Raw genomic sequence first — 55,535 nt, forward strand, 5'->3', positions numbered from 1 at the left:
TCCAATAGATATCGTGACAGCCGCGCTGGAGATAGATCAGGTCAACCATCGGTTCGGACGCTTTCAGGCGCTGAAGGAGGTGTCGCTGATCGTCCCGCGCGGCGGGTTCACGGCACTTCTGGGGGTGAACGGAGCGGGGAAGACCACGCTGTTTTCGCTGATTACCCGTCTTTACAACAACAGCACCGGCAGTATCCGCGTGGCAGGTTACGATCTGCGCCGCGAGCCCATGCAGGCGCTGGCCAGATTGGGCGTGGTATTTCAAAGCCGCGCCATGGATGCCGATCTGACCGTGCGCCAGAATCTCGCCTATCACGCAAGTCTTCATGGAATATCCCGCCAGGATGCGGCCGGGCGGATCGAGGAGGTGCTGTCGCAGGTCGGGCTGGTCGGAAAGTCGGCTGACCGCGTTTCGGCGCTTTCCGGCGGACAGCAGCGCCGGGCGGAGATTGCCCGAGCCCTGATTCATCGTCCGGATATCTTGCTTCTCGATGAGGCGACCGTGGGGCTGGACGTGAAATCGCGCGCGGAGGTGTTGGAATTGACCCGCCGCCTGATTGCCGAGAACGGGGTTTCGGCGCTCTGGGCCACCCATATAATGGATGAGATTCAACCGGATGACGACCTGGTGATCCTGCACCAGGGGCAGGTGCTGCGGCGGGGAAGCGCGGCGGATATCGCGGGCAGGCAGGGGCTTACCCAAGCTTTTCTCGACCTTACAGGGGTCGCGGTATGAGCGATATCACCTTTCCGCCCCGTGCGTGGGTCACGGCCTTCATTGGTATCTCCCTTCGTGAAACGCTGCGTTTCGTCAACCAGCGCGGCCGGTTTCTGGCTGCATTGGTGCGCCCGCTGGTCTGGCTGTTCATTTTCGCAGCCGGGTTCCGCGCGGTTCTGGGGCTGTCGATCACCGAACCTTATCAGACCTATGTTCTATACGAGGTCTACGTGACCCCCGGCCTTTGCGCGATGATCCAGCTTTTCAACGGCATGCAGTCCTCGCTGTCGATGGTCTATGACCGCGAGACCGGGGCAATGAGAACGCTGTTGGTCAGCCCGTTTCCACGCTGGTTCCTGCTGGGAGCCAAGCTGGTTGCTGGCGTCGTCGTATCGATCATACAGGTCTATACCTTCCTTGCCATCGCGTGGTTCTGGGAGGTGCGCCCGCCTGCACTGGGCTACCTGACCGTCCTGCCCGCCCTGATCCTGTCGGGGCTGATGCTTGGCGCGATGGGGCTGTTCCTGTCCTCGGCCATCCGGCAGCTCGAGAACTTCGCGGGTGTAATGAATTTCGTCATTTTCCCGATGTTTTTCGCCTCTACCGCGCTCTATCCGCTCTGGCGGATGCGCGAAAGCTCCACGCTTCTGCACGATATCTGCGCTGTCAATCCGTTCACCCATGCTGTCGAACTGGTCCGCTTTGCGCTTTACCAGCAGGTAAACTGGCTGTCGCTGGCTGTCGTTCTAGGCTGTTTGGCGGGGTTCTTCGGAGCGGCGGTGTTCATGTATGATCCGGCCAAGGGTCTTTGGGCTCGCAGAAAGGGAGTGGCATGAAACATATCCTGATGCTGATCGCCGTTTTGGGGGCGGGTCCGGCATTGGCCGCAAGCGGCACCGATCCGACCTGGCCCTGTATTCAGCGCAAGCAACCTCATCTGTCCCTAGGCCAGATCTGGTCCGGCCCGGTTCCGGATGAAAGAACCGAGGAACTGGCCCGCGACCCGGAGATCGCTGCCCTGGCTGACCGGCTGGAGCAGCGCCGCCTGCCATTGGAAGAGGCCGAGGCCGAGATCTCCGAATTCGCCAAGGAGGCCGATTCCGCCCGGCTTACGGCGCTGATGCTGGCGATCTTCAACCGGATTGAGCCGGATCGAAATGCGCTTATCGCGGGTATCGCGCGCTATGGCCAAAAACAGGTCGAGTTGTCTGAAAGGATCGAAAACCGCCGCGCGAATATGGCCAAGATGGAGGCGGCGGATAAACCCGATTTCGATGCCATCGATGCCGAAGAAGAGGCGCTGGACTGGGATCAGCGCATTTTTACCGAACGCCAGCAGTCGCTGACCTATGTATGCGAAACGCCGGTGATCCTGGAGCAGCGGGCCTTCGCGCTGGCCCGTGCCATTGCCAGCCATCTCGATTGACGGAATCATCAGATCGCGTCGCGGGAATTCAAATGCTGGCCTCATCGTCGGCGTCCTGCTAGGACTCGCGGCGATGCTCATCAGCAACGAGGGCCAATCAAATGGCTTACGAAACGATAATCGCGGAAATCGAGGACGAGGTAGCCCTGATTCGGCTGAACCGTCCCGAGGCCCGCAATGCGCTTAATGACCAATTGCTTTCCGAACTGTCGGAGGCGTTTCGCGATGCGGACAGGAATGACAAGGTGCGCTGCATCGTCCTGACCGGGAGCGAAAAGGTTTTCGCAGCGGGCGCCGATATCAAGGAAATGTCCCAGAAAGGCTTTGTCGATGTCTATGACGAAGACCTGTTCGGCGAAAAGATCGAAACGATTCAACGGATACGCAAGCCGATCATCGCTGCGGTCAGCGGCTATGCGCTGGGCGGCGGCTGTGAACTGGCCATGATGAGCGATTTCATCATCTGCGCCGAAAACGCCAAATTCGGACAACCCGAGATCAATCTTGGTGTCGTGGCGGGCATTGGCGGCACACAGCGGCTGACACGGTTCGTCGGCAAGGCCAAGGCGATGGACATGAACCTGACCGGCCGCTTCATGGACGCGGCCGAAGCCGAGCGTTCAGGCCTTGTCAGCCGGGTCGTGCCAACGCCGAAGCTGATTCCCGAGGCTATGGCAGCCGCGCGCAAGATCGCCGAGAAGTCGGCCGTTACGGTCAAGGCCGTGAAAGAATCGGTAAACCGGGCCTATGAAACCACACTGCGCGAAGGGCTGCTGTTCGAGCGTCGCACCTTCCATTCGATGTTCGCGACCGAGGATCAGACCGAGGGCATGGCCGCTTTCATGGAGAAGCGGGAGCCACAATTCCGCGACAAATAAGTCGCATCCTGCGATCAGCCGGGGTCCATGACGGGCGCTGACAAAAGAATCCGTCAGCAACTGTTGACTTGGAGCGGGGCCGCGCGTAGAAGCGCGGCTTCAAGAATTTACCCGAAAACAGTCGGAACCGCATACACATGGCCAATACGCCCCAATCCAAGAAGCGCGCACGCCAGACCCTGCGCCGCACCGAAGTCAACAAGGCCCGCCGGTCGCGCATCCGCACCTTTGTGCGCAAGGTCGAAGAGGCAATTGCCACCGGCAATGCCGAAGTTGCCCGTGAAGCCCTGAAAACCGCTCAGCCCGAGCTGATGCGCGGTGTAACGAAGGGTATCTATCACAAGAATACTGCGGCGCGGAAAATGTCGCGCCTGTCTGCACGTGTAAAGGCACTTTCCGCAGCTTGAATCGTGCATTGCACGATGCGCAAAAAACGCTTTGATACGGCACAGTAAGACCCGATTTCAACAACGGGTGCGTAGTTCTTCTGCGCACCCGTTTTGCGTATTCGCATCTGCAGAAAAACCCCTAAATTGTTCATTTTGAACGGTTTAGGAAATTTCGCTTATGAGTCAAAGGCCTTGCAGATTCGCTGACATACAATGCCTGTCAAGCGCATAGTTCAGTTGCACGATCCGCTCCGCTGTTGCAAATTTCAGCCTGCGATTCACGTCGCTCTTTGGGGGACAGGTCGTGCCGAAAACTGAAAATTGATTCGGTATTTCCGGTGTGATCGGGCGCTGAAAGAGACTAGCTCTTCTGCCCTTGGACTCGCGGCGGTCGGCTGCCACCGGCCTCTGTGCGTCCTTGTCGTTTGATTGGTGCGGGCAAAAGCCCGGTCTGGCGTCCGCGTTGCGGACGCTCGGCATTCTATTGCCAGTCAAATCCCTCGAAGGAAACAGGGGGGTCGTTGCCGCGATACGGCAAGGACCATGACAGGATAAAGGCTGGGCGAAGAGATGGAAGAAATTTGGGGGCAGGCATGTATCAAACTGGAACAATCCGTCGGACCAAATAATTTCAATCACTGGATCAAGCCTCTCCGCCTGACCGCCCTGGACGAAGGGGTGGCGCGGTTCGCCAGCCCCACGCGCTTCATTTCCGATTGGGTAAGCCGTCATTTCGCCGATGACATCATGGGTGAATTGTCCCGTCACGGTCAGCAAGTCGAACGGCTTCGCTTTGAGGTGATCCCGCAAGAGGCTGTTCAGCCCGGTGCGTCCGGCGGAAAGAACGCCTCCCGCCCGGCAGCAGTAGCCCGGGAACTGAACAGCACCGGCAAGGCCGAGCTTGGCGCACCGCTTGACCCGCGCTTTACCTTTGGCAATTTCGTTGTCGGCAAGCCCAACGAACTGGCGCATGCCGCCGCCCGCCGTGTGTCCGAGGGCGGACCTGTCGGCTTCAACCCGCTTTTCCTTTATGGAGGTGTTGGGTTGGGCAAGACGCATCTGATGCATGCGATTGCACATGATTACCAACAACGTGATCCATCGGCACGGGTGTTGTATCTCTCTGCCGAGCAATTCATGTATCGTTTCGTACAGGCTCTGCGCGAAAGCACGATCATGGACTTCAAGGGCATGTTCCGGAACGTGAACATGCTGATGGTGGATGACGTGCAGTTCATCGCTGGCAAGGATAGCACACAGGAAGAATTCTTTCATACATTCAATGCACTGGTCGACCAGGGTAAGCAGATCGTCATATCGGCGGATCGCACGCCGGCGGAAATCAAGGGCCTGGAAGAGCGGATCAAGTCGCGCCTTTCCTGCGGCCTGATCGTCGATCTGCATCCCACTACCTACGAGTTGCGCCTGGGCATCCTGCAGTCCAAGACCGAAGCATTCCGTCAGCAGCAGCCGGATCTGCAGATCGGCAACGGCGTTCTGGAATTCCTTGCAAATCGAATCACCACCAATGTCCGCGTGCTTGAAGGCGCGCTTCAACGGCTGTTTGCTCATGCCAGCCTTCTGCGCCGCGAGATCACGCTGGAAGTCGCCCAAGAGTGCCTGACCGACATCCTGCGCACCAATGACCGCAAGATCTCGATCGACGATATCCAGCGCAAGGTGGCCGAGCATTACAATATCCGCCTTGCCGACATGATGGGCCCCAAGCGGGCGCGGAACGTGGCCCGGCCGCGTCAGATTGCGATGTATCTGTCGAAACAGCTCACCAATCGCTCGCTGCCCGAGATAGGGCGCAGGTTCGGCGGACGCGATCACACCACCATCATGCACGGTGTTCGCAAGATCGAGGAACTGGCGGGTGAAGATCTTGGGCTGGCAGAGGATATCGCTCTTCTCCGGCGGCAACTCGAAGCCTGAAACCGGGGCTATCATGAAATCCTTGTGACCGTCACGGCAGGCGGTTACAAAACAGGTCCGTGGAATGGGCCGCATGGCCTGAAGGGACAGGGAAGAGCGATGAAATTCTCGATCGAGCGCGCCGTTCTGGTCAAAGCCGTGTCGCAGGCCCAATCGGTTGTCGAGCGGCGCAACACAATTCCCATTCTCGCCAATGTCCTCATTGAGGCGGCCCCCGATGGTGTCAGCTTCCGTGCGACCGATCTGGATGTCGAGGTCGTGGATCGTGCAGTTGCCCAGGTGGAACGGCCCGGTGCAACCACCGTCAGCGCCATCATGCTCAACGAGATCGCCAGAAAGCTGCCTGATGGCGCATTGGTCCAGATTACCTCGGACGATGCGGCGGGTCGGCTGACCGTCGAGGCGGGCCGGTCGAATTTCAGCCTCGCCACGCTCCCGCGCGAGGATTTTCCGGTTCTGGCGGCGACCGAATACAGTGCCAATTTCACTGCTCCGGCTTCGGTTTTGCGACGGCTGTTCGACAAGGCGAAATTTGCCATATCGACCGAAGAGACGCGCTATTACCTCAATGGCGTTTACATGCATGTGGCGGAATCCGAAGATGGCCCGATGCTGCGCTGCGTTGCGACCGACGGCCATCGCCTGGCCCGCATAGACGCTCCGTTGCCCGATGGTGCCGCCGGGCTGCCGGGCGTCATCGTTCCGCGCAAGACGGTGGGCGAGTTGCGTAAGCTGCTGGATGACGACGATGCCGATATTGCTGTCTCTGTCAGCGAGACCAAGATACGATTTGCGACGGCAGAGATCACCCTGACCTCTAAGGTCATCGACGGCACTTTCCCGGATTACTCCCGTGTCATTCCCGCGAACAACACCCGCAAGCTCGAGGTCGATGCCAGTGATTTCGCCCGCGCCGTGGATCGCGTGGCGACGGTCAGCAGCGAACGCTCGCGCGCCGTCAAGCTGGCGTTGGAATCCGACCGGCTGGTTCTGTCGGTGAATGCGCCCGATTCCGGCGCCGCGGAAGAGGAACTGATCGTGGCCTATTCCGATGACCCGCTGGAGATCGGCTTTAACGCCAAATACCTGCAAGAGATCGCCAGCCAGGTCGATCGCGACAACGCGGTGTTCATGTTCAACGGTTCGGGCGATGCCGCGCTGATCCGCGAAGGCAGTGATCAAAGCGCGATCTATGTCGTCATGCCGATGCGGGTGTGACGGTTACGACTCTTTCGCTGGCGCAGTTCCGGTCCTGGCCACGGCTGGATCTGGAACTCGACCAGTGCCCCATGGCGATCTTTGGCCCGAACGGATCGGGCAAGACCAATATCCTGGAAGCGGTGTCCATGCTGGCTCCCGGGCGCGGGCTTCGGGCGGTTCCCGCCCCCGAGCAGGCCCGGCAAGGGCGCGATGCCGGCTGGCGGATCAGGGCATGTATCGGCGATCACGAGGTCGAGACCACAGCCCCGCCCGGTCAGTCCCGCGTTGTCGCGATCGATGACAAGCAGGTGCCGCAGACCGCTTTGGGGCGGTTGCTACGGGTGATCTGGCTGGTGCCGGCGATGGACCGGCTCTGGTCCGATACGCCCGATACGCGCCGCAGGTTCATGGACAGGGTCGCGCTCAGCCTGTTTCCGGATCATGCCGAACATGCGCTTGCCTATGACAAATCCATGCGTGAACGGAACCGCCTGCTGAAGGACCAGGTGACCGATCCCGGCTGGTATCGGGCGCTGGAGTCGCAGATGGGTGCGGCAGGCGCAGTCCTGACCCGCAACCGGCAAGCGGCGCTGACGCGGATCATGGCGGCACAGGACGAGGCCGCGACCGGGTTTCCGGCAGCGACCCTGACCCTTATGCCCGGCGAAGGCCAGGCCGACGATCCGGACGAGCAAAGCATCGCCGCGAGATTGGCCTCGATGCGCGCGCGAGATCTGGCGGCGGGGCGCAGCCTGACCGGACCGCATCGCGCCGATCTGGGCGCGTGTTGGGGACCGCAGGAGATGCCCGCGGCATTGTCATCGACCGGAGAGCAGAAGGCGCTGCTTCTGTCGCTTGTCCTGGCCAATGCCCGCGCCCTGTCGGATCAGCCGGTGGTTCTGCTGCTGGACGAGGTCGCGGCGCATCTTGATGCGGAAAGGCGCGCGGCATTGTATGATCAGATCACGGTCTTGCCGGCGCAAACATTGCTGACGGGAACGGGTCCGGAGTTGTTCACCGATTTCGGCGCGAGGGCGCGACGGCTGTCGGTTCGTAAAGATGGCGGCGCCTCCAGCGCCGAGGAGGTTGAATGACACTGCCAGCAGAATCGATCTGGCTTTATGCCATTGCCATGATCGGAATCTGGTTCACACCCGGGCCGGTCTGGGTGGCAATCATCGCGCGAGCGCTCGCTTCGGGCTTCAGGGGTGTCTGGCCGCTGGCGATCGGGGTCGCCATTGGCGATGCGATATGGCCGCTGATCGCGATTTTCGGGCTGGCCGTGATCGTTTCGCAAAACGCCATGCTAATCGAGGCGATGCGGTGGGTCGCCGCCGCGGTCTTTATCGGCATGGGCCTCATGCTGTTGCGCAAGGCATCGCAGCCGGTCGAACGCGATTCGCGCCTGACCCGCAGTGGCACTTGGGCGGGGTTCTCGGCGGGCCTCTTGGCCATCGCCGGAAATCCCAAGGCGGCATTGTTCTATGTCGGCGTGCTGCCGGGTTTCTTCGATGTCACGGTGCTGACCGGCCCGGATGTCACGACCATCGTTGTCATGTCCTGCGCGATTCCCTTTTGCCTCAATCTTGGCATGGGCGGGGCAATCGCCGCCGCACGTTCAAAGCTGTCCAGCCCGACCGGTTTGCGACGGATGAACCTGGTCTCGGGCGGGCTTTTGATCGCGGTTGGATGTGTCATCGGGCTGGGCCAGGCGCTGGCCGGCTGAACCCGGCCGGAGCGGTGGAAAAAACCCAGTGTTTGCCGTGACTTTCCTTTCGCGAATGGCTATATCATCAGCAGATTGACAGGAACGATAGCACATGACCAACACCGCCCCGCAACCAGCAGATTACGGTGCAGATTCCATTAAAGTTCTCAAGGGGTTGGAAGCCGTTCGCAAACGGCCCGGCATGTATATCGGTGATACCGACGATGGTAGCGGCCTGCATCACATGGTCTACGAGGTCGTCGATAACGGCATCGACGAGGCACTGGCCGATTATGCCGATTATGTGAAGGTCGAAATCCACGCCGATAACAGCGTCAGCGTCCGTGACAATGGCAGGGGCATTCCGGTCGAGATGCATTCCGGCGAAGGAGTCAGCGCTGCCGAGGTCATCATGACCCAGCTTCATGCGGGCGGAAAATTCGACCAGAACAGCTACAAGGTCTCGGGCGGTTTGCACGGCGTCGGCGTCTCGGTCGTGAATGCGCTCAGCGATTGGCTGGAACTGCGTATCTGGCGCAACGGCAAGGAACATTACGCCCGCTTCGAGCATGGCGATACCGTTGAACATTTGCGCGTGGTCGGTGATGCGGCGGAAGGGGAAACCGGGACCGAGGTGCGTTTCCTGGCCTCGGCCAAGACGAACGACCCGAACGGCACCTTCAGCAATCTTGAATACAGCTTCAAGACGCTGGAAAACCGCCTGCGGGAGCTTGCTTTCCTGAACAGCGGCGTGCGCATCATCCTGGAGGATCGGCGCCATGCCGACCTGCAGCGGACCGAATTGTTCTATGAAGGCGGCGTGCGCGAGTTCGTGAAATATCTCGACCGTTCCAAGACGCCTGTCATGCCCGAGCCCATTTTCATCTCGGGCGAGCGCAACGACATCGGTGTCGAGGTCGCGATGTGGTGGAACGACAGCTATCACGAAACCGTGCTGCCTTTTACCAACAACATCCCGCAGCGGGATGGTGGCACCCATCTGGCGGGCTTTCGCGGGGCGCTGACGCGGGTGATCAACCAATATGCGCAATCCAGCGGTATCGCGAAAAAGGAAAAGGTCGATTTCACTGGCGACGACGCGCGCGAGGGGCTGACCTGCGTGCTGTCGGTCAAGGTCCCCGACCCGAAGTTTTCCAGCCAGACCAAGGACAAGCTGGTTTCAAGCGAGGTTCGGCCCGCGGTCGAGGGCATGGTAAACGAAAAGCTGGCCGAATGGTTCGAGGAAAACCCGAACGAGGCCAAGCAGATCGTCGGCAAGATCATCGAGGCGGCCTTGGCGCGCGAGGCTGCCCGCAAGGCGCGCGAACTGACCCGTCGCAAGACCGCGATGGATGTCGCCAGCCTGCCCGGCAAGCTTGCCGATTGCCAGGAAAAGGATCCGTCCCTGTCCGAATTGTTCATTGTCGAGGGTGACTCGGCGGGCGGTTCGGCCAAGCAGGGCCGCTCGCGCAAGAATCAGGCGGTGCTGCCCCTGCGCGGCAAGATCCTGAATGTGGAGCGCGCGCGTTTCGACCGGATGCTGTCTTCGGAAACGGTCGGCACGCTCATCACGGCCCTGGGAACGGGGATCGGGCGGGACGAGTTTGACCTGTCCAAACTGCGCTATCACAAGATCATCATCATGACCGATGCCGATGTGGACGGCGCGCATATCCGGACATTGTTGTTGACGTTCTTCTTCCGTCAGATGCCGGAACTGATCGAGGCGGGGCATCTCTATATTGCTCAGCCGCCGCTCTACAAGGTTGGGCGGGGCCGGTCCGAGGTTTATCTGAAAAACGAGGCGGCGCTGGAGGATTACCTGATTCAGCAGGGTGTCGAAGGCGCTGCGTTGCGGCTTGGCTCGGGCGAAGAGATCGTGGGGAACGATCTTGGCCGGGTTGTCGAAGAGGCGCGCATCGCCCGCCGAATCCTGCGTGCCTATCCGACCCATTACCCGCCGCATATCACCGAACAGGCGGCGATCGCCGGAGCGCTGGTCCCGGGGCGAGTCGATTCGGATGCACAGCGCGTGGCCGATGCGGTTGCGGCGCGTCTGGACATGGTTGCCGAAGAATACGAGCGCGGCTGGTCCGGGCGCCCAACCCAGGATGGCGGCATACGCCTGATCCGGATGCTGCGTGGAGTCGAGGAAAGCCGCACATTGGACGGCCAGATGCTTCGCAGCGGCGAAAGCCGCCGTCTTGGAGAGATGACTCAAGCGCTTCAGGAAATCTATGCCGAACCTGCCCGGCTGGTTCGCAAGGATCGTGAGGTGCCGATCTTCGGCCCGCTTGGCCTGCTTGCGGCGATTTTCCTTGAGGGAGAAAAAGGACTTTCTCTTCAACGCTATAAAGGGCTGGGCGAGATGAATCCCGATCAGCTGTGGGAGACGACGCTGGACCCTGTTGCCCGAACCATGTTGCAGGTGCGTATCGAGGATGTCGCCGAGGCGGAAGACCTGTTCACCAAGCTGATGGGCGATGTCGTGGAGCCGCGGCGCGAATTCATCCAGCAGAATGCACTGAGCGTCGAGAACCTCGATATCTGACAATCAAAATGGCGTGTGTGTTGTAAAACTGCTGCATTAGATGGTGCTTTTGTGCTTTCTATCAGCTTTAAGGCCAGTGTCAGATTGCAATTTCAGCAATGAGCGCGTTATCTGCACTTACCCCTGCCTGTATGCGTTTGCAGGATTTGCTTTGCATGCGGCACCCCAAAGTATTGGATTGGAGAATCGAAATGCGTGGAAAATTTCTTGCCACGGTCTGCGCGGTTTCAGGCGTTACCATCGCGGCTACCGGTGCAGCTTTTGCCGGCGGCTATGTTGCCCCGGTTGTTGAAGAGACCCCTATCGTCGTAGAGCCGACCCCGGTTTCCGATTGGGCGGGCGCCTATGCCGGTGGATCGCTTGGTTATTCGTTCGGTGGCGATGATGAAGTCGGGCTTGAGCCGCGTCTACCGGATGGCACTTCACTCGGCGTGGATGGTAATCTTGGTGACGTGGACATGAAAGGCGTTACCGCAGGGCTGCATGCCGGCTATCGCTGGCAGCGCGGCAACTGGGTCTTTGGTCCGGAACTCGGCATCGAAGGCGGCAGCGTCGACGGAAGCACCGAGCTTGCTGGTTATGACGGCACAGAGATGGAGTCCTCGCTGAACTATCTCGTCGGCCTGAAGATGAAGACCGGCTATGCCTTCAACCCGCAAACGCTGGTCTACGGTACCTTCGGTGTCGCTCATGGTGATTTCGACTACGAGCTCTCTCGTGGGGACGAGTCGGTTACCGAGAGCTTCTCGGATACCGGTCTTACGGCGGGCCTTGGTGTCGAGCGTAAGCTGAACGACAAGCTGTCGATGTTCGCGGAATGGGAATATCGTCACTTTGAAAACACCGATGTCAGCTTCGATGCTGGTGCAGCTGGTTCGCTGGTCACCGCGGCTTCTCCGTCGCACCACAATGTCAAGGTTGGTGTGAACTACCGCTTCTGATCCATCGGATCGGTTGAAATCAGGGCCGGCCGCGTTGCGAGCCGGCCCTTTTCATTGGTTAACGGGATATGCCTCAAGCCTTGCCGCTCCCGCCTGCAGTTTTATCGGGGTAAGCGTAATGGCCGCGCCTCGAAAATGGTTTCCATCGAGAAAACACCCGTCACCCGTTCGAGGTTCATATCCTCGATCAATGCCTTGTAGCAGCGGTCATAGCCGCTCATCGACGTGGTCACGAGCTTGGCCATGTAATCCCATTCTCCACCGATTCTGTGAAATTCGGTGATCTCCGGTATCGATTCGACGCGCACACGAAAGCGACGGGCCCAGGCATCGTCATGATGCCGGGTGCGAATCATCACGAACACCGTCAGATGCAACCCCGCCCGGGCCGCGTCGATGACGGCGCGGCTTCCCTGCAGTATCCCGGCCTCGGTCAGCTTCTGCAAACGCCGCCAGCAGGCGTTTTGCGATAATCCGATTCGCTCTGCCAATTCGCGCTGCGACAAGGAGGCATCCTGTTGCAGCGCCGCCAGGATACGGTGGTCGATTTCGTCGATATCCATATTTCTATCGATCATTTCAACTAACCTTTAAGGCCATTCTTGAAAAATTCATATCAATTTTACCGATATCCCGTGTCATCCTGTTTCCTGACGAACATGGAGGCAGCGCGTGAACTTCTTTGCGGAATTTCGGAAGAACCTGGGCGATCTGCACGCCCTGCATAACGGGTTGATCGGACGCGAAACGCAGGTTCCCGGGCCGTTCGGACCGCATAGGATGATCTATGCCGATTACGTCGCATCGGGGCGCGCCTTGCGGCAGGTCGAGCAGACGATCATGGAAGAAGTTCTGCCATATTATGCCAACAGCCATACCGAGGCCAGCCATTGCGGTGCCATGATGACCCGTTTGCGGCGGGCGGCACGGGCCGAAATCCTGCGCTATGCGAGAGGTGGCGATGAACATGCGGTCATCTTCACCGGCTCCGGCGCCACGGCAGGCCTGAACCGGCTGGTCCATCTGTTTGGTATCGGGCCGGGTTGGACCGTCTTGATCGGTCCCTATGAACATCACTCGAATATCCTGCCCTGGCGCGAGAGTGGCGCAAGAGTGGTCGAGATACCCGAAGCCGGGGCAGGTGGCCCGGATATGGTCGCGATCAGGGCGGAACTCGCAATGGGCGGGCCGGTTCTCGGATCGTTTTCGGCGGCTTCCAATGTGACGGGGGTGGTCACCGATGTCGCGGCGGTGACACGGTTGATGAAGGGGCATGGAGCCAAGATCCTGTGGGATTATGCCGGTGGCGCACCTTATCTGCCTATCGACATGGGATTGGGAATGGATGCAGTCGTTGCCTCTCCGCATAAGTTCATTGGCGGGCCGGGGGCGACGGGGATCATCATCCTGCGCCGGGATGCGGTAAGAGCGACGCGCCCGACCCAACCGGGAGGCGGCACAGTCCGCTTCGTAAACTCGACCGGCCAGGATTATGCCAGCACCGTGGAGGCACGGGAGGAAAGCGGGACGCCCAATGTCCTGGGCGATATCCGGGCAGCCATGGTATTCGCACTGAAAGACAGGATCGGGCAGCCGCAAATCGACGCCATCCATTCACGTTGGCTGAATAAGGCGGGAAGGCTGGATTCCACACCCGGATTGCAAATGCTGGGGCATCCCACGGCAGCACGTTTGCCAATCTTCGCTTTCCGGGTGCGTGATGGGCGGGGCGGCTTCATTCACCATCAACTGGCGACCCGCATGCTGTCCGATCTCTATGGCATCCAAGCGCGGGGCGGTTGCGCCTGTGCCGGACCCTATGTTCATCGGCTGCTGGGAATAGATGACCGGGAATCGGCGCGATTGCGGGCCGCGATATTGCGTGGTGAGGAGATACGAAAACCCGGCTTCGTCCGCCTGAACCTGTGCTGGGCGGCACCGGAAAGCGAAATCGACACGATCCTTGATGCGCTTTGCGATCTGGCCGGAAATGCGTCACGCTATGCGGACCGTTACTCCTGTGATCCCACCACGGCGATTTTCAGCCCGGTCGCGGCCTGATTATCCGAATCACAGAAACGCGCCCTGCGTGTGGCTGCATATTCACGAACCAGCGCGACCCGGTGAGGGCGAAAGCTCTTGCCGGTCTGATGCAGCGCCTCGATGCGGTTGACGTGGAAGATCCGGAAATCCATCCGCAAGCGGCAATAGGCCAGAAGCATCAACGTATTCTGTGAATAGGACAGGCCAAGCGGCCAGATCACCCTGCTTGTCGCTGCACCCTTGAGATCCGTGTAATCGATCTCGAGAGCCATCTCGTCCCAGCATGCCGCCCGGATTACCGCGAGGTCCACACGGGGCGGAACGCGGTCTGGCCCGGCGTCAAAGCTGCGCATGACTGCGTGCAATGCCTGTCGTGACTGACGCTCGGGCAAAGTGGCGATGATACGGGCAAGCGCGTCATGAGCCGCCGAGGTCAGTTCCGGGTCACCGATACGGCCAAGAGCATCAACCGCCAGCCGCAGCGCCTCGATCTCGAGACGTGAAAAGCTTTGCGGCGGCAACGCCGGATCTTCGGTCAGGGTATAGCCCAGCCCTGCCTCGCCATCTATCAACGCTCCGCCGGCCCTTAGCGTCGCGATGTCCCGGTAAAGCTGCCGCAGGGACACACCGGTTTCCTCGGCCAGTCTCGTAGCAGTGACGGGCGCGGGCAGACGGCGCAACAGATCCATCAATCGCATCAGGCGGTCGGTGCGGGCCATACTGCCTCTTTCTGTCAGTGGGGTTCGTCTAATCCTTGCTCATCAACCGTCAAGGAGACAACCCATGCTGACACTTTATCATGCCGCCAACAGCCGCTCGACCACGATCGTTCAGCTTATCGAGGAAATGGGGCTGACCGGGCAGGTCGATATCGTTGATGTCACGATCCCGCGACAGGATGGCTCGGGTGGCCGCGATCCCCGGAACCCGCATCCCGAGGGCAAGGTGCCATATCTCGTGAATGGGGGCGATCATATCCGGGAGCGCGGCGCGATCATCGTCTATCTGACCGACATGTTCCCGGACAGCGGGCTTGGACGATCGGCAGGAGATCCGCAGCGAGGCGAATATCTGTCATGGCTGTTCTATTACCAGGGCGTGATGGAACCCGTCATGATCCTGAAATTCGTGCAGATCGGTCATCCTGCCATAGAGGCGTCGCTGCGTGATTACGACACCATGTTGACAAGGCTGGACGAGGTGCTTGGCAAGCAACCCTATCTTCTGGGCGAGAATTTCAGCGCTGCCGACCTGCTCTGCTCCGGGCCCTTCGCCTGGTTTGGGGATCAACTGCCATCAACCCCGGTCATCGACGCATGGGTCGCCCGTTGCCAGGACCGGGATGCCGTAAGGAGGGTTCAGGCAAGAGACAATTCCTGAGCGAAAGCCGCCGCTTTCAAAAGCAAACCCCCGTGGCAAAAGCCACGGGGGCCGCTGAATACGCGTGATCGCGTCGTCTTACAGTGCGCCTTCGCGCTGTGCCTTTTTACGGGCCAGCTTGCGGGCGCGGCGTACGGCCTCTGCCTTTTCACGGGCTTTCTTGACCGACGGCTTCTCGAAATGCTGCCGAAGCTTCATCTCGCGGAAGACCCCTTCGCGCTGAAGTTTCTTCTTCAGGGCGCGAAGCGCCTGTTCGACATTGTTGTCGCGAACATTGACCTGCATGTGGTTGTCACCACCTTCCTAGGTTAGAGTTGATCTGATTGCAGGAGGCGCTCTTCTAGCAGCGAAGAGCGTCCTTGTCCAGATAGAGGCCCGGAAACCATGCAGACAGATCGTGAAACCTTGTTGAATGCGGCTCTCGACCATGTTCCTTTCGAGGGAATGAATGATCGCGCCCTGCTTGCGGGGGCGGCGGATATCGAAATGCCCGAATCACTGGCGCATGTGCATTTCCCGCAGGGCGGAGCGGGGCTGGCCGCCGCCTATCATCGTCGCGCCGACGCGGAGTTGCGCGAATGGTTGACGGTCACGCGGCCCGAGGGGCGCTTTCGCGACCGGATCACGGCTGCTGTCTGGCACCGTCTTTCGCTGGTTCAACCGGAACTGGTGCGTGCCGGGGCGGCAACGCTGGCCCTTCCCGGAAATGCGGCGCTCGGCGCCCGCCTGTTGTGGGAGACGGCGGACGTCATCTGGTCCGGGCTGGGCGACAATTCGGAAGACGCCAACTGGTATAGCAAGCGTGCGACTCTCTCGGCGGTTATCGGGACAACAGTTCTGTTCTGGCTGGGGGACGACTCGGATCACCACATGAAGACCCGCGATTTTCTTGACCGCCGGATCGACGGGGTAATGCGTTTCGAGAAAGCCAAGGCATCGCTGCGCAAGGTCCCGGGCGCTGTGGCATTCGGTGATCTGGCTTTCGGCTGGATACGCGCGCCGCGGCGGCGTAACCTGCCGGGGAAGATGCAGACAAGATAAGGAAGCGCCATGTTCTCCGACACGATGAAGGCTATCGAGATCGCCACGCCAGGTGACGCAGACGGGTTGCGGATTACCGGCCGCCCGGTCCCGGTGCCCGGGCATGATCAAATCCTGATCAAGATTGCCTATGCCGGTGTGAACCGCCCGGATGTCCTGCAGCGGCAGGGCTCTTACGCGCCGCCGCCCGGTGCTTCGGACCTGCCTGGGCTGGAAGCCTCGGGCGAGGTCGTGGGGGTTGGCGCGGGTGTCACCCGCTGGCGCAAGGGCGACAAGGTGGCTGCGCTTCTGCCTGGGGGCGGTTACGCGGAATACGCGGTTTGCAACGCCGATCACGCGCTCGCGATTCCCGGGGGGTTGAGTCTGCGCGAGGCCGCTTGCCTGCCCGAGACGGCATTCACCGTATGGTCGAATGTCGTGACCCGCGGCGATTTGCAGGCCGGAGAGCGGTTCCTTGTCCATGGCGGCACCTCCGGCATCGGGATGATGGCGATCCAGGTGGCGCGCGCGCTTGGCGCACGTGTTTGGGCAACAGCCGGAAGCGATGAAAAATGTGCGGCTGTGACCGGGATCGGGGCAACCGCGATCAATTACCGCAAAGAGGATTTCGTCGAGAAGATGGCCGCTGAAGGTGGCGCGAACCTGATCCTCGACATGGTTGGTGGAAGCTATATTCCGCGCAACATCAAGGTTTTGGCGAATGATGGCCGGCTGGTGATGATCGCCTTTCTCGAAGGCCCGAAGGCCGAGTTGAACTTTGCCCAGATCATGGTGAAGCGGCTGACCGTCACCGGCTCGACCCTGCGTCCCCAATCGGATGCGGCCAAGGCCGGGATCGCGCAGGCGCTGCGTGACCGGCTCTGGCCACTGATCGAGTCGGGTGCGGTGAAGGTGACTATCGATAGCGAATTCGCCCTGAAGGATGCAGCTGACGCCCATCGCCGCATGGAAGGCAGCGGGCATATCGGCAAGATCGTTCTGAAGGTCTCAGGCGACTGATCCGGCTCCGTTGCGGAAAGCGGCGGCGGCCAGCCCCGCGCGCCGCCCGGTTGCGAGGCATCCGGTGATCAGGTAGCCGCCTGTCGGGGCCTCCCAGTCCAACATTTCTCCGGCAACGAAAACGCCGGGGAGGGCGCGGAGCTGCAGGTCGTCCGTAACTGCTGTGCGAGAGATGCCGCCGGCAGTCGAGATCGCCTGTTCCAGCCCCACCGGTCCGTCATGGCGCAAGGGAAGGGCCCTGGCATGTTTCGCCCAGCCCGCGATATCCGTGGGCCAGGGCTGTCCCCATTCCAGCAGCAGGGCGGTTTTCACTGGATCGCCGATTATTCGCCGCAACCAGTTGCCGATGGACAGCTTGCCCCTGGGTCTTTGAAAGCGCCGACTGGCCGCCGTATCGTCCAGATCCGGCAGCAGATCCACCTTTGCCTCTGCTCCATCCCGGATCAGCGCCGCGACTTCATAGATGCCGCCACCTTCAATGCCATGGCGGGAGATTATCCATTCCCCACGGGAAACCTGATGCCCTGCATGGACCGCTGCTCCTTTCACCGCCAATCCGAAATACCGCTCCATGGCGGGCGACCAATGAACTTGCAGTCCCATATTTGCGGGTCGGAACCGGGTAATATCCACCCCTGCGGCCTGCAATACGGGAACCCATCCGCCATCGGAACCCAAGCGCGGCCAGCTTGCACCACCCAAGGCCAGAACCGTCACGGATGGGGCCAGCAACCTGCTACCTTCCGGCGTGGCAAAGCGAAAACCACCGTTCAGGCCGATCCATTTCCAGCGCGTGCGCAACTCCACTCCGTTTCCACGTAGCCTGGCCAGCCATGAACGCAACAATGGCGAGGCTTTCATTCCGACGGGAAACACTCGCCGGGTCGAGCCGGTGAACAGTTCGACTCCCAGATCCTCCGCCCATTTCCTGACCTCGTTTGGTCCGAAACCGGGTCTTTCGCTGTCCCAATATCCCAGTGCTTCGCGGGCGCTGCCACTGAATCGCCGGGTAAAATCGGGCAAGGATTCGTCCTTGGTCAGGTTCAATCCCGACTTGCCCGCCATCAGGAATTTTCGCGCCGGTGTTGGCATGGCCTCGGTGATTACCACGCGCTGCCCGGCGTTTGCGAGCATCTCGGCCGCCATCAACCCGGCCGGACCAGCCCCGATGACCAGCGCATCGACCTGTTCGGTCACCGCCTGCCCCGATGGCTCATGGCAAGGCGGATAAGCGCACGCTCTACCAGGGCCATTTGCGGTGCCCGGCTGGAGCTCCGCAAGGTCAGATCGGTGGTCAGCAGTTGCGAAACCGCTTCTTCCAACGTTGCCACACCCCAGTTCTGCGCCTGCCGTGCCATCCGCTCGCGGCGCGGGCCGAAAACCGGGGGACGCATACGCGATAGCCCGGCACCCGGCCCTTGTGGATCGGCGGCAGCCATATGCAGCGCCCGGAAATGCCTGAGGGCGGCGATGCACAGGCTGACCGGTGTAATCCCCTGCCCCTCGATCCGCCGCATCAATGGCCCGAACTCATCCGAGCGTCCTTCGGCCACCACATGCAGCAGTTCGTCCATCTCCGCCTCTATGGTGGCAGGAGCGTTCAGGGCGATTTCGGCAGGGGTCAAAGGCGAGGAATCACCGTATTTATACAATCCGATCTTCTCTATGGTCTGGCGCATATCCCCGGGATCCAGCGCGCGTGCAAGCATCATCAGGTCGCGCATCGCGTCACGCGGCACTTCGCGAATGCCCGCGGCTTCCAGCCAGCGGGTGATCTCGTCCTCGCCGGGAGGATCGTCATAAACCGGCGCGGCCACAGCCTGTTTATGCGCCTCGAACAATTTGCGAAGTGCCGAGGATTTTGCGAGCCCACCGGCGGTGATCACGATTACCGCATCGCCGGGCTGCCACGCCTCCAACGCAGCCCCGATCGCGTCGGCGCCACTGTCGGGCGTATCCTCGGCCAGCACGACCCGGGGTCCGGGAAAGAACCCGACTTCCTTGATCGCGTCCATCAGGGAGGCGGGGTCTTTCTTCAATCCCGCTCCGGCAAGCCGGGTCAGCCGCATCTCTTCCTCGGCATTTTCGCCGACCAGAGAGGCGACCGCCTCGGCCCGCTTCAGTGCCACGCGCATCGCATCCTGGCCATAGATCAGCAGGGCGGGGCGCGACGGATCCGGCCGCGCGAGGTAGCGGGCGATCTCTCCGCCCTTCAGATTCATGTTTCGGGCAATGCGGCAGAAGCCGCCAGCAAGCGTGTGACCACCTGATCGGCGAGCATCCGGGCCAATCGCTCTCTCGCGTCGCGTTCAGCGCTGAGTGTGGCGATGGTGGTGCCGGTGGTCGAATAGGACGTGAAGCTGCTGACCCGTCCCGAGGCGAACACCTTGCCCGAGCTGTCCCTGAGCGAGAAATCCGCCGTCCCGTTCAGCGAATAGCGGGTAGTGACCTCATCGGGTGTGATCGCCTGCGGCACAACGCCGATGCTGACGAGGTAGTCAAGATCATACAGCGCCTGTCCGTCCGGACCCAACCTTTCCGCCAACCGGCGGTTGAAGGCGAAATCCTCGTAGGTTTTCGGATCGCGAGGCCGGATCTTGCCGAACAGCCGGTCGCCTGCGCCTCCGGGGCCATAAACGGGGGTTAGTCCGCAGGCGGCCAGGGCCAGCAAGCCGGCAAGGGCCGCGCGGCGGGTGAGGCGATCAGGCAACGACATTGACGATCCGTCCCGGGACCACGATCAGTTTTTTCGGAGTCGCCCCGTCAAGGAAGCGCTGCACGGTGTCATCGGCCAGCACCAGCGCCTCGATCTGATCCTTGGGCATGTCCTTGGCCACGCTGATCTCGGCCCGGCGCTTGCCGTTGATCTGGATGGGCAGGGTCACGGTATCATCCTCCAGCATTGCCGGATCCGGTTCGGGCCAGCCGGCATCGACAACCATGCCCTGACCGCCCGCCATTGACCAGACCTCCTCGGCCAGATGCGGCACCATCGGCGCCATCAACTGGGCCAGGATTCGCAACACCTCCCTGCGCGGTTCACCGCCCGCCCCCGACTTGCCAACGGCGTTGGCCAGTTCATACAGCTTTGCCACGGCCTTGTTGAATGCGAATCCTTCGATGGATTTCGTCACATCGGCAATCGCCCGGTGCGCAGCGCGTGTCAGTTCGGGGTCTTCTCCGCCGCCACGGGTTTCCTCGGCCAGCCTGTAGACGCGGGACAGGAACTTGCTGGCGGCCTCGGCGCCCGCGGCGGTCCATTCCACGTCGCGCTCGGGCGGGCTGTCGGACAGCATGAACCAGCGCGCGGTATCGGCGCCAAAGCTGGATACGATATTGACCGGATCGACGACATTCTTCTTGGATTTCGACATCTTGGCCGAGGGAACCACCTCGACCGGGGTGCCGTCGGCCAATTTGCCGTCGGTCACATCCTCGGGCAGATGATAGACCGGGCGGCCACGCGTGTCGCGGGTCATGTAGATTTCATGCGTCACCATGCCCTGGGTGAACAACGCATTGAACGGCTCTTTCGCGGTTTCCGGAAGATGACCCGTCTTGACCATCGCACGGGCGAAGAAGCGGGAATAGAGCAGATGCAGGATCGCGTGTTCGATTCCGCCGATATACTGGTCCACATTCATCCAGTAATCGGCATCCGCCCGGTTCGTCGGCGTATCGGCACGCGAAGAGGTGAAGCGCGCGTAATACCACGAGGAATCCACGAAGGTATCCATTGTATCCGTTTCACGCAGCGCCTTACCCCCGCATTTCGGACAGCTGGCCTGCCGCCAGGTCGGATGCCGATCCAGGGGGTTTCCGGGCTGGTCAAAGCTGACATCCTGCGGCAGCAGAACCGGCAGGTTCTCTTTCGCTTCGGGAACCGTTCCGCAAGTCTCGCAATGCACAACCGGGATCGGACACCCCCAATAGCGCTGCCGGGAAATGCCCCAGTCACGCAGGCGGAACTTCGTCACGCCCTTGCCATAGCCCTCGGCTTCGGCATGGGCGATGGCGGCGTCGACGGCGGCCTCGCCGGTCTGCTCCGTCTTGCCCGCGAAACCGCGCACATAGGTGACGACTTCTGACTTCAGCGGCACATAGGCGGCCTTGGCGACCATTGCATCGGCCTGGGCCAGATCCATGCCGCGCTCTCCGAAAGTGGCGCGAATCGGCAGGCCGTATTTCGTGGCGAATTCGTGGTCGCGCTCGTCATGTGCCGGAGAGCCGAATATCGCGCCGGTGCCGTAATCCATCAGCACGAAATTCGCGATCCAGACTGGCAACTGCCATTCCGGGTCCAGCGGATGGCGAACGGTCAGCCCGGTGTCGAAACCCATCTTGGGCGCGGTTTCGATGGCTTCCTCGGTGGTGCCGATCCGGCGGCATTCCTCGCAGAAATCCGCAACCTCGGGCCGCCCGGCTGCGAGTGTCCGGATGATCGGATGATCCGGTGACAGCGCCACGAAAGAGGCTCCCATCAGCGTATCGGGGCGGGTGGTGTAAACTTCGATGGCATCGAAGCCTTGCGAGGCATCCGTCGCGGCAAAGCTGAATTGCAGTCCGCGAGACTTGCCGATCCAGTTCTGCTGCATCAGCCGCACCTTGTCGGGCCAGCCCGTCAGCCCCTCCAGCGCCTCCAGCAATTCCTCGGAATAATCCGAGATGCGAAAGAACCATTGCGTCAGTTCCTTGCGCTCGACCGGAGCGCCCGAGCGCCAGCCCTTGCCGTCAATCACCTGCTCGTTGGCCAGAACGGTCATGTCGACCGGATCCCAGTTGACCTGCGCCGATTTGCGGGTGATCAGCCCTGCGTCGAGGAAATCCAGGAACAGTGCCTGCTGTTGCGCGACATAAGAATCGTCGCAAGTGGCGAATTCCCGGCTCCAGTCGATGGACAAGCCAAGAGGCTTCAATTGTTCGCGCATCGTGGCGATATTGCCATAGGTCCAGTCGCGCGGGTGGCCGCCCTGTTCCATCGCGGCGTTCTCGGCGGGCATGCCGAAAGCGTCCCAGCCCATCGGATGCAGGACGCTGAAACCCTGCGCGCGCTTGAAGCGCGCGACGACATCGCCCATCGTGTAATTGCGGACATGACCCATATGGATGCGCCCGGATGGATAGGGGAACATCTCCAGCACGTAGTATTTCGGCCGCTCGTCGCGGATGGCGGTAAAGCTGTCGGCATCGGCCCAGGCCTTCTGCCATCGGGCTTCGCTGCTGGAGGGATCATAGGGCATGTCGGACCTCGGGCGTCATTCACTGGCCAGCCGGATGTATACGGCGGCCGGGCTCAGGTCCAGTGGTGCATGCAGCGGGTGCTATAGCCTGCCGTCGCGGACGCGCAGCTGCCTTGCCCGGGTCAGGATGGCATCCTCGACGGCCCGCACGGTTCCCGGCGCAACGGCCGCCCCGCCCGGACCCTGCAATGACAGCTTGAGCGAGCGCGCATCCATCGCCGGATCGCTGATCTTGACTGTCGCGCGATAGGACCGGCCACCGCCCGGAGGCGTGCCATAGCCGGTCACGATAACCCCGGTAAAGGGATCGACGGACTGGATGGGCAGGAAGTTCAGCACCTCGAGGCTGGCATTCCAAAGATACTTGTTCACCGCGACCGTGGTGTTCGGATTTGTCCGGTTGCCGAAAACCTCCCAGATCGTGGTCTGGCGCGCATCGGGGCGCATATCCGGGGTGAATGCGGCGTCGTCGTCATTGCCGCCCCTGCCGCCACCGCCGCACGCGGCAAGACCGACGCAAAGCGTGGTAACGATAATCAGTTTCGCTGCGCCTACCGTCTTCATGTAATCCCCCGGTTTTTCGCCTTGAACGCAGCTTTAGCGCGGATAACCCCCCTGCGACAAGCGCCTTGGCGAAGCCGGATCGGCGCCACATTCGCAATATGGACACGGTGCACTCGAATAGTGTGGCGCATGTGCATCACAGAATCCGTTAATCAGGTAGCGGAAACGGCGATTCCGTTGCATCACGAATGTGAAAATAGGAAACACATTTCATACCCAAGGCGGTAATGCCGGTTTGGGCATCAGAGAGACAAGAGGGAACATGACCATGAAAAAGGCTCTTATCGCCTCCACCGCGCTGGTTCTGACCGCCGGCTATGCCGCTGCCGACGTCACCATCTCGGGTTACGGCCGGACCGGTGTGATCTATCAGGAAAGCGACGATACCCGCACGAACGAAACGCAGATCGTTTCGCGCCTGCGCATGAACATCGACGCGTCGACCACCACCGACCAGGGTGTCGAGTTCGGTGGCCGCATTCGTCTGCAGTGGGACCAAGGTGAAGAAGGCGCGACGGAAAGCCCCGGCCTCCTGTATGTGACTGCCAACGGTCTGACCGTTTCGGTTGGTAACGTCGGCACCGCTTACGATGAAGCCGGCCTGATCTACGCAACCGAACTGGGCGCTTTTGACCGTTCGGTTGGCGGTAACTCGCTTGGCGACTTCTATGCGTTCAACACCGATGGCTACGATCGTGGCGACCAGGTTGGCGTTGCCATCGAATATGCCGTTGGCGATCTGACGGCTCGCGCCTCCTATATCGATCCCGACCAGAGCGGTTACTTCGAAGACGACGCCGATGACGGTGTTATCAATGGCTATAGCGGGTTTGAAGAAGAGTTCGGCGTTTCGTTCGACTATGTCTGGAACGAGCGTCTGGAACTGTCGCTTGCCGCGGTTCAGAACGGTGCCGGCATCGAGGACAACGACCAGTACTTCGTCGGCGCTCGCTACGCGATCAACGATGCTGCCCGTATCGGCTTGAACTACATCGACAACGGCGACGACCGTGCCGAGTTCTTCGATCCCAACGCGGACGGCTCGAACGACTACGATCTGGGCAACACGATCGCGCTGTACGGTGACTACACCCTGGCCGATGGTCTGACCAATATCGAAGCCTATATCGCCAACAATGACGGTGACTGGGCCAGCAAAGAGTCCGACAATGCCTTCGGTATTGGCGTGAACTACGATCTGGGTGGCGCTCGTCTGGGTGCTTCGATCCAGCGTGACTATGACGAAGATGTCACCGCCGACATGGGTGTTCGCTTCGACTTCTGATCGAAACGATCATCGCGGATTTAAAGAGCGGGCCTTGCGCCCGCTCTTTTCTTTCTGTTTTGTCCTGTCATGGAACTTGAAGACATCAGGCGCCGCATCGCTGCGGCAGAACAGGCTGCGGGGCGCACAGCCGGCTCGGTGACACTGATCGCCGTCAGCAAGGTGCAGCCTGCCGAGCGGGTAGAGGCCGTGCTGAACGCGGGGCAGCGCATTTTCGGCGAGAATTACGTTCAGGAAGCACAGGGTAAATGGCCCGGATGGCGCAATCGCTTCGATGGCGTCTCGGTTCATATGATAGGCCCGTTGCAGTCGAACAAGGCCAAGGCCGCGGTGCAGCTTTTCGATGCCATTCACACGCTGGATCGCATATCGCTGGCGCGCAAGCTGGCCGCGCAGATCGCCGAACAGGGCAAGAAGCCCGAACTGTTCATCCAGGTCAATACCGGGGAAGAGCCGCAAAAGGCGGGCGTATTGGCGGATGACCTGCCCGGATTCCTGGCATCCTGCCGGGAACTTGGGCTGTCGGTGCAGGGGTTGATGTGCATCCCGCCGGAAAGCGAGGATCCGGTGCCGCATTTTCGCATGTTAAGACGGTTGGCGCGGGACAACGGCCTTGCAGGGCTGTCCATGGGGATGAGCGCGGATTTCGAAACCGCCATTGCCGAAGGTGCAACGCATGTCCGTGTCGGCTCGGCGATCTTCGGTGCGCGGAATTACTCCTGAGGCGGGTTTCCGGTCATCTGGCCGGACAGGAATGTTCCAGATGCTGACAGGTCCCATCATCCGATGAACCGGACGCTGATGACGGAATAACCTCACAGGCCGAGATAGGCCTCCCGAATACGCGGATCGGCAATCAGTTCGGCAGCGGGGCCGGAAATGATGATATGGCCGGTTTCCATCACATAGCCCCGATCGGCGATCCTGAGTGCGCCGTAAGCGTTCTGTTCAACCAGCAGAACAGTGACATCCCGGTTTTTGAGCTCTGTCACCACCTCGAATATCTGTGCCACCAGCAGAGGGGCCAGCCCCATCGAGGGCTCGTCCAGCAGCAGGCAGGAAGGACGGCCCATCAGCGCACGGGCAATCGCCAGCATCTGCTGTTGCCCGCCCGACAGGCCACCGGCTGCGAGATTGCGCTTTTCCCTGAGGATCGGAAACAGCGCGAATGCTTCGGTCATATCCCGGTCGACCCTCTCGTCGCTGTGCAGATATGCCCCGAGCCGCAGATTCTCTTCGACGGTCAGGTTGGTAAAAATTTGCCGCCCCTCGGGTGATTGGGCCAGCCCGTGCGCCAGACGCCGATGCGCGGGAACGGAGTTCAGGCTTTCGCCGCGAAAGACGATACGGCCATCGCTGACCGGTTGTGTGCCCGACAGGCATTTCAGCAATGTCGTCTTGCCTGCGCCATTGGCGCCGACAACGGTGACGATCTCGCCCGATTTCACCTCCAGGTCGATGCCATGCAGAACCTCGATCCGGCCATAGCGCGACCGCAGCCCCTCAACCGTCAGCATTCGGCCTCCTCCTCCTGCCCGGCGCCCAGATAGGCGGCGATGACCTGCGGATCGCGGCTGACCGTGGCCGGGTCGCCCTCGGCGATCTTCTCGCCATGATCCAGCACGATGATGTGGCTGGATATCCGCATGACCAGCTTCATGTCATGTTCGACCAGCAGAATCGCGATGCCCGAGCCGGCCAGTTCCGTGATCAGGTGGTCGATCTCTTCGGTCTCGACCGCGTTGCAGCCCGCTGCAGGCTCGTCCAGCAACAGAATCTTCGGGTTCAGGGCCAGTGCACGCGCGATCTCCAGCCGTTTCAACGACCCGTAAGAAAGACTGCCGGCCTGTTGCCCCTCGGTTTTGTCCAACCGCACGCGCTCCAGCAAGGCCCGTGCCCCGTCCCTCGCGATCGTGGCACGCCTGCGCATCGATGGCAGCGACAGCAGATCCGCCCAGATTGGGCCGCGCTCTTGCAGGTGATATCCGGCCAGGACATTGTCCAGAACGGTCATCTCCTGAAAAATCTGCAGGTTCTGGAATGTCCGCGATAACCCCTTTTCGGCCAGCCGATGCGGTGCCTCGCCTGTCACGTCCTCGCCATTCAGGCGGACCGCGCCACGCCCCGGTCGATAAATACCCGAAATCATGTTGAACAGAGTCGTCTTGCCCGCACCGTTCGGGCCAATCACCGAGACGATCTCGCCCGGCTTGACCGCGAAACTGACGTCGTTCACGGCCATCAGGCCACCAAAGGCAATGCCCAGCCCGCTCACTTCAAGAAGACTCATTCTCCCTTCCTCCCGATCCGGCGGCCGATGGAGGGCAGCAGCCCCTGCGGCAGAAAGATCATCACCAGGATCATCACAGCGCCCAGAACGAGTTGTTCATATTCGGCGAATACGGTCAGCAATTGCGGCAGAAATGTCAGGATCGCGGCACCCAGTATCCCGCCAAAGACCGAGCCGACGCCACCCAGAACCGCCATTGTCACCATCTCGATGGAATGCATGAAACCGGCAACATCCGGCGTGATGAAGCCGTTTTGCAGCGCCAGCAGGGAACCCGCGATGGATGCGTAAACTGCCGAGATGACGAAGGCGCGCAGCTTTTGCCGGGCAATGTCGATTCCAACGGTCGAGGCCGCGATCTCGGATCCATGCAGCGCGCGCATCGCGCGACCCGAGGGGCTGTCAAGCAGGTTCAACGCGACCCATGCACCAATCAGCAGAGCGATCCCGCTGACGCCATACCACATCTCGCCCCCCGACAGCCGCCAGCCCAGCTCGCGCAGCATGGCGCGCAGGCCGAGATCCTCGACCGACATGCCGTCGGGCCCACCGGTCAAGGCGCGTTCGTTGGTCAGCACCATCGACATGAGGATACCAAAGCCCAGTGTCGCAACCGCGAGGTAATAGCCCTTCAGCCGCAGAATAGGCCGTCCGATCAGCAGCGCGACAACGCCCGAAATCAGCGCTCCCAGCAGCATTGCCAGCCCCGGATGCAATCCCAGATGCTGGGGTGCGAGCGCGCATGCATAGGCTCCGATTCCGGCGAACCCGGCATGACCGAGGCTGATCTGACCAGCATAGCCGATCAGGATCACCAGCCCTACCACCGACAATGCGTTGACGAAGATCAGCGCGCCGACGCGGTAGTAGTAACCCGACGGAAAGAACAGCGGCAGCAATACGATCAGCGCCGCCAGCACGCCGAGCTGGAGCCATTTGCGACGCCCCGCCATCATACCCGCTCCGTCGATGACTTGCCGAAGATCCCCTGCGGCATGACGAAAAGCACGGCGAGGATCACGATGAAGGCAACCGCGTCCTTGTATTGCGAGCTCAGATAGCCCGCCGTCAGCGCCTCCAGCAGGCCCAGCATCAGCCCGCCGACAAGCGCGCCCTTGGGGTTGCCCATCCCGCCCAGCATCGCGGCGGCAAATCCTTTCAGCGCGAGCGCTACCCCGACGTCATAGCTGACCAGAGTGATCGGTGTGATCAGCACGCCCGCCAGCGCCCCGATGGCCGCGGACAGGCCGAAAGACAGTGTCATGATCGCGCCGGTGTTGATACCGACAAGCTGCGCCGCGATGCGGTTATTCGCGGTCGCCAGCACCGCCTTGCCGGTCAGTGTGCGGGTAAAGAACAGCCAAAGCCCGGCGAACACCACCAATGCGCCACCGGTTACCCACAGGCTTTGCGGCAGGATCGTCGCGCCCATGACCCGGATCGGATCGTCACCGGAAAAGGCCGGAAAGCGATGCAACTGTTTGTCAAAGATCAATTGCGTCGCTCCCCGGATCAGGATCGAGGCGCCGATGGTGATGATGATCACTGACACGACAGGGGCACCGCGCGCAGGTTCGATCGCCAGCTTGTTCAGTGCCACGCCGATTGCCGCCGTGACGATGATCGCCAGCACCGCTGCCAGGGCAAGCGGCAATCCGGCCTGATGTGCAAAGACGGTGATCATACCGCCCAGCATGACGAATTCGCCCTGGGCGAAATTCACCACGTCCGAAGCGTTGTAGATGATCGTGAAACCAAGCGCGACAAGCGCATAGACCGCGCCGACCGTCACGCCGGAAAAGATGAATTGCAGCAGGGCGTCCATTGCGGCTCCCGGGCGTCAATGCGTGGTCAAGACCCGGCCGGGTTCGCCTCGGCCGGGCAATGGATCAGTCGACCTGTTTCCAGCCGCCATCCGTGATCTCCAGCATCCGGAAGGCGCTTTGGTCCAGGCCGAGGTGATCCTCGGGCGTGAAGGTATAGGTGCCGGTCGTGCCGACGAAGCCCGATGTCTGCTCCAGCGCGTCACGGATTGCCGAAGGATCTTCGCCGCCCGCCCGCGCGATCGCGTCGGTCATTAGCGCCATGGCGTCATGGGCGTAGCCCGCGAATGTCGACGGGTCCTGATCGTATTTCGCCTTGTAGGCCGCGATATAGTCGGTCACGACCTGATATTGTGGATCGTCCTCGGACAGAAGATCGCCGATCAACAGCGCGGTTCCGGGCAGGCGCACCCCTTCGGCGGCTTCCTTTCCCGTCAGTTCGATGAAGGCGTTCGAGGCGACGCCATGGCTTTGATACAGCGGGATCTCGAAACCGAGCTGCGCGACATTGCGGGTAACGATGGCGGGTCCTTGGCCAAAGCCGGGATTGAGCACGGCCTGCACACCCTCGGTGTCGCGGATGCGTGTCAGTTGCGGGGTCATGTCGGCGTCCTGCGGGCCGTAGGTCTCGTCGGCGAGGATCTCGATGCCGTGATCGCCGGCGACCTCCTTGCACTGCGCCTGCATGGATGCGCCGAAACCGTCGGTGCCCGAGATCATGCCGATCTTTGAGATCCCCTGTTCCTGCATGTCGGCAAAGATTTTTTCGCAAGCCATGCGGTCGGTATGCGGCGTCTTGAAGACATATTCGCGCACCGGGTCGATGATCGAAATGGCTCCGGCCAGCGAGATGAAGGGGATCCCCTCATCTTCGGCCACATCCAGGATCGACATGGTGGTGCCGGTGGTCGAACCGCCTATGATCGCGACGACTTCGTCATCCTCGACAAGACGCGTGGCAAAGGTGCGCGCCTTGTTCGGATCGCCACCGTCGTCATAAAGCGTGAGGGCGATTTCCTCGCCATTGATACCACCCGCTTCATTGATCAGCTCGACCATCATCTCGAGTGTCTTGCCTTCGGGGTCGCCTAGAAAGGCTGCCGGGCCGCTGGCCGATACGCTTGCGCCAAGCCGGATCTCGGCCTGTGCCGCACCGGTCAGGGCGGCAAGTGCCATGACACCGGCAAGCGGCATGTTGATGGTGGTATTCATGTTCCTCCTCCTCGTCGAAAATGGCGCCGTCTGCTCTTTCACGCCGGAACTGTGCCGACGACGCGGAAATCTGCAAAGCCTCCCCCCGGCTCTTTTCGTATCATTGACCGACCGGACGGTTTATGCAACAGTAAATCTCATCGACCCTTGTGGAGAGAGGGTCCCGGAGGAGCAGATGACCACATCCGATACAGTCCTTGCAGCGCTGGAATCCGGCGTGCTGAAACTGACGCTGAACAGGCCTGACAAACTGAATTCCTTCAATGAAGAGATGCATGTCGCCCTGCGCGTGCAGCTTGAGCGCGCCCACCGGGAGGATGCGATCCGCGCCGTGTTGCTGACTGGGGCGGGGCGCGGGTTTTGCGCCGGACAGGATCTTGGAAATCGCGATCCGCGCAAGGGCGGGCCGAAACCCGATCTGGGCCACACGCTCCAGACTTATTACAATCCGCTGTTGCGGCTGATTCGGTCATTGGACAAGCCGGTGATCTGTGCGGTGAACGGTGTTGCCGCCGGTGCAGGCGCCAATATCGCCATCGCTTGCGATATCGTGCTGGCCGCGAGATCGGCAAAATTCATACAGGCATTCGCGAAAATCGGCCTGATCCCCGACGCGGGCGGCAGTTGGTCGCTGACGCGCATCCTGGGCGAACCGCGTGCCAAGGCGCTGACCCTGACCGCCGAACCGCTTCCTGCCGAAACTGCCGCTGAATGGGGGCTGATCTGGAAAGCGGTCGAGGATGATGCGCTGATGAACGAGGCGACCTCGCTGGCCGAAAAACTGGCCGCAGGCCCGACCCTTGGCCTTGGATTGACCAAGCGGCTGATCCAGGAGGCCGCAACCAACGATCTTGACAGTCAGCTTGACCGCGAGCGTGATTGTCAGCGTGAGGCCGGGCTTAGCGAGGATTACGCGGAAGGGGTCACGGCCTTTCTCGAAAAGCGCGAGGCGGAGTTCAGGGGGCGATGAAAACCGCATCCCGGATGACCCCGCAGGAACTGGCCGAAGCCTCTGCCCACGCGATGTGGAAGGATGATGCCGCCAGCCAGAAACTTGGCATGAGCCTGGATCATGTTGCCCCGGGCGAGGCCGTTCTGTCGATGAGCGTTACCGAGGCGATGTCGAACGGCCATGGAAACTGCCATGGCGGCTATATCTTCACATTGGCCGATTCCGCCTTCGCCTTCGCCTGCAACAGTTATAACCAGATGACCGTCGCGCAGCATTGCTCGATCACATACCTGATCCCCGGACGCATCGGCGACCGGTTGACCGCTACCGCGCGGGAAATATCGCGCAGCGGGCGCTCGGGCATCTACGACATCCGCATCACCAACCAGGACGGCATGCAACTGGCCGAATTTCGCGGCCATTCCCGCACCGTCAAGGGCACTCATCTGCCGGTCGAGGACTGACCGCACCGGAATTTGCAAGGGAGGAAACCATGCAAGACCTGACACCGTCGCCCAAGGACCTCGACCCGATCGAGATCGCTTCGCGCGACGAGATCGCAGCTTTGCAGCTAAGCCGCATGAAAAGCTCGCTCAAGCACGCCTATGAGAACTCGCCCTTCTATCGCCAGCGCTTTGACGAGCATGGCGTGCATCCCGACGATCTGAAGACGCTGGCCGATCTGGCCAGGTTTCCCTTTACCACCAAGCAGGATCTGCGCGACACCTATCCGTTCGGGATGTTCGCCGTTCCGCAGTCCCGGCTTGTTCGGGTCCACGGCTCGTCCGGCACCACCGGCAAGCCCACCGTGGTCGGTTATACCGCTGCCGATATCGACCACTGGGCCGATCTCGTCGCCCGTTCGATCCGTGCCGCCGGAGGACGCCCGGGCGACATGCTGCATAACGCCTATGGCTATGGGCTGTTCACCGGCGGACTCGGCGCGCATTACGGCGCCGAGCGGCTTGGCTGCACGGTCATCCCGATTTCGGGCGGCATGACGGCGCGGCAGGTAACGCTGATCGACGATTTCAAGCCGCGCATCATCATGGTCACGCCCTCTTACATGCTGTCAATTCTCGACGAGTTCCGCCGACAGGGGCTCGACCCGCGCGAATGTTCGCTTCAGGTGGGAATTTTCGGTGCCGAGCCATGGACCAACGCCATGCGCGAAGAGATCGAACAGGCCTTCGACATGCATGCCGTCGATATCTATGGCCTGAGCGAGATCATGGGGCCGGGCGTGGCGCAGGAATGCGTCGAGACCAAGGACGGGCTGCATGTCTGGGAGGATCATTTCTATCCCGAGATCATCGACCCGCAGACAGGCGAGGTGCTGCCCGATGGAGAGATGGGCGAACTGGTCTTTACCACGCTGACAAAGGAAGGGCTGCCGATGGTGCGATATCGGACCCGCGACCTGACCCGGCTATTGCCCGGCACGGCGCGCTCGATGCGCCGGATCGAAAAGATCACCGGGCGCAGCGACGACATGATCATCCTGCGTGGTGTGAATGTCTTTCCAACACAGATCGAGGAGCAGATCCTGAAATGCGCGGGTCTTGCCCCGCATTTCCAGATCGAACTGATCCGCAAGGACCGCATGGATGCAATGACCGTGCATGTAGAATGCACTGCCGGCCGGGCGGAGAAAGAGGCACGTCTGACCGCCGCCAGGGAGCTGGCGCATCACATCAAGTCCGTGGTCGGTGTCTCGGCCGATATCGAGGTTCACGATCCCGGCGAGGTTGCCCGTTCCGAGGGCAAGGCCAAGCGAGTGGTCGACAATCGCCCCGGATAGCACCCGCCGGGGTGGCAAAGCCCATGGCCCGGGGATAAGGGGAGGCGCCCCGCCTGTCTTTGGGCCGCAAGTCAAAGGAGCCGTCTCGCCCATGGCAAGGACGCGAGCAGATGATTTCGAGGAAAAGCAGCACCAGCTTTTGCTGACTGCTGCGCATGTCTTTGCGACGCAGGGCATGGAGAAGGCCTCCATGTCGCAGATCGCCTCGGAGGCGGGCGTGTCGAAATCGTTGCTGTATCACTATTACCCGTCGAAGGACGCATTGATATTCGCCATCATCCATACCCATCTCGTGGAACTGGATCTGGCGCTGGAACGGGCTGCCAACCCCGATCTTCCCGTCGCGCGGCAGCTTGAGATACTGGTTCTCGCGATGCTTGACGCATATCGGGGCGCGGACGAGCAGCACAAGGTCCAGCTCAATGCCGGCCCGGCCCTGTCGGATGAGCAAAGATCGCAAATCCTCGAAGTCGAGCGGCGTATCGTCAAACGGTTCTCGGCGATCATACGCGAGATTCATCCCGTTCTCGACAGGCCGGACCGTCCGCTACTGATGCCAGTCACCATGTCGTTGTTCGGCATGCTGAACTGGGTTTACATGTGGTTTCGCGACGGCGGCCCGGTCAGTCGTGAGGAATACGCCAAGGTCGCAACGACCCTGATTCTCGAAGGCGTCAAGGCCGTTCGCTGACCATTTGCGTCCCGCGATGGCCGGGGGCCTTGCGCCCCCGGACCCCCGCAAGGTATTTGCCCAAAGAAGAAGCCCTGCCGTTTCGCCGGAACTCATCACGCTTCCGGCGGCCATGTCCTGGCGACCATGGTCAGCACGTCGTATTGGGCAACCACCTCGCCCTTCTGGTTGGTCACGCGGCAGTCCCAACGTACCTCGCCGTAATCGGCATTCTCGCGCGGGTTCATCTCCTTGCAGGTCAGTTGAACCGTCAGGCTGTCTCCGAAATAGACCGGCGTCAGGAAGCGCAGGTTGTCCACACCGTAATTGGCCAGCACCGGGCCCGGATTCGGTTCGACGAACAGCCCTGCCGCGAAAGACGCGATCAGGTAGCCATGCGCGACGCGATCCTCGAAGAACGGGTTTGCTTTGGCCGCATCGCTGTCCATATGGGCGTAAAATGTGTCGCCGGTGAACTCGGCGAAATGCTCCACGTCCTCTTGGGTAATGGTGCGGGCAGGGGTGATGATCTGATCGCCTATCCGCAGCTCGGCCAGGGATTTGCGGAACGGGTGATCGTCGGAGCGGGCAGGCGCGCCGGGAACCCATTGCCCGGTCACGGCGGAAAGCAGCCGTGGTGTCCCCTGTATGGCGGTGCGCTGCATGAAATGCTTTACCCCGCGCATCCCGCCCATTTCCTCACCTCCGCCGGCGCGTCCGGGTCCGCCATGCACCAGTGGTGCGAGCGGCGATCCATGGCCGGTCGAGCTTTTGGCGGAATCGCGGTTGCCGAGCATCACGCGGCCATGGAACGACGCTACGCCCACGACCAGTTCGGCCGCGATATCGGGATCGTTGGTGAATACCGAGGAGACTAGCGAGCCCTTGCCCTTGCGGGCCAACGCCACCGCATCCTCGATACCATCATAACCCATGACCGTGGCGACCGGGCCGAAAGCCTCGATCTCATGCGGCGCTGTTGCGGCAAAGGGATCAGTGCAATGCAGCAGCACGGGATTCATGAAAGCCCCCATGGCCGCGTCACCCGATACCAGCGTCACCTGGCCGGGATCGCCGCTGACGATTTCGGCATCGCGGGCGATCTGGGCGATCTTTTCGCGCACCCCGTCCCGGTCGCCCGTGGATGCCAAGGCCCCCATGCGTGCCGCCTGATCGTCGGGAAGCCCCACGGCGGTTCTGGACAGTTTTTCTGACAGCGCCTCGATCACTGCCTGTTCATGCCGTGCGGGCACCAGGATGCGCCGGATGGCGGTGCATTTCTGACCCGCCTTCGAGGTCATTTCGCGTTGCACCTCCTTTACGAACAGGTCGAATTCCGGTGTGCCCGGCCCGGCATCCGGCGCGAGAATGGCGGCGTTCAGGCTGTCGGCTTCCATCGTGAAACGCACCGAATTGGCGAGTATGGCAGGATGGCTGCGCAGTTTTTGTCCTGTCGAGGCCGAGCCGGTGAACGTCATCACATCCTGCCCGGTGAGGTGATCCAGCAGATCACCCACACCGCCGCAGATCAGTTGCAGTGCGCCATCGGGCAGGATTTGCATCTCCAGTATCCGCCGCACCACCAGTTCGGTGAGATAAGCGGTTTGCGAGGCGGGCTTGACCAGGCAGGGCATGCCGGCGATCAGCGCGGGCGCGATTTTCTCCAGCATACCCCAAACCGGAAAGTTGAAGGCGTTGATATGGACCGCTACCCCCCGCAGCGGCGTCAGGATATGCTGGCCGACAAAGCTGCCATCGCGTGACAGTTGTTCGACCGCACCCTCGGTCAGAACCTTCGTGTTGGGCAGTTCGCGCCGCGCCTTGGAGGCGAATGTCAGCAGCGTGCCGATACCGCCCTCGATATCGGGCCAGCCGTCCTTGGGAGTGGCGCCGGTGACAAGGCTTTCGGCGTGGAACTCGTCCTTCATCCCCATCAGTTTTTGGCCGATGGCCCTCAGCATCAGGGCTCGCTCGTGAATTGTATGCCGGCGGAGCGCATTGCCACCCGTCTCGCGGCCCCATTCCAATGCGCCGGCAAAGTCGAGCCCCTCCGAAGAGATCACCGCATGCGTCTGGCCCGTCGCGGCATTTGCCAGCGGCTTGCCCGCGCCGGCGCCAGCACGCCACGCGCCCTGCACATAGCTTTCCAACCGTCGCGCCGTGCGTCCGTGATCCAGCATCTGCTATCCTTCCTTCAGTTCAGTCCGAGCGGGGTCAGCAGCGCCTCTGCCTCGGCGCGCCATGCCCGGCGCAATGTCTCGTTGTCGTCGTGCCGCAGTCCAAGGGCCTTGAGCCGATCGAAACGGTCTGACTGTGCGGGACCGAAGGTCTCGGCTACCCGAGGCATCCAGTAGGCGACCGAAGCCGCCGCCTCGCCACGGCCAGTCACGACGATCCGTTCCAGCCCTTCGAGGCCCAGTTCCATGTGGCGGCGTTCGCGCGGCAGGATATCGCGCAGCACCTCGGCCAGAGGCTGATAGGAACAGCGTGCCAACTCACCCACCGCATGCAGCGTCGCCGAGCCCATCAGCACGTTCATCACCACCGCGTCGGTCCAGCCGGTCAGCGGATAATGGAATACCGACAGGCGCATGTCCCCGCCATGACGGCGGGCATCGACCAGCGTGTCGCGGGGCCCACGGGCCGCCCAGTCATGTGCCTGCTCGTAACGGGCCTTGTCAGTGCCGAAACCTTCCATCAGGTCCAGGACGCGTTCGGCATGATCGGTCTTTTCCAGCGTGATCCGGCTGGCGGCAATGCGTTCCTTGATGCCGGGCGCCCAGTTGATTGCTGCGGCGAAGCCGGCCGATCCGGCCAGCTCGCTGTCCACGAAAGAGGACATCAGCCGCAGCAACTCGCCGCGATAGCGCGGCGGCACGTTTTCCGGCGAGGTCAGTTTGCCGCCCTGTGCGAGGTAATCGGCGATCGGCATGGTATCCGGGTCATTCGTCATAGCTGAGCACCAGTTTGTCAGACAGCGGGATACACTGGCAGGACAGGACGTAACCCGCCCGGACCTCGTAATCCTCCAGCGCGTGGTTCACTTCCATCTCGACCTCGCCCTCCAGCACCTTGGCGCGGCAGGTCGAACAGACCCCGGCCTTGCAGGAATAGGGCGCGTCCATGTTGTTCTGAATGGCGGCGTCCAGAACCGCGGTGCCATCCTTGGGCATGCGGAAGCTGCGGGTCGTGCCGTCCAGCGTCACCGACACCTCGCAGCTATTGGCCGAAGATGCCGCCTGTTGCGAGACCGCCCGCTTTTTGGCGCGCCCCGGTTGCGAGGAGGCGAAAAGCTCGAACTTGATCTGGTCGTCGCTCAGCCCGTGCTGGCGCAGGCTTTCGGCGATGATCAGCATCATCGGCTCGGGTCCGCAGATAAAGGCGGTATCGACGCTTTCGGCATCGATCCACATGCGGAACAGCATCCGCATCTTCTCGGCGTCGATGCGGCCGGTGAACAGATCTATCTCCTGCCCCTCGCTTTCAAGGATATGCACGATCGATAAGCGGCCGAGATAGAGGTTCTTGAGATCCTCCAGTTCCTCGCGGAACATGATCGAGCTGGTCTGGCGATTGGCACAGACCAGCGTGAAATTGGCCTTCGGTTCGCGCGCAAGGACCGTCTTGACGATCGACAGAACCGGCGTGATCCCCGAACCGCCCGCAAAACCCAGATAGGTTTTCGCCTTCTCCGGCTGGATCGCGGTAAAGAAGCGCCCCTGCGGAGGCATCGCATCCAGTATGTCGCCGGATTTAAGCGCTTCATTGGCCCATGTCGAAAAGGCCCCGCCTTCGACGCGCTTGATGCCCACGCGCAGGCAGCCCTCGTCCAGACCGGCGCAGATCGAATAGGAGCGGCGCAGTTCCTCGCCGTCGAAATCGCGACGGAAAGTCAGGTATTGACCCTGCGTGAATGCGAAAGCCCTCGCATCTGCGTCGCGCGGCCTCAAGGTGATCACCACGGCATCGCGTGTATCCTTGCGAATGTCGGTCACTTCAAGAGGGTGAAAGCGGGGCATATCTGGCCTCCTGTCCGGACTTCCGAGGCGTGCGGCCTCAGTGGCATTTGAAATAGTCGAAAGGTTCCAAGCAGTCCTTGCAGCGGTAGCTGGCCTTGCATGGAGTGGAGCCGAACTGGCTGATCCGCTCGGTATTGGCCGACCGGCAGCGGGGGCATTCGATCATCAGGTTCGACCGTCCCGCCAACCGCGCCGCCCGCGCGATGGTCCGCCCGTCGGAGGCTGTCCCGTCAACCGGGGGAGCGATGCCGTATTCGCGCAGCTTGTCACGGCCTTCCTGCGTCACCCAATCTGTCGTCCACGGAGGCGAAAGCCGCCGTTCCAGCCGCAGCTTCCTTACTCCGTGTTCGCGCAGATGGCTTTCGATGGCCAGATCGATCACCGCTGTCGCCGGGCAGCCGGAATAGGTCGGCGTTACCGCGACAACCAGCGTGTCGCCGTCCCACCGGATATCGCGGACGATGCCCAGATCGGTCACCGAGATCACCGGGATCTCGGGATCGGGCACCTCGCCCAGCCAGTTCCAGACCTGGTTGACAGATGGCAACGTGACGGACATGGCGGCTACCAGCTTGCGCCCGGATAGGCGCGCTGCAGGAACTGCATCTCGGCAAGGATATAGCCCAGATGTTCGGTATGCCGGCCCTGCTTGCCGCCCTGGTGCACGTCGAACCGGGTTTCGGGCTTGCGCAGCGTGGCCTCGTCCAGCACCTCGTTTACATTGCGCTCCCATGCCGCCTGCAAATCGGCCAGAACCGGGGCAATTCCGACCTTGGCCATCGCCTCGTCCACGGCGTCCGCCGTAAACAGTTCGCCCGTATAGGGCCAGAGCCGGTCAAGGGCATCCTGCATTCTGTGATGGCTTTCCTCGGTGCCGTCACCCAGCCTGACGATCAGGTCCGAAGTTCGCTCCAGGTGATAGCTGACCTCTTTCAACGCCTTGGCGGCGATCTCGGCCACGCGGGGGCTGCCGGATTTTGCCAGCGCGGTCAGCATCTCGAAATGCCATGCATCGAACAGGAATTCCCGCATCAGCGTCAGCGCCATGTCGCCGTTGGGCAATTCGACCAGCTTGGCGTTGCGGAATTTCATCGCGTCGCGCAGAAAGGCCAGATCATCAGCCGAGCGCCCCTTGTCCTCGACCTCGGCAGCCAGGCCCAGCCACATCTGCGTGTGCCCGATCAGGTCCAGCGCGGTGTTGGCCAGTGCGATATCCTCTTCCAGCACCGGGCCATGACCGCACCATTCCGAAAGCCGATGCCCGAGGATCAGCGTGTTGTCACCCATCCGGCACAGCCAGTCGAAGAAGGCGGGCTTCAGTTCGGCATCCGCCAAATGCGGATCATCTGGCCGGGCTGCGGTCTCCTGCGCGCTTATGTCGGCAAGCGCGGTCATCACATATGTCCCACTTCATCGGGGATGTCGAAAAAGGTCGGGTGGCGATAGACCTTGCTTTCCGCCGGATCGAAAAGCGGTCCCTTTTCCGAAGGCGCCGAAGCGGTGATATCGGTGGATTTAACCGCCCAGATCGAGACCCCCTCCTTGCGGCGGGTATAGACGTCACGGGCGTTGTTGATCGCCATCTCGGCATCCGGCGCATGCAGGCTGCCCACATGGCGATGGTTCAGCCCGTGCTGACCCCGGATAAAGATTTCCCATAGCGGCCATTCCTTTTTGGACATCGGTAGCTGCTCCCCTTACTCGGCTGCGAGGGCGGCGGCCCTGCGGGCTGCGGATTTCTCGGCATAGGCGGTCAGGCCATCGCGGAACCATGCGCCCTGTTCCCATGCATTGCGGCGAGCCTCCAGCCGTTCCCGGTTGCAGGGGCCGTTGCCTTTCAGCACCTCGAAGAACTCTTCCCAATCGGGTTGCGCGAAATCGTAATGGCCGCGCTCGTCGTTCCATTTCAATGTCTCGTCAGGAACGGTCAGGCCCAGGTATTCTGCCTGCGGCACCGTCTCATCGACGAATTTCTGGCGCAGTTCGTCATTGGTGTTCATCTTGATCTTCCACGCCATGGACTGCGCGGAATGGACCGAGTCCTTGTCGGATGGCCCGAACATCATCAGCGCCGGATACCAGAAGCGGTTGAGCGCGTCCTGTGCCATTTCCTTCTGCTCGGGCGTGCCCTGCGCCATCTTCATCATGATCGCGTAGCCTTGCCGCTGGTGGAAACTTTCCTCCTTGCAGATGCGGATCATCGCACGGCTGTAGGGGCCGTAAGAGGTCCGTTGCAGCGGCACCTGGTTCATGATCGCTGCGCCATCCACCAGCCAGCCGACAGCGCCCATATCGGCCCATGTCAGCGTCGGGTAGTTGAAGATGGAACTGTATTTCATCGCGCCTGAATGCAGCTTTTCCATCAACTCGTCGCGGCTGACGCCCAGTGTCTCGGCGGCGCTGTAAAGATACAGCCCATGCCCCGCCTCGTCCTGCACCTTGGCCAGCAGGATTGCCTTGCGCTCCAGCGTGGGTGCGCGGGTGATCCAGTTGCCTTCGGGAAGCTGCCCGACGATCTCGCTATGGGCGTGCTGGCCGATCTGGCGGATCAGTGTCTTGCGATAGCCTTCGGGCATCCATTCCTTGGGCTCGATCTTTTCGCCCCGGTCGATGCGTTCCTGAAAGGCGCGCTCTTCGGGAGACATGTCCTCAAGGGATTTCATGCCTTCCGACTTTACCATCTGTGCATACATGCCGTGCCTCCCGTTTCAGATCCGTTCGAGGGTGGTCGTGATCGTCCCGCCACCGGCCTTCATGTGCCACGTGCCGCCGGGCAGCCCCGCGGCGGAAACCCTGCTCAATTCTACCACATCCGCCCGATTCATGCGCGGCACGCGATAGTGACCAGCAGGCATGCGCTGCAAGGCGTCCGTCATGTGGCTTTCCTCCGTGGAATCACAGGTGAAGATCAATTCACCGACCGATCGGTCACTAATATAGCGCAGAAAACATCACTCGTGAATACTATTTTCAAGATTTAGTGTGATGCTTTTCGATGCGAGAATATTATCATACAGAACAAGCCATTGACGCCTATGCGATTCGCAGGCTGGCCAGCCTTGCATCGGTTTCGGGGGTCGATGCAGCCAGATTCCCCTCAGAATCGGCAAAGCTCTCTCCCACGTGACGGTCCGCTGCCCGCGATAGTGCAAGGTAGATGTCGCGAAACACTTTCCGGGCCTTGTTTGCTGGCCAGTCGGCAGGCAGTGCCTCGGCGGGCAGACGGGGATCGGTCAATGCCGCGTGGCGATACTCGTCCACCAGCCGCAGTCGCAGCGCCAGCGCTTCGGCGCCGGTCAGCGCGCCTGTCCGGCCTTCGTCCCTAATCGGCGCGAAACGTGTCAGGAAACGGCGATAGCTTCCCGCGATCTCTTTCAGTGGCCAGTATCGTTGGGCAAAACCCGCCATGTCCCGCGACCCCGAGACCACCTGTGCCTCCATGACCGGACCATTGGGCAGGGTGGTGTCGTCATGATGAGGCGCCGCGATGAACGCGTCGCCAAGCTGGACCCAACCGGGCGGTATCGGTCCGGAACCGTTGCATGGTGCCAGCAGCCAACCCCTTGCCGGGGCGGGTGGATCAAACAGGATACGCGCGGCCCGTCGGAACTCGGTCTGCCCGGCATTGGAAAGACGATAATAACTTTTCCTGCCGATCCGCTGCCCCTCCAGCCGTCCGGCGCTGACCAGCCGCCAGACGGCGGTTCGCACCAGGCTTTCGCTGATGCCGTGCCGGGCACAGCATTCGATCAAGGTGCCCATCCACAAGACACCGCCACGTGGGTCGACCACATCGCCATAGATCGTCACGATGAAGGAGGAGGCCCGGGGCGGATCGTTTTCGAATACCGCACGTGTCGAATCGCCCCGCTCTTGTTTCATGTCACACCGATCAAGAAATCCCGCCCAGGATTGTAAGATGCCCGGGCGGGATTGTCAGCACTTCGGCATGACGGCCCTAGCCGCGCCCCGCCATCAGGCGCAGGGGGGTATAGGTGATGACGGTCTCGCCGCGTTGATTGACGATACGGTTGCGGGTTCTGACCAATCCGCGCCCGGCCTTTTTCGCGGGCCGCAACTCGGTGACCTCGATTTCGACATGGATCGTGTCGCCCTGCAATACCGGGGCCTCGACATTCATCTCCATATGCAGAAAGGCCAGCCCAGTTCCTTGCGCGGCGGCGTTCAGCACCAGCCCCTCGGCCAGTGACAGAACCAGCGCGGCGGGCGCGGGCCTGCCCGGAATGGCGGAATGCGCGGCGCGAAACTCGGCATCGACGAAAAGGGATTCCAGCATGCCCGCCGAATTCACGAAATTGACGATATCCGTTTCGGTGATCGTGCGACCAAAGGTTCGAAAGCTGTCGCCAAGCTTCAGGTCGTTCCAGTAAAAACCCTCACCAAGCAATTTCATATGCCGCTCCTTTCATTTGTCGCCTGACAGACCACCACCCGGCCGGTGCCGGATGGCGGCGACCCTGTATGGATCAGTTGGATGAAGCGGCTGCGTTCCCCCCGGCCCCATGCTTGGCCAGAGCGTCCCGGAAAGCTTGCAGCACCTCGGTTCCCGGAAGGCCGCGCCCGTCCAGATCCTTGGCCCATTTTTCGCCGATGGTGGACATACGCTTGCCGATCTCGGTTACGTCCTCTTCCGGAAGCGAAACGAATTTCACTCCCGCGTCCGCCATGGTCTGCTTGTCCTCAAGATCAAGCTCCTCGGCTGTTTCGCAGGCCGAGCGGATAACCTCTTCGGCGGCATCCGTCATGGCTTTCTGGATTTCGGGCGAAAGCTGGTTCCAGCGATCCTCGCTGATGACATAGCTGGCCACGAAAGAGCCGAAATTCATGCCCTGCGTGCCATAGGCCAGCGCCGGTTCAAGTTCGTATGGAAGAACACTGGAATGCGGGAACAGCACGCCGTCAATGGTGCCACGGGTCAGGGCTTCGCGCGTCTCGGGCGCCGGAATATTGACGGGCGTCGCATCCATCAACTGCACCGCGATTTCCTTGGTCCCGCCGGTCGCCCGCAGTTTCATTCCCTTGAAGCTGTCGATATCGGTAATTTCCTGCTTGGCGGTGAGTATCTGGTAAGGGGACAGAACCATCACCAGCAGCATGCGCACGCCTTGCGGCGCCAGTTCGGCCTCGTCCAGCACGCCGCCGGGTTTGGCGATGGACCAATAGGCCTCGGTTCCCTGGCAGGAAGAGTTGAACGCCTCGGGCAGTTCGCCGACCGCCGCGAGCGGCAGCTTGTCGGCGACATAGGAGACGCCGACATAACCGATATCCACGGTATTTGTCTGCGCCAGCGACAGAAGATCCTTGGATTTGCCAAGTTGCTCTGCGGGGTAGTATTCGAATTCGACCTCGCCGCCGGTCAGTTCGGTGACCTTGTCCATCCAGACCTTGGTCATGTTTTCGGCGATATAATGACCTACTGGGAAACTATCCGCGACTCGCAGGGTCTCTGCCATGGCGAATGACGGGATGGTCAGGGCCGTAGCCATTGCGGCCAGTACCGCAGGCGTATTTTTTCCGGTATTCATTGCATTCCTCCTCCTGTTGAATCTCTTGGCCCGGGCTTGCCTCACATGGTCGAGGGCAGCCACAGGACCAGGCCCGGGAACAGCACCAGCAGCGCGATCACCAGCAGATGCGCCCAGACATGCGGCATCACGCCCCGGAACAATTCGCCCAGTGGCCGCCTCGTATAACGGGCCACGACGAAGACATTCATCCCCATCGGCGGCGTCACCATGCCGACTTCGGCGGTGACGATGACCACCACACCGAACCAGACCGGGTCAAAGCCAAGCTGCGTGATGATCGGCAGGATGACCGGCACGGTCAGAATCAGGATGGCGATCTGATCCATGAAGAAACCGAGGATCAGGTAACCGATCAGGATGATTGCCATGATGACGAGCGGCGCCAGCCCGAGCCCGCCGATCCAGCTTGCCAGGTCGTTGGTTACCCGCGACAGCGTCAGGAAATAGCCGAAGATATGCGCGCCGAGGATGATGAACAGGATCATCGCCGTGGTATGCGCGGTATTGCGTAACGCGATCAGCATGCTTTCCAGATTCAGCTTGCGCTCTTTCGCGGCCAGCAGCATGGCGACGAAAGCTCCGATCCCCGATGCTTCGGTCGGCGTGGAGAAACCGGAATAGATCGCGCCGGTCACCGCCAGGAACAAAAGCAGCATCGGTCCGACATGTTTCAGCGAAGCGATTTTCTCACGCAGCGTATATGTTCGACCCGCCGGGGCCGCCGCCGGGTCGAGCCGGACCAGAACGGCGATGGTCAGAATGATCGCCATGGTCACGATAGCGCCCGGGACCACCCCGCCGATCAGCAGGTCGCCCACCGGCAGATCCGCGATGATGCCATAGAGGATCAGGGCGATGGATGGCGGGATCAACATGGCCAGGGTTCCCGAAATGGCTACGGCTCCACCGGCAAGCTTGGGGTCATAGCCCTGTTCCATCATCGACGGGATCGAGGTAGAGGCCAAGGTCGCCGCGGCGGCTGTGCTGGAGCCCGAGATAGCACCGAACCCGGCCCCTGCGATCGCCGTCGCCATCGCCAGCCCGCCACGCAACCGGCCGACCCAGATACTTGCCGCCCGGAACAGGTCCTTCGCCACCCCCGACAGGATCACGAATTCGGCCATCAGGATGAACATCGGGATGGTGATGATCTCATAGGAGCTTGCCGTGGACAGCGGAGAGGTGCGCAGGATCCCCGCGACAAAGCTCCAGCCCCCCAGCAGATACAGCCCGATCGCCCCGGAAACCGACATCGCAAGCGCAACGGGTAGCCCGGTCACCAGGAACAGCGCCAGCAACAGCAAGACGAATGCGACGGTCATAGGGCCTGGTCCTTGTCATGAAGGTCGGTTTCATGGGGGACCGGCATGTCAGCGAGTTGCTGCCCGCTCCAGCAGGAAAGCATGTGCTGCACCGTGCGGACAGTGCATCGGAGGGCGATCACGCCCGCGCCGATCACGACCATCAGATAGGAAGGCCATGTCGGCCATGGAACGGTCGCGCTGATAAGATCGCCACCGCTCCATGCGGCGATCAGGCGATGACCCGCCTGTTGGGCGATGACCAGCAGGATGAGAGTTGCCAGCAGATACCCGAGCCCCTGTGAGCCGTGCATGAAGCGGCGCGGCAGCTTGTAGACGAACATGTCTATGGCGATATGGCCATGCTGCTTCATCGTGTCCGAGAGCGCGAGGAAGAAAGCCCCCACCATCAGGTAGCTGCCTATCAGGTCATAGGACCATGACAGCGGCTGCCGGAACAGATATCGCATCGACACATCCGTCACCACGACCAGCATGATGGTGCCGAGCGCGAAACCGGACAGAAGAACAAGTATACGTTCAATTCCGGACAGGGCCCGGCCGAACGAGCCATCCTTTCCTGTCACTGTCATCTGAACCCTCCCTTTTATCTCCTGGTCAGCCGCCTGCAGCGGCAATGATCCGGCGCGCAGCGCGTTCATGCGGCTTGTCGATCATCATGCCGTCAATGCTGACGACCCCTGTGCCGGTATGTTCTTCCAGCGCGGCCAGCACCTGCCGCGCCCAGGCCAGCTCTTTTTCCGTTGGTGCGAATATCGCGTTGACGATGTCGATATGAGCGGGATGAATGAGTGCCTTGGCTGCAAAGCCGTCCCGGCGGGCCTGCCGCGTCTCGGCGGCCAGCCCGGACAGATCCCTGATATTCGTATAGACCGCATCGATGGCCGGCACCCCCGCCGCCGTTGCCGCCATCAGGCACAGGTTGCGGGCCAGAAGGAAAGGCGCAGTATAACCCTCGTCCTCGCGATTTTCCGTTGCGCCCAGATCGGCGGCCAGATCCTCGCCACCCCAAAGCAGGCCGCGAAGCCTCGGCCCTGCCGAGATATAGCTTTGCAGCCCCAGCACGGCCCCGGCGCTTTCGGTTGCAACCGGGATGATGCCGGTCTCGCCCGCCGCTATCCCCTCCACGGCCTCCAGGGCATCCAGCATATGCGAAAGGCGCCGGATATCGTCACCGCCGGTCGATTTCGGCAGCATGATCCCGTCCGGGCGGCCCGGCATGACCGCAGCCAGATCGCCTGCTGTCAGACCGGTGCCGAAATCGTTTACACGCACGTAAACCAGTTTGCCTGCACGATCGGCCTGCAGCTTCATGGCGACTTCGGATCGCGCCGCGATCTTTTGCTCCTCCGCGACCGAGTCTTCGAGATCGAGGATCAGCAGATCTGCATTCGTGAGACGTGCCTTATCGAATTTCCGGGTGCTGTCACCCGGAACGAACAGAAGCGAACGCATCATGCGGGTTTCCTCCGCATCATCGCCGCGCGGCGGGCGGTGGCCACGATTTCGCCGCGTTGATTCAGGCAGCGATGCTCGAATTCGACGATGCCCGCATCCGGACGCGATTTGCTGGCACGCAGCGAGACGACCTCGGTTTCGGCGCGCAGCGTATCGCCGTGAAATACAGGCCTTGGAAAGCGGACCTCCTGCATGCCCAGATTGCCGATGGTGGTGCCGAGCGTGGTGTCCTGCACGCTCATCCCGACCATGATGGCCAGGGTCATCATGCTATTGAACAGCCGCTGCCCCCATTCCGTCCCTTCCGAGAAATGCGCGTCGAGATGCAATGGCTGCGGATTCATCGTCATCAGGCTGAACATGGTGTTGTCGGCTTCGGACACGGTCCGGCTCAGTTCGTGGCGAAAACGCTGGCCTGCGTGAAAATCCTCGAAATACAATCCGCTCATCGACCGGGATCCTCCTCTGTCGCGCCCGCGTTTACCGCGCCGGACTTCACCAGCGCCTCGATACGGTCGGCGGGCAGTCCCCAATCCGCCAATACTGCCGCACCGCCCGCTCCCGGCTGTTCCGGAGGGGACGGCACGGGAACCGGCGTGGCCGAGAAACGCGGCGCGGGTCCGGGCTGGACGATCCCGCCGATCTCGACATGGTTTCCGCGCGCCACGTTATGCGGATGGTGGGGAGCCTCCTCCATCGACAGGACCGGCGCGACGCAGGCATCCAGCCCTTCGAACCGGGCGACCCATTCATCGCGATCATGCTGCCGGATCCGTTCGGCAATCGCCGCGCGCGCCTTTGCCCGCGATTCCGATGAGCCGTCCAGCGGCGCGTCGGCTTCGTCCAGCCCGAGGCCGTCCAGCAGGATTTTCCGAAATTTGGGTTCCAGCGCGCCGACCGACAGGTATCGCCCATCCGCGCATTCATAGACCGAGTATTCCGGCAATCCGCCATCAAGGATATTCGTGCCGCGCGCTCCCTTGTGGATCCCCGAAGCGCGCAACCCGGTCATGGCAGTGCCCAGCAGGGCCGCGCCATCGACCATTGCCGCATCGATGACCTGCCCTTGTCCCGTCGTCCTGGCATGCAACAGCGCCGCCAGCATCCCGATCACCAGCATCAGGCTGCCGCCGGCATAATCGGCCAGCAGGTTCAGGGGGATCGTTGGCGGCTGCCCCTCGCGCCCGATCATCTCCAGCAATCCGGTCAGCGCGAGATAGTTCACATCATGCCCGGCGCGTTCGGCCAGCGGCCCGGTCTGACCCCATCCGGTCATACGCCCGTAGACAAGGTGCGGATTGCGCTGCAGGCATGGCCCTGGTCCAAGGCCAAGCCGTTCCATGACACCGGGGCGAAACCCTTCGATCAATCCGTCGGCGCGCGCGATCAGGTCAAGGACGCATTCGACCGCCTCGGGGTTTTTCAGATCCATGGCGACAGAGCGCCGCCCTCGCGCCGGCAGGTCGAATTCCGCGGGCCGCTCGATCCCCAGCCCCGACGGCGCCGGGCGCATGATCCGGATGACCTCGGCCCCCATATCCGCCAGGAGCATCGCCGCGAAGGGAGGGGGGCCGATTCCCTCCATCTCGACGATACGCAACCCGGTCAGGGGCCCCCGGTTATCCATAGACATGCCTCCCGTTGTCATGCCATTCGCGGCTCAGTTCCTCGCGAAAAGCGGGTGCGGCGACGGCGATCATGCGCCTGGCGCGTTCCGCAAGGCTCTGGCCCCGCAATTCTGCGATGCCGTACTCGGTGACAACCGTATCGGCGTCGGATTTCGGGATCGAGACTTCGGTCACCCTCGGCATGATCCGTGACAGGCTTCCCCCGCGCGCGGTCGCGGGCATCACCACGATCGAGCGCCCAGCGGGAGAAAGCTGCGCGCCACGGGTGAAATCGAGCTGCCCGCCGATCCCGCCGACCACGCGCCCACCGGTCAACTCGGTATTGATCTGCCCCAGCAAGTCCACCTCGACCGCCGAATTGATCGCGGTAAAGCGCGACAGGCGAGAAATGATCCGGGGATCATGGGTGTAATCGGTGCCGCGCAGGACGATATCGTCGTTATCATCGGCCAGCGCCCATATCGCGGGGCCACCCATGATCATCGAGGTTACCGATTTACCCCTGTCGATTTCCTTCGTCGCATTGGTCAATGCCCCGCTTTCGGCCAGATCAAGCACTGCATCGGTCAGGGCGCCCGTATGCAGCCCCAGGTCGCGATGTCCGCGCAACGCCCGGGTGATGGCAAGCGGCAGCTTGCCGATACCGAATTGCAGGACACCCCGATCCGGGATCAGGCCGGCTGTCAATTCCGCGATCCGCGCTTCCGTTTTGCCCGGCTCACTCGACGGGAGCGATGGCGGCAATCCGTCCGCCCGTATGCGTATATGGATCGGGATGTCGGCGGGCCACTCGGTGCCCCGGCTGCGCGGGGTAGCCGGGTTGATCTCGGCAATGACCAGACGCGCATGACGGGCGGCATCCAGCAGGAACAGATCTCCCATGCCCAGAAACGCGGGCCGGCCATCTGCCTTGTCGGCAAGCTGCACCATGACAACATCGGCGGTCAGGCTGCCACTGGCGAAGCGGCGGGCATATTCCGAGTAATGACCCGGCAGGATCCTGACCGAATCCGGTGGCAATTGGGCGGCGCTTCCCATTTTGCCGTAGCTTTCGAAGATGGTGCCATCGGCGCAGCGATGCAAACTGTCCGAAATCGTGGTGCCGATGCAGAAGGTCAGGCCCGGAACCGATCGCGATGCCGCCGCCGCAAGCCGGGTCAGGGCCAGAGGCTCTCCCGGACCCTGCGCGATCAGGATCCGGTCACCGGGCTTCAGCAAACCGGTCAGATCAAGCGGTTCTGCGTCGATCACCTGAAGATCACCCGGCATCCTGCCTTCCTCCCTTTGTGCGCTCAATAGGATTTCGGCAGGCCGAGCACGCGTTCGGCCAGGTAGGACAGGCAAAGCTGCGGGCTGATCGGCGCGATGCGCGGGACGAAGGCTTCGCGCAGGTAGCGTTCGACATGATATTCCTTGGCATAGCCGAAACCGCCATGCGACATCACCGCCGTCTGGCAGGCCTCGAACACCGCCTCTCCGGCCAGGTATTTGGCGGCATTCGCGGCGGCGCCGACAGCCGGGACCGGGGCGCCGTTATCGTATTGCCATGCCGCGGACATGACCATCAGCCATGCCGCCTCCAGCTCTGCCCAGCATTTCGCCAGCGGATGCTGGATGGCCTGATTCTGCCCGATGGGGCGGTTGAAGACGATCCGTTCATTGGCATAACGCGCGGCGCGCTTGATCGCGAGCATGCCAAGCCCGACCGCCTCCGCCGCGATCAGCACGCGTTCGGGATTCATGCCATGCAGGATATATTCGAAACCGCGCCCTTCCTCGCCGATCAGGTCATCGGCGGGGATGCGGAAATCCTCGAAAAACAATTCGTTCGAATCGACCGCCTTGCGGCCCATCTTCTCGATCTCGCGCACCCGGATGCGGTCACGGTCGAAACGGGTATAGAACAGGCTCAGCCCCTGGGTCGGCCTGGAAACCTCTTCCAGCGGGGTGGTCCGGGCCAGCAGCAGGATCCGGTCCGCCTCTTGCGCGGTCGAAATCCAGACTTTCTGGCCATTGACGACATAACCGTCCCCTTCACGCACGGCACGAAGCTTTAGCTGTGTCGTGTTCAGCCCGGTATTCGGTTCGGTCACGGCGAAGCAGGCTTTCTCGCGGCCCTCGGCCATCGGGCGGATCATGCGCTGTTTCTGTTCTTCGGTGCCGAAGACCGCGACGGGATTGAGGCCGAAAATATTGATATGAACCGCAGAGGCACCCGACATGCCGGCACCCGATTCCGCGATCTCGCGCATCATGATCGCCGCCTCGGCAATGCCCAGGCCCGAACCGCCATAGGCTTCGGCGGTGCAGATACCCAGCCAGCCATCGCGGGCCAGCGCCGAATAGAGTTCATGCGGAAACTCGCCGGACGCATCCAGCCCGAGCCAGTAGCCGTCATCGAATTGCGAGCAGATCGCCGCTACAGCGTCCCGGATCGATTCCTGTTCCTCGCTATATGAAAAATCCATGCCTCTTCCCCGTGATCTGTCCTATTCGCCGATGGTGCTCAATTCTGCAGCACCCAAGGCCCCGCTTTGTGAAAGCGCCTTGATCTCGTCATCCGCAAAACCGGACTCGCGCAGCACTTCTATCCCATGTTCGCCTTGCCTCGGGGCGAGCCTATCGGGCCGGGCAGGTGTGCGGCTCCAGCTTGCCGGGACGGCCATCTGCCGGATGCGCCCTTCGGTGGGATGTTCCACCATCTCGAAGAATCCGGTTGCCCGCAGATGCGGATCATTCAACATCCCCTCAAAATCGTGGATCGGCATCGCAGGCACATCGGCCTGCTCCAGCAGTTCCATCCACTCTGCCGTCGAACGGGCTTCGAAGATGCGGCCAAGCTCTGCATAGACCTCGTCGATATGGGCCATGCGGGCGGCGAAGTCGCGATAACGTGGATCGCCTTCGGGCAGGTCCGGGCGGCCGATCGCCTTGAAGAACCGCCGCCAATGGCCGTCGGTATAGATCAGGGCGCAGATGAAGCCGTCGCTTGTCCGGTAGGGCCGCCGGTCCGCTGACAACTGCCGCGCATAGCCGCCACGATCCAGCGGCGGCTCGAAGGTCAGCCCGCCCATGTGATCGCCCATTACCAGGTTGACCATGGTTTCCAGCATTGGCACATCGACGCGCTGCCCCAAGCCGCTGTGGCTTCTCTCGATGACGGCCGCGAGGATCGCGTTACAGGCGGCCAGCCCGACGATGCGATCGACGATGGCCGAGGGCACATAGCGCGGCTCTCCGTCATTGACGCGCGAGAACAGGTAGGGAAGGCCGCAGGCACCCTGTATCAGGTCGTCATAGGCGGGCCGGTCGGCATAGGGCCCCGACTGGCCATAGCCGAACATGCCCGCATAGATGATGCGCGGATTGACCGCCGAGACCTCTTCATATGACAGGCCCAACCGCGCCATCGCCCGGGCCCGGACGTTATAGACCAGCACGTCGGCGCTTTTGCACAGGCGCAGCAGAGCCTCGCGCCCCTCGGGCTGTTTCAGGTTCAGCGTGATCGAGCGTTTCGAGCGGTTGGCATGCAGGAACAGCGGCCCCATGCCCGCATGACGCGACGGCCCGATCTGGCGCACGACATCTCCTTCGGGACTTTCGACCTTGATCACGTCGGCGCCGAAATCGCCCAGCATCAGCGTCGCATAAGGTCCCATGAGGACCGAGGTCATGTCGATGATGCGAAGCCCGTCAAGTGGACCCATGGGAAACGTCTCTCCGTAAGGATTGCAGTTTAGTTCATATATAAAGACCAAATGTTCACATCAATGAACACTAGATTTCAGATCAGCCATCTGTCAAGCTTCGATCGTCCGGAAGTTTTTCACCTGTCCGTTGACGGGCGCGACTGTCTGGCGCATGGGAATTCAAGAGTGGTCAGGGATGGCACAACGATGCCCATTATCGTAAAGCAGGCAGCTAACCTTCTCGACTTGTTCGAGTTTTTTGCCACGACAGGACGGCCGGCAAGTCTTGCCGAACTTTCCGAGCATTTCGGCTGGCCGAAATCCAGCACCTTCAATCTCATCACGACATTGGTCGAGCGGGGGTTTCTCTACGAACCCCGGCCCCGTCAGGGCTTCTACCCCACGCCGCGATGGCTGAACCTGGCGCAAGAGATCGCCCATGCAGAGCCATTGCCGGACAGCTTGCAGGATTTCCTGCGGGATCTGGCCCGGTTGAGCAAGGAAACCGTCTGGCTGGCGGGCTCTGCCGGTCAGCACGCGGTGTTTCTGTCGGTCATCGAATCACCGCATGCGATCCGTTATACCGCTCAGCCGGGCAAGCGGGTCCCCATGCATGCGACGGCGACCGGACAGGCCCTGTTGTGCCAGATGCCCGACCAGAGACGTGCAGTGCTTTTGCGGAACGCGACATATGAACGCTTTGGTTCCGGCACGCCCATGACCGCCGGGGAGGTTGAGGCGATCATTCAGCAATCGCTCAAACGAGGCTGGTTCATGAGCGCCTCGGCCTATAGTCAGGATCTTGGCGGTGTTTCGGTCCCGCTTCCCCTGAACGGTCGCATGCTGTCCGCGACGGTTGCCGGCCCGCTATTCCGGATGGGATCGCTCATGGAGGAAACCGCCGTGCAGATGCAGGCAGCCGTCAAGCGTCATTTCGGTAAGGATTATTTCAACAGGCATTTGCCCGCGTTGCACCAATTGCCATAAGAAATACGGAGACCGGTCCGGGTTCACCATAAGTTACAAAACCCATGTAAAATCCTGCTCATATCCTGCTAGGTATGACCGGCAAGACAACTGGCTTGGATAAATCGTTAAAGAAGGAGAGGTCTCATGTTATTACGATCCGGCATTGCGGCATTCACCATATTCTATCCTGTTTCGATCGCATGGGCCATTCCGGCCACAGACGAGGGCGCAGAGCGGTTGACGGCTGCCTTCCAGACCTATCTCGGCTCTGCCGAGGGCGTCGTTACGGTGGTTCCTCAAGGCGATATTTACGAATTGAAGATCGACGGCGCGCCTTTGCTGGGCAAAGTGGCCGACATGCAGGTCGAGTTCGAAATTCCCGAACTGACCTATCAGTTGACCGATAACGGCGACGGAACCTGGAAGGTTGCCGAGGATCAGGATCTGACATGGTCGTTCAAGGTGCCCGGGCTGTTCGAACAGTCAGGGTCGGCAAGCCTCGAATCCGGCGGGACCTGGGATGAATCCCTGAAAGCTTTTACAGAGCAGAAGGGCGTCGTGACCGATATGATCGTCGATACCGTGCAATACGCGCCCAAGGATGACGGCGCGGAAGCCGGCAGCACGGCGCAAGAGCCGGAGGTTCTTTCCCGGGATCATCAGCGAACGGGACGCACGGAATACGAATTGGCAGGCAGCGCCGGCGAAAACGGCGGCGTGGATCAGGTCATGGAGTATCGCGTCGAGGATTTGGAGCAGTCGCAGGAACTGATGATCGGCGCAACCGGCGCCCCAATCCAGATCGGCATGCGGTCCCCGGGATATGAGGGCACCATGAGGATCGAAGAAGCCCGCAATGAGGGTATCCTCTCTCTCATGGCCTGGTTCGTTGCTCACCCGTCGAAAGAGCTGATCACCGGTGCGCAAGAGGAATTGCGGAGCGAACTGAGCGCGGCCATGCCCTTGTGGGATGATCTGTCCATGGACGCGACGATGCGCGATCTGAAGATCACCTCTCCTGTCGGAGAATTCGGTGTGGATGAGATGGAATTCATGATCGGCATGACCGGCGCGGTGGCAGAGGGCCGGCTACAGGAAAAGGTCAAGATCTCGGGATTGAGAATCCCTCAGCAAATCCTGCCCGCATGGGGGGCGTCACTGGTTCCGGAAGAGGCGGAGTTCGATATCGCGATCTCGGATTATGATCTCGCGGCGCTTGCCGGACTTGCCATCAGGGGCTTCGATCTGTCGGCTGATGATCCGTTCGCGTCAATCCAGCCCGAGCAGGCGCTGAATGCCATCATTCCCCAAGGTGCATTCCGGGCGAGTATCGCGCCGAGTTACCTGAAAGGCGCCGATTACGAGATCGGCTTCGAGGGTGATGCCAGGATCGGCCCTGAACAGGCGTCAGAGGGCACCGCCCGCATAACCGCGACCGGGCTGGACAAGATCGAGGAAGCGCTTGCGGCAGCCCCGCCCGAAGCCGCCGGTCAGCCGTTGATGATGCTGCGCATGGCCCGGGCGATGTCGCAACAAGGCGAGAATGGCGAACTGCTCTGGCAGATCGACCTTGCCGCGCCCGACACTCTCAAGGTTAACGGGCAGGTCATCAGCGGGCCAACACAGCAGCCCTGATATCGCCGGAATGACTTGTGGCCGGGGGAATCCGCCCGGCCAGCCGGTTCAGGTATCGATCTGTGCGATCATGCGTTCAAGCCGTTCCATGGCGCGCAAACCGTCGCCGATATCCGGCACCTCGCGCCGCTCGCCTCTGAAGGTGGCGGCCACATCCGCCAACAGGGCGGCATAGCCCTTGTGATCCTCGTTGGCGGCAGCGGTGAAGTTGGGAGTCCAGCTCAGCGTATCGCATGCCGGGTTCAAGGTCGCGCCGGGATCCTCTGCCTTGAAGGGCGGATCGCGATAAAGCGCGACATTGATGATATTGTCCACATGCAGGCGGGCGTGATCGCCCATGATGCGGATTTCCTCCATCGGGGTGCCGCGGGACTGAACGGTTCCCATGACGATATTGCCGATCACCCCGCTTTTCGTCGTGAAGTTCACATGCAGCAGCAGCCTGCCCGGATCACGCGAAACGCTGCGCACCTGCATCTCGCCGAAATCCTCGCCCGCGAACCACGGGATGAGATCCATGTAATGCACGCAATGATGCAGGAAAAATCCGGTATAGTCAGGCTCGCCCTCGAAATATGTAGGGGCAGTCATATAGGCGCCGGTGATACCCAGCACCTCGCCGAATTCGCCTCCGTCAAGGACGTTCCTGGCGATCCTGTTGCCGGTGGAGTAGCGCTTCATGAAGCCGATCAGGACCGGCTTTCCCGCCCTTTCGGAGGCATGGGCCACCTCGCGAGCCCCTGCGGCCGTGGCAGCCGGGGGCTTTTCCATGAAGACCGGCAGCCCGGCCTCCAGCGCGGCGATACTGGCGGCGCGATGCAATTCCGGACCCACGGCCATGCCGATGGCGTCAAGGCCGGGCGTCGCGATCAAATCCCTGAAATCGCTGTGCAGTTGCGTGACGCCATATTCCGCGCCGCTACGTTGCAATGCAGCGCTGTCGCTATCGCAAAGCGCGGCAATCCGGATGCCGTTGCGCCCGAGTTGGGGCAAAAGCATCTGGCGCGCGTGGCGACCACAGCCGATCCAGCCTATATTGATCATTGGTCCACCTCTGCCAGCGAAAGAGCGTTGCGGATGACGCCCAGACCGGCGCGCAGCTTGGCGCTTTCATCCTCGTGGGGCGCGCGCCAATGGGCGATGGGCAGCGCCACGCGATCATCGGCGCGACGGAAGGGCTCAAGCGAGATGGGCCCGGCATAGCCCACCTGATGCAGCGCCCGCATGATTGCGGGCCAGTCGAGATGGCCGGTGCCGGGATGGCCGCGATGGTTCTCGTTGGCCTGGAAATGCACGATGCGATTGCCGGCAAGGCGGATCGCATCGGGGATCGAGCGGTCCTCCATGTTCATGTGGAAGGTATCGAGCATGAGCCCCAGGCCCGGATCGTTGACCGTATCCACCACTTCGACGGCCTGGCGGGTGGTCGAGAGGATATCGGTTTCGAACCGGTTCAGTGCCTCGACCGCAAGGGTCACGCCGGCAGAACGGGCAATCGGCGCGACCTCGGCAAGACCCGAGATGGTGCGGCCGGCACGGGCGGCGATCTCGTCGTCGCTGCGCGGAACCGGCGGGCGTCCGGCGAATACCATCGGTTCGCCATAAAGCGGCCCCCCGACTATTGCGGCCCCCAGTTCTGTCGCCGCTTCCACGCAGCGCTTGAGATAGTCGATCCCCCCCTGCCGGTTCGCCTTGTCCTCGGACGCAATTGAACGCTGCGGGTTCACGCGGGCCGCCAGCACGGTGAAAATGCCCGCGTCCTCCGCTGCCTTCCTCACATCTGCCAGCGACAGGTTGTCCTCGGGTTCGGGCACGAGCAATTCGATGAAATCAAAGCCAAGCTCGGCGGTTTTGGCAATGTAATGCAGATCCTTGCCTGTAAACGGCCGGGTGAATTGCATCGAGATGATGCCGATGGGGTTGTCCAAGTCCTCGTCCTTTCCTTAACCCTTCACCGCGCCCTGCGTCAGGCCGGAGATCAGGCGTTTTTGCACCAGCAGGAACAGCACGGTGGCAGGCAGCGCACCGACGATCCCGCCAGCGGTAAGCAAACCCCATTGCACCTCGTATTCGCCGATAAGCGTCTGCACGGCGACGGTGATCGTCCGCACATTCCGGCCGCCAAGGGTGAGGGCATAGAGATATTCGTTCCATGAAGTGATGAAGATGTAGATGCCGGTGGCGATGATCCCCGGCAGGCAGAGCGGCAGCACTACG

The 55,535-nt window shown here is 61.5% G+C and carries 59 protein-coding genes (2 of these 59 running past the window's edge); 24 read left to right on the plus strand and 35 right to left on the minus strand.

Features of this window, described 5'->3' with window-relative positions; translation table 11 throughout:
- The 12 genes from C9E81_RS10115 to C9E81_RS10170 form a co-directional block, all read left to right on the plus strand.
- On the plus strand, positions 1-8 hold the 3' end of the coding sequence (locus tag C9E81_RS10115; protein WP_122112195.1) for a cupredoxin domain-containing protein. It extends 556 nt beyond the left edge of the window; 8 of the gene's 564 nt are visible here — the last part of the coding sequence; the start codon falls outside the window, past its left edge; the stop codon is at positions 6-8.
- A gap of 5 nt (positions 9-13) precedes the next feature.
- Positions 14-736 carry an ABC transporter ATP-binding protein gene (locus C9E81_RS10120; protein WP_208021148.1) on the plus strand — a complete coding sequence of 241 codons (723 nt, stop codon included), beginning with the start codon at positions 14-16 and terminating at the stop codon, positions 734-736.
- Positions 733-1,554, plus strand: coding sequence for an ABC transporter permease (locus C9E81_RS10125; RefSeq protein ID WP_122112197.1), 822 nt, complete (start codon positions 733-735; stop codon positions 1,552-1,554). Before C9E81_RS10120 ends, C9E81_RS10125 begins: the two co-directional genes overlap by 4 nt.
- Positions 1,551-2,144: a hypothetical protein gene (locus C9E81_RS10130; protein WP_122112198.1), complete on the plus strand. Its 594-nt coding sequence runs from the start codon at positions 1,551-1,553 to the stop codon at positions 2,142-2,144. The genes C9E81_RS10125 and C9E81_RS10130 overlap by 4 nt, the downstream gene beginning before the upstream one ends.
- Before the next feature lie 101 nt (positions 2,145-2,245).
- Positions 2,246-3,022, plus strand: coding sequence for an enoyl-CoA hydratase (locus C9E81_RS10135; RefSeq protein WP_122112199.1), 777 nt, complete (start codon positions 2,246-2,248; stop codon positions 3,020-3,022).
- A gap of 137 nt (positions 3,023-3,159) precedes the next feature.
- A complete protein-coding gene (rpsT, locus tag C9E81_RS10140) occupies positions 3,160-3,429 on the plus strand; it encodes a 30S ribosomal protein S20 (RefSeq protein WP_122112200.1) in 270 nt (89 codons plus the stop codon).
- A gap of 552 nt (positions 3,430-3,981) precedes the next feature.
- A complete protein-coding gene (dnaA, locus tag C9E81_RS10145) occupies positions 3,982-5,349 on the plus strand; it encodes a chromosomal replication initiator protein DnaA (protein ID WP_122112201.1) in 1,368 nt (455 codons plus the stop codon).
- A 99-nt stretch (positions 5,350-5,448) separates the two neighbouring features.
- Positions 5,449-6,567, plus strand: coding sequence for a DNA polymerase III subunit beta (gene dnaN, locus C9E81_RS10150; RefSeq protein WP_122112202.1), 1,119 nt, complete (start codon positions 5,449-5,451; stop codon positions 6,565-6,567).
- Entirely contained in the window at positions 6,564-7,643 is a 1,080-nt protein-coding gene (gene recF / locus C9E81_RS10155; RefSeq protein ID WP_122112203.1) for a DNA replication/repair protein RecF, read from the plus strand. The genes dnaN and recF overlap by 4 nt, the downstream gene beginning before the upstream one ends.
- Complete coding sequence (locus C9E81_RS10160; RefSeq protein WP_122112204.1) at positions 7,640-8,275, plus strand: LysE family translocator; 636 nt, start codon at positions 7,640-7,642, stop codon at positions 8,273-8,275. Before recF ends, C9E81_RS10160 begins: the two co-directional genes overlap by 4 nt.
- 94 nt (positions 8,276-8,369) lie before the next feature.
- Complete coding sequence (gene gyrB / locus C9E81_RS10165) at positions 8,370-10,808, plus strand: DNA topoisomerase (ATP-hydrolyzing) subunit B (protein ID WP_122112205.1); 2,439 nt, start codon at positions 8,370-8,372, stop codon at positions 10,806-10,808.
- A 191-nt stretch (positions 10,809-10,999) separates the two neighbouring features.
- On the plus strand, positions 11,000-11,749 hold the full coding sequence (locus C9E81_RS10170; protein WP_166461872.1) for an outer membrane protein: 750 nt from the start codon (positions 11,000-11,002) through the stop codon (positions 11,747-11,749).
- A gap of 101 nt (positions 11,750-11,850) precedes the next feature.
- Here the strand turns inward: C9E81_RS10170 and C9E81_RS10175 are convergent, their stop codons facing one another.
- Positions 11,851-12,327 (minus strand): Lrp/AsnC family transcriptional regulator, encoded by a 477-nt coding sequence (locus tag C9E81_RS10175; protein WP_122112207.1) that lies wholly within the window; start codon positions 12,325-12,327, stop codon positions 11,851-11,853.
- Between the two features lie 94 nt (positions 12,328-12,421).
- Here C9E81_RS10175 and C9E81_RS10180 point away from each other — a divergent pair, with 94 nt between their 5' ends.
- Positions 12,422-13,810 (plus strand): aminotransferase class V-fold PLP-dependent enzyme, encoded by a 1,389-nt coding sequence (locus C9E81_RS10180; protein ID WP_243698597.1) that lies wholly within the window; start codon positions 12,422-12,424, stop codon positions 13,808-13,810.
- Here C9E81_RS10180 and C9E81_RS10185 read toward each other — a convergent pair.
- Positions 13,762-14,511 carry a helix-turn-helix transcriptional regulator gene (locus C9E81_RS10185; RefSeq protein ID WP_122112208.1) on the minus strand — a complete coding sequence of 250 codons (750 nt, stop codon included), beginning with the start codon at positions 14,509-14,511 and terminating at the stop codon, positions 13,762-13,764. The genes C9E81_RS10180 and C9E81_RS10185 overlap by 49 nt on opposite strands.
- Positions 14,512-14,575: 64 nt before the next feature.
- On the opposite strand from C9E81_RS10185, the gene C9E81_RS10190 reads away from it, so the two are divergent.
- Positions 14,576-15,172 (plus strand): glutathione S-transferase family protein, encoded by a 597-nt coding sequence (locus C9E81_RS10190; protein ID WP_122112209.1) that lies wholly within the window; start codon positions 14,576-14,578, stop codon positions 15,170-15,172.
- Between the two features lie 78 nt (positions 15,173-15,250).
- Here C9E81_RS10190 and rpsU read toward each other — a convergent pair whose 3' ends face one another.
- The gene (gene rpsU, locus C9E81_RS10195; protein ID WP_022705914.1) at positions 15,251-15,457 is read right to left on the minus strand and encodes a 30S ribosomal protein S21; all 207 of its coding nucleotides are present in this window, start codon (positions 15,455-15,457) and stop codon (positions 15,251-15,253) included.
- Between the two features lie 99 nt (positions 15,458-15,556).
- Here rpsU and C9E81_RS10200 point away from each other — a divergent pair, with 99 nt between their 5' ends.
- Together C9E81_RS10200 and C9E81_RS10205 are read left to right on the plus strand one after the other, a co-directional pair.
- A complete protein-coding gene (locus C9E81_RS10200) occupies positions 15,557-16,213 on the plus strand; it encodes a COQ9 family protein (protein WP_122112210.1) in 657 nt (218 codons plus the stop codon).
- Positions 16,214-16,222: 9 nt separating this feature from the next.
- Positions 16,223-17,212, plus strand: a complete 990-nt coding sequence (locus C9E81_RS10205) for an NAD(P)H-quinone oxidoreductase (RefSeq protein ID WP_122112211.1) — start codon at positions 16,223-16,225, stop codon at positions 17,210-17,212.
- On the opposite strand, the gene C9E81_RS10210 is transcribed toward C9E81_RS10205, so the two are convergent.
- The 5 genes from C9E81_RS10210 to C9E81_RS10230 all read right to left on the minus strand — a co-directional run bounded on the left by C9E81_RS10210 (position 17,201) and on the right by C9E81_RS10230 (position 23,016).
- Positions 17,201-18,409 (minus strand): BaiN/RdsA family NAD(P)/FAD-dependent oxidoreductase, encoded by a 1,209-nt coding sequence (locus C9E81_RS10210; protein WP_166461873.1) that lies wholly within the window; start codon positions 18,407-18,409, stop codon positions 17,201-17,203. The two genes, C9E81_RS10205 and C9E81_RS10210, sit on opposite strands and share 12 nt — an antisense overlap.
- Positions 18,406-19,434, minus strand: a complete 1,029-nt coding sequence (gene holA, locus C9E81_RS10215) for a DNA polymerase III subunit delta (protein WP_122112212.1) — start codon at positions 19,432-19,434, stop codon at positions 18,406-18,408. Before holA ends, C9E81_RS10210 begins: the two co-directional genes overlap by 4 nt.
- Positions 19,431-19,928, minus strand: a complete 498-nt coding sequence (gene lptE / locus C9E81_RS10220) for an LPS assembly lipoprotein LptE (RefSeq protein WP_122112213.1) — start codon at positions 19,926-19,928, stop codon at positions 19,431-19,433. Before lptE ends, holA begins: the two co-directional genes overlap by 4 nt.
- Positions 19,915-22,452 (minus strand): leucine--tRNA ligase, encoded by a 2,538-nt coding sequence (gene leuS, locus C9E81_RS10225; protein ID WP_122112214.1) that lies wholly within the window; start codon positions 22,450-22,452, stop codon positions 19,915-19,917. Before leuS ends, lptE begins: the two co-directional genes overlap by 14 nt.
- A gap of 81 nt (positions 22,453-22,533) precedes the next feature.
- Positions 22,534-23,016 (minus strand): DUF3576 domain-containing protein, encoded by a 483-nt coding sequence (locus tag C9E81_RS10230; protein WP_122112215.1) that lies wholly within the window; start codon positions 23,014-23,016, stop codon positions 22,534-22,536.
- 262 nt (positions 23,017-23,278) lie between these two features.
- Between C9E81_RS10230 and C9E81_RS10235 the strand changes: the two genes are divergently transcribed.
- Together C9E81_RS10235 and C9E81_RS10240 are read left to right on the plus strand one after the other, a co-directional pair.
- Positions 23,279-24,301 (plus strand): porin, encoded by a 1,023-nt coding sequence (locus C9E81_RS10235; protein WP_147457585.1) that lies wholly within the window; start codon positions 23,279-23,281, stop codon positions 24,299-24,301.
- Between the two features lie 69 nt (positions 24,302-24,370).
- On the plus strand, positions 24,371-25,024 hold the full coding sequence (locus C9E81_RS10240) for a YggS family pyridoxal phosphate-dependent enzyme (RefSeq protein ID WP_122112217.1): 654 nt from the start codon (positions 24,371-24,373) through the stop codon (positions 25,022-25,024).
- A gap of 92 nt (positions 25,025-25,116) precedes the next feature.
- Here the strand turns inward: C9E81_RS10240 and C9E81_RS10245 are convergent, their stop codons facing one another.
- The 5 genes from C9E81_RS10245 to C9E81_RS10265 all read right to left on the minus strand — a co-directional run bounded on the left by C9E81_RS10245 (position 25,117) and on the right by C9E81_RS10265 (position 29,626).
- Positions 25,117-25,818, minus strand: coding sequence for an ABC transporter ATP-binding protein (locus C9E81_RS10245; RefSeq protein ID WP_122112218.1), 702 nt, complete (start codon positions 25,816-25,818; stop codon positions 25,117-25,119).
- On the minus strand, positions 25,812-26,591 hold the full coding sequence (locus tag C9E81_RS10250) for an ABC transporter ATP-binding protein (RefSeq protein ID WP_122112219.1): 780 nt from the start codon (positions 26,589-26,591) through the stop codon (positions 25,812-25,814). Before C9E81_RS10250 ends, C9E81_RS10245 begins: the two co-directional genes overlap by 7 nt.
- Complete coding sequence (locus tag C9E81_RS10255) at positions 26,588-27,544, minus strand: branched-chain amino acid ABC transporter permease (protein ID WP_122112421.1); 957 nt, start codon at positions 27,542-27,544, stop codon at positions 26,588-26,590. The genes C9E81_RS10250 and C9E81_RS10255 overlap by 4 nt, the downstream gene beginning before the upstream one ends.
- Entirely contained in the window at positions 27,544-28,416 is an 873-nt protein-coding gene (locus C9E81_RS10260) for a branched-chain amino acid ABC transporter permease (RefSeq protein ID WP_122112220.1), read from the minus strand. Before C9E81_RS10260 ends, C9E81_RS10255 begins: the two co-directional genes overlap by 1 nt.
- Before the next feature lie 64 nt (positions 28,417-28,480).
- A complete protein-coding gene (locus tag C9E81_RS10265) occupies positions 28,481-29,626 on the minus strand; it encodes an ABC transporter substrate-binding protein (protein WP_122112221.1) in 1,146 nt (381 codons plus the stop codon).
- Positions 29,627-29,801: 175 nt separating this feature from the next.
- On the opposite strand from C9E81_RS10265, the gene paaG reads away from it, so the two are divergent.
- From paaG to C9E81_RS10285, 4 genes are all read left to right on the plus strand, one after another.
- Positions 29,802-30,596 carry a 2-(1,2-epoxy-1,2-dihydrophenyl)acetyl-CoA isomerase PaaG gene (gene paaG / locus C9E81_RS10270; protein ID WP_122112222.1) on the plus strand — a complete coding sequence of 265 codons (795 nt, stop codon included), beginning with the start codon at positions 29,802-29,804 and terminating at the stop codon, positions 30,594-30,596.
- Between the two features lie 14 nt (positions 30,597-30,610).
- Positions 30,611-31,042: a hydroxyphenylacetyl-CoA thioesterase PaaI gene (paaI, locus tag C9E81_RS10275; RefSeq protein ID WP_208021157.1), complete on the plus strand. Its 432-nt coding sequence runs from the start codon at positions 30,611-30,613 to the stop codon at positions 31,040-31,042.
- A gap of 29 nt (positions 31,043-31,071) precedes the next feature.
- Positions 31,072-32,379: a phenylacetate--CoA ligase PaaK gene (gene paaK / locus C9E81_RS10280; RefSeq protein WP_122112224.1), complete on the plus strand. Its 1,308-nt coding sequence runs from the start codon at positions 31,072-31,074 to the stop codon at positions 32,377-32,379.
- Between the two features lie 91 nt (positions 32,380-32,470).
- Entirely contained in the window at positions 32,471-33,070 is a 600-nt protein-coding gene (locus tag C9E81_RS10285; RefSeq protein ID WP_122112225.1) for a TetR/AcrR family transcriptional regulator, read from the plus strand.
- 95 nt (positions 33,071-33,165) lie between these two features.
- Here the strand turns inward: C9E81_RS10285 and paaZ are convergent, their stop codons facing one another.
- The 19 genes from paaZ to C9E81_RS10375 form a co-directional block, all read right to left on the minus strand.
- Positions 33,166-35,229: a phenylacetic acid degradation bifunctional protein PaaZ gene (gene paaZ / locus C9E81_RS10290; RefSeq protein WP_122112226.1), complete on the minus strand. Its 2,064-nt coding sequence runs from the start codon at positions 35,227-35,229 to the stop codon at positions 33,166-33,168.
- Between the two features lie 14 nt (positions 35,230-35,243).
- Positions 35,244-36,002 (minus strand): Phenylacetic acid catabolic protein, encoded by a 759-nt coding sequence (locus tag C9E81_RS10295; RefSeq protein ID WP_122112227.1) that lies wholly within the window; start codon positions 36,000-36,002, stop codon positions 35,244-35,246.
- The gene (gene paaE / locus C9E81_RS10300) at positions 35,992-37,068 is read right to left on the minus strand and encodes a 1,2-phenylacetyl-CoA epoxidase subunit PaaE (RefSeq protein WP_122112228.1); all 1,077 of its coding nucleotides are present in this window, start codon (positions 37,066-37,068) and stop codon (positions 35,992-35,994) included. The genes C9E81_RS10295 and paaE overlap by 11 nt, the downstream gene beginning before the upstream one ends.
- A 37-nt stretch (positions 37,069-37,105) precedes the next feature.
- On the minus strand, positions 37,106-37,627 hold the full coding sequence (gene paaD / locus C9E81_RS10305) for a 1,2-phenylacetyl-CoA epoxidase subunit PaaD (protein ID WP_122112229.1): 522 nt from the start codon (positions 37,625-37,627) through the stop codon (positions 37,106-37,108).
- A 5-nt stretch (positions 37,628-37,632) separates the two neighbouring features.
- Complete coding sequence (gene paaC, locus C9E81_RS10310; RefSeq protein WP_122112230.1) at positions 37,633-38,463, minus strand: 1,2-phenylacetyl-CoA epoxidase subunit PaaC; 831 nt, start codon at positions 38,461-38,463, stop codon at positions 37,633-37,635.
- Entirely contained in the window at positions 38,463-38,750 is a 288-nt protein-coding gene (gene paaB / locus C9E81_RS10315) for a 1,2-phenylacetyl-CoA epoxidase subunit PaaB (protein ID WP_122112231.1), read from the minus strand. The genes paaC and paaB overlap by 1 nt, the downstream gene beginning before the upstream one ends.
- Before the next feature lie 15 nt (positions 38,751-38,765).
- Positions 38,766-39,761: a 1,2-phenylacetyl-CoA epoxidase subunit PaaA gene (paaA, locus tag C9E81_RS10320; RefSeq protein ID WP_122112232.1), complete on the minus strand. Its 996-nt coding sequence runs from the start codon at positions 39,759-39,761 to the stop codon at positions 38,766-38,768.
- A 15-nt stretch (positions 39,762-39,776) separates the two neighbouring features.
- Positions 39,777-39,944, minus strand: coding sequence for a hypothetical protein (locus C9E81_RS22885; protein ID WP_166461874.1), 168 nt, complete (start codon positions 39,942-39,944; stop codon positions 39,777-39,779).
- A 157-nt stretch (positions 39,945-40,101) separates the two neighbouring features.
- Entirely contained in the window at positions 40,102-40,950 is an 849-nt protein-coding gene (locus tag C9E81_RS10325; protein ID WP_122112233.1) for a PaaX family transcriptional regulator C-terminal domain-containing protein, read from the minus strand.
- A 76-nt stretch (positions 40,951-41,026) separates the two neighbouring features.
- Positions 41,027-41,482, minus strand: a complete 456-nt coding sequence (locus tag C9E81_RS10330; RefSeq protein WP_122112234.1) for a MaoC family dehydratase — start codon at positions 41,480-41,482, stop codon at positions 41,027-41,029.
- A gap of 73 nt (positions 41,483-41,555) precedes the next feature.
- The gene (locus C9E81_RS10335; protein ID WP_122112235.1) at positions 41,556-42,614 is read right to left on the minus strand and encodes a TRAP transporter substrate-binding protein; all 1,059 of its coding nucleotides are present in this window, start codon (positions 42,612-42,614) and stop codon (positions 41,556-41,558) included.
- A gap of 41 nt (positions 42,615-42,655) precedes the next feature.
- The gene (locus tag C9E81_RS10340) at positions 42,656-43,939 is read right to left on the minus strand and encodes a TRAP transporter large permease (RefSeq protein WP_122112236.1); all 1,284 of its coding nucleotides are present in this window, start codon (positions 43,937-43,939) and stop codon (positions 42,656-42,658) included.
- Entirely contained in the window at positions 43,936-44,511 is a 576-nt protein-coding gene (locus tag C9E81_RS10345; protein WP_166461875.1) for a TRAP transporter small permease, read from the minus strand. The genes C9E81_RS10340 and C9E81_RS10345 overlap by 4 nt, the downstream gene beginning before the upstream one ends.
- 25 nt (positions 44,512-44,536) lie before the next feature.
- Positions 44,537-45,397, minus strand: a complete 861-nt coding sequence (locus C9E81_RS10350) for an HpcH/HpaI aldolase/citrate lyase family protein (RefSeq protein ID WP_208021149.1) — start codon at positions 45,395-45,397, stop codon at positions 44,537-44,539.
- Positions 45,394-45,846 carry a MaoC family dehydratase gene (locus C9E81_RS10355; RefSeq protein ID WP_122112238.1) on the minus strand — a complete coding sequence of 151 codons (453 nt, stop codon included), beginning with the start codon at positions 45,844-45,846 and terminating at the stop codon, positions 45,394-45,396. The genes C9E81_RS10350 and C9E81_RS10355 overlap by 4 nt, the downstream gene beginning before the upstream one ends.
- Complete coding sequence (locus tag C9E81_RS10360; RefSeq protein WP_122112239.1) at positions 45,843-47,030, minus strand: CaiB/BaiF CoA transferase family protein; 1,188 nt, start codon at positions 47,028-47,030, stop codon at positions 45,843-45,845. The genes C9E81_RS10355 and C9E81_RS10360 overlap by 4 nt, the downstream gene beginning before the upstream one ends.
- Positions 47,017-48,294, minus strand: coding sequence for an acetyl-CoA hydrolase/transferase family protein (locus C9E81_RS10365; RefSeq protein WP_122112240.1), 1,278 nt, complete (start codon positions 48,292-48,294; stop codon positions 47,017-47,019). Before C9E81_RS10365 ends, C9E81_RS10360 begins: the two co-directional genes overlap by 14 nt.
- A gap of 23 nt (positions 48,295-48,317) precedes the next feature.
- Positions 48,318-49,493 carry an acyl-CoA dehydrogenase family protein gene (locus C9E81_RS10370; protein WP_122112241.1) on the minus strand — a complete coding sequence of 392 codons (1,176 nt, stop codon included), beginning with the start codon at positions 49,491-49,493 and terminating at the stop codon, positions 48,318-48,320.
- A 21-nt stretch (positions 49,494-49,514) separates the two neighbouring features.
- Positions 49,515-50,732, minus strand: a complete 1,218-nt coding sequence (locus tag C9E81_RS10375; protein ID WP_122112242.1) for a CaiB/BaiF CoA transferase family protein — start codon at positions 50,730-50,732, stop codon at positions 49,515-49,517.
- 189 nt (positions 50,733-50,921) lie between these two features.
- Here C9E81_RS10375 and C9E81_RS10380 point away from each other — a divergent pair, with 189 nt between their 5' ends.
- Both C9E81_RS10380 and C9E81_RS10385 read left to right on the plus strand, forming a co-directional pair.
- Entirely contained in the window at positions 50,922-51,701 is a 780-nt protein-coding gene (locus C9E81_RS10380) for an IclR family transcriptional regulator (protein WP_166461876.1), read from the plus strand.
- A 126-nt stretch (positions 51,702-51,827) separates the two neighbouring features.
- The gene (locus tag C9E81_RS10385; RefSeq protein WP_122112244.1) at positions 51,828-53,318 is read left to right on the plus strand and encodes a hypothetical protein; all 1,491 of its coding nucleotides are present in this window, start codon (positions 51,828-51,830) and stop codon (positions 53,316-53,318) included.
- Positions 53,319-53,366: 48 nt separating this feature from the next.
- Here the strand turns inward: C9E81_RS10385 and C9E81_RS10390 are convergent, their stop codons facing one another.
- The 3 genes in view from C9E81_RS10390 to C9E81_RS10400 are tightly spaced (at most 15 nt apart) and all read right to left on the minus strand, a layout consistent with a single transcriptional unit that may run on beyond the window.
- Complete coding sequence (locus C9E81_RS10390) at positions 53,367-54,362, minus strand: Gfo/Idh/MocA family protein (RefSeq protein WP_122112245.1); 996 nt, start codon at positions 54,360-54,362, stop codon at positions 53,367-53,369.
- Positions 54,359-55,246 carry a sugar phosphate isomerase/epimerase family protein gene (locus tag C9E81_RS10395; RefSeq protein ID WP_122112246.1) on the minus strand — a complete coding sequence of 296 codons (888 nt, stop codon included), beginning with the start codon at positions 55,244-55,246 and terminating at the stop codon, positions 54,359-54,361. The genes C9E81_RS10390 and C9E81_RS10395 overlap by 4 nt, the downstream gene beginning before the upstream one ends.
- Before the next feature lie 15 nt (positions 55,247-55,261).
- Positions 55,262-55,535: the 3' end of a carbohydrate ABC transporter permease gene (locus C9E81_RS10400; RefSeq protein ID WP_122112247.1), read on the minus strand. Its footprint extends 560 nt past the window's final position; 274 of the gene's 834 nt are visible here — the last part of the coding sequence; its start codon lies off the right edge, out of view — the gene reads right to left on this strand; the stop codon is at positions 55,262-55,264.

Source organism: Paracoccus alkanivorans, from assembly GCF_003697785.1.
Classification (GTDB): domain Bacteria; phylum Pseudomonadota; class Alphaproteobacteria; order Rhodobacterales; family Rhodobacteraceae; genus Paracoccus; species Paracoccus alkanivorans.

Bases quoted from the DNA above. Each gene is read 5' to 3' on its own strand.
- C9E81_RS10175 (WP_122112207.1), bottom strand. From the start codon at position 12,327: ATGATCGATAGAAATATGGATATCGACGAAATCGACCACCGTATCCTG.
- C9E81_RS10335 (WP_122112235.1), bottom strand. From the start codon at position 42,614: ATGAATACCGGAAAAAATACGCCTGCGGTACTGGCCGCAATGGCTACG.
- C9E81_RS10130 (WP_122112198.1), top strand. From the start codon at position 1,551: ATGAAACATATCCTGATGCTGATCGCCGTTTTGGGGGCGGGTCCGGCA.
- C9E81_RS10375 (WP_122112242.1), bottom strand. From the start codon at position 50,732: ATGGGTCCACTTGACGGGCTTCGCATCATCGACATGACCTCGGTCCTC.
- C9E81_RS10125 (WP_122112197.1), top strand. From the start codon at position 733: ATGAGCGATATCACCTTTCCGCCCCGTGCGTGGGTCACGGCCTTCATT.
- C9E81_RS10190 (WP_122112209.1), top strand. From the start codon at position 14,576: ATGCTGACACTTTATCATGCCGCCAACAGCCGCTCGACCACGATCGTT.
- paaD (WP_122112229.1), bottom strand. From the start codon at position 37,627: ATGTCCGTCACGTTGCCATCTGTCAACCAGGTCTGGAACTGGCTGGGC.
- paaK (WP_122112224.1), top strand. From the start codon at position 31,072: ATGCAAGACCTGACACCGTCGCCCAAGGACCTCGACCCGATCGAGATC.
- paaZ (WP_122112226.1), bottom strand. From the start codon at position 35,229: ATGCTGGATCACGGACGCACGGCGCGACGGTTGGAAAGCTATGTGCAG.
- holA (WP_122112212.1), bottom strand. From the start codon at position 19,434: ATGAATCTGAAGGGCGGAGAGATCGCCCGCTACCTCGCGCGGCCGGAT.
- C9E81_RS10135 (WP_122112199.1), top strand. From the start codon at position 2,246: ATGGCTTACGAAACGATAATCGCGGAAATCGAGGACGAGGTAGCCCTG.
- C9E81_RS10350 (WP_208021149.1), bottom strand. From the start codon at position 45,397: ATGATGCGTTCGCTTCTGTTCGTTCCGGGTGACAGCACCCGGAAATTC.
- C9E81_RS10285 (WP_122112225.1), top strand. From the start codon at position 32,471: ATGGCAAGGACGCGAGCAGATGATTTCGAGGAAAAGCAGCACCAGCTT.
- paaC (WP_122112230.1), bottom strand. From the start codon at position 38,463: ATGACCGCGCTTGCCGACATAAGCGCGCAGGAGACCGCAGCCCGGCCA.
- C9E81_RS10370 (WP_122112241.1), bottom strand. From the start codon at position 49,493: ATGGATTTTTCATATAGCGAGGAACAGGAATCGATCCGGGACGCTGTA.
- gyrB (WP_122112205.1), top strand. From the start codon at position 8,370: ATGACCAACACCGCCCCGCAACCAGCAGATTACGGTGCAGATTCCATT.
- paaA (WP_122112232.1), bottom strand. From the start codon at position 39,761: ATGTATGCACAGATGGTAAAGTCGGAAGGCATGAAATCCCTTGAGGAC.
- C9E81_RS10295 (WP_122112227.1), bottom strand. From the start codon at position 36,002: ATGACGAATGACCCGGATACCATGCCGATCGCCGATTACCTCGCACAG.
- rpsT (WP_122112200.1), top strand. From the start codon at position 3,160: ATGGCCAATACGCCCCAATCCAAGAAGCGCGCACGCCAGACCCTGCGC.
- C9E81_RS10385 (WP_122112244.1), top strand. From the start codon at position 51,828: ATGTTATTACGATCCGGCATTGCGGCATTCACCATATTCTATCCTGTT.
- C9E81_RS10390 (WP_122112245.1), bottom strand. From the start codon at position 54,362: ATGATCAATATAGGCTGGATCGGCTGTGGTCGCCACGCGCGCCAGATG.
- C9E81_RS10380 (WP_166461876.1), top strand. From the start codon at position 50,922: ATGCCCATTATCGTAAAGCAGGCAGCTAACCTTCTCGACTTGTTCGAG.
- C9E81_RS22885 (WP_166461874.1), bottom strand. From the start codon at position 39,944: ATGACGGACGCCTTGCAGCGCATGCCTGCTGGTCACTATCGCGTGCCG.
- C9E81_RS10355 (WP_122112238.1), bottom strand. From the start codon at position 45,846: ATGAGCGGATTGTATTTCGAGGATTTTCACGCAGGCCAGCGTTTTCGC.
- dnaN (WP_122112202.1), top strand. From the start codon at position 5,449: ATGAAATTCTCGATCGAGCGCGCCGTTCTGGTCAAAGCCGTGTCGCAG.
- C9E81_RS10365 (WP_122112240.1), bottom strand. From the start codon at position 48,294: ATGCCGGGTGATCTTCAGGTGATCGACGCAGAACCGCTTGATCTGACC.
- C9E81_RS10170 (WP_166461872.1), top strand. From the start codon at position 11,000: ATGCGTGGAAAATTTCTTGCCACGGTCTGCGCGGTTTCAGGCGTTACC.
- C9E81_RS10255 (WP_122112421.1), bottom strand. From the start codon at position 27,544: ATGGCGGGGCGTCGCAAATGGCTCCAGCTCGGCGTGCTGGCGGCGCTG.
- C9E81_RS10205 (WP_122112211.1), top strand. From the start codon at position 16,223: ATGTTCTCCGACACGATGAAGGCTATCGAGATCGCCACGCCAGGTGAC.
- C9E81_RS10250 (WP_122112219.1), bottom strand. From the start codon at position 26,591: ATGAGTCTTCTTGAAGTGAGCGGGCTGGGCATTGCCTTTGGTGGCCTG.
- C9E81_RS10230 (WP_122112215.1), bottom strand. From the start codon at position 23,016: ATGAAGACGGTAGGCGCAGCGAAACTGATTATCGTTACCACGCTTTGC.
- C9E81_RS10245 (WP_122112218.1), bottom strand. From the start codon at position 25,818: ATGCTGACGGTTGAGGGGCTGCGGTCGCGCTATGGCCGGATCGAGGTT.
- C9E81_RS10345 (WP_166461875.1), bottom strand. From the start codon at position 44,511: ATGACAGTGACAGGAAAGGATGGCTCGTTCGGCCGGGCCCTGTCCGGA.
- C9E81_RS10235 (WP_147457585.1), top strand. From the start codon at position 23,279: ATGACCATGAAAAAGGCTCTTATCGCCTCCACCGCGCTGGTTCTGACC.
- rpsU (WP_022705914.1), bottom strand. From the start codon at position 15,457: ATGCAGGTCAATGTTCGCGACAACAATGTCGAACAGGCGCTTCGCGCC.
- C9E81_RS10325 (WP_122112233.1), bottom strand. From the start codon at position 40,950: ATGAAACAAGAGCGGGGCGATTCGACACGTGCGGTATTCGAAAACGAT.
- paaG (WP_122112222.1), top strand. From the start codon at position 29,802: ATGACCACATCCGATACAGTCCTTGCAGCGCTGGAATCCGGCGTGCTG.
- lptE (WP_122112213.1), bottom strand. From the start codon at position 19,928: ATGTCGTTGCCTGATCGCCTCACCCGCCGCGCGGCCCTTGCCGGCTTG.
- C9E81_RS10260 (WP_122112220.1), bottom strand. From the start codon at position 28,416: ATGGACGCCCTGCTGCAATTCATCTTTTCCGGCGTGACGGTCGGCGCG.
- C9E81_RS10200 (WP_122112210.1), top strand. From the start codon at position 15,557: ATGCAGACAGATCGTGAAACCTTGTTGAATGCGGCTCTCGACCATGTT.
- C9E81_RS10160 (WP_122112204.1), top strand. From the start codon at position 7,640: ATGACACTGCCAGCAGAATCGATCTGGCTTTATGCCATTGCCATGATC.
- C9E81_RS10360 (WP_122112239.1), bottom strand. From the start codon at position 47,030: ATGTCTATGGATAACCGGGGGCCCCTGACCGGGTTGCGTATCGTCGAG.
- paaE (WP_122112228.1), bottom strand. From the start codon at position 37,068: ATGCCCCGCTTTCACCCTCTTGAAGTGACCGACATTCGCAAGGATACA.
- leuS (WP_122112214.1), bottom strand. From the start codon at position 22,452: ATGCCCTATGATCCCTCCAGCAGCGAAGCCCGATGGCAGAAGGCCTGG.
- C9E81_RS10240 (WP_122112217.1), top strand. From the start codon at position 24,371: ATGGAACTTGAAGACATCAGGCGCCGCATCGCTGCGGCAGAACAGGCT.
- C9E81_RS10265 (WP_122112221.1), bottom strand. From the start codon at position 29,626: ATGAATACCACCATCAACATGCCGCTTGCCGGTGTCATGGCACTTGCC.
- C9E81_RS10330 (WP_122112234.1), bottom strand. From the start codon at position 41,482: ATGAAATTGCTTGGTGAGGGTTTTTACTGGAACGACCTGAAGCTTGGC.
- paaI (WP_208021157.1), top strand. From the start codon at position 30,611: ATGACCCCGCAGGAACTGGCCGAAGCCTCTGCCCACGCGATGTGGAAG.
- C9E81_RS10185 (WP_122112208.1), bottom strand. From the start codon at position 14,511: ATGGCCCGCACCGACCGCCTGATGCGATTGATGGATCTGTTGCGCCGT.
- dnaA (WP_122112201.1), top strand. From the start codon at position 3,982: ATGGAAGAAATTTGGGGGCAGGCATGTATCAAACTGGAACAATCCGTC.
- paaB (WP_122112231.1), bottom strand. From the start codon at position 38,750: ATGTCCAAAAAGGAATGGCCGCTATGGGAAATCTTTATCCGGGGTCAG.
- C9E81_RS10340 (WP_122112236.1), bottom strand. From the start codon at position 43,939: ATGACCGTCGCATTCGTCTTGCTGTTGCTGGCGCTGTTCCTGGTGACC.